Here is a 57,445-nt window from a genome sequence, read left to right on the forward strand (position 1 = left end):
TGTCGGAGGGGGGCGGCATGATGGGGGTATGCGGGCTGCTCGGCTGATCAAGATGGTGCTGCTGCTGCAGAATCGCGCCTCGATGACCGCCGCCGAGCTTGCGCGGGAGCTGGAGGTGTCGGAGCGCACGGTGACCCGGGACGCGCAGGCGCTGTCGGAGGCGGGGGTGCCGGTGTACGCGGACCGCGGGCGGGCGGGCGGGTACCGGCTGGTCGGCGGGTACCGGACACGGCTGACCGGGCTGGCGCGCAGCGAGGCCGAGGCGCTGTTCCTCTCCGGTGTACCGGCCGCGCTGCGGGAGATGGGACTGGAGGACGCCGCCTCGGCGGCACGGCTGAAGGTGTCGGCCGCGCTGCTGCCGTCCCTGCGGGACGCCTCCCGTACCGCCGCGCAGCGGTTCCACCTCGACGCGCCGAACTGGTTCCGCGAGCCGAAGACACCGGAGCTGCTGCCGGCCGTCGCGGACGCGGTGTGGGACGACCGCAGGATCACCGCCCTCTACCGCCGCGGCGAGCACGAGGTGCGGCGCGAGCTGGAGCCGTACGGGCTCGTGCTGAAGGCCGGCGTCTGGTACCTCTGCGCCCGCGTCGCCGGACGCGAGTCCTACCGCGTCTACCGCATCGACCGCTTCACCTCCGTGGAGCCGGGCGAGGACCGCTTCGAGCGCGCGGCCGGCTTCGACCTGCCCGCGTTCTGGGAGGAGCGGGCGGAGCAGTTCGCCCGCTCGATCCTGCGCGCCGAGGTCGTGATACGCCTGTCCGAGGAGGGCACCCGCCGGCTGCCGCACGCCGTGGACCCGATGTCCGCCCGGGAGGCCCTGGCCGCGGCGGACGAGCCGGACGAGGACGGCTGGGTGACCCTGACCCTGCCGGTGGAGTCCGAGGAGGTCGCCCACACCCAACTGACCGCACTCGGCGCGGAGGTCGAGGTGCTCGCCCCGGAGAGCCTGCGCGAGCGTTTCGCCGCTCAGGCGGCCCGCCTGGCCGAGCTGTACCGTCCCCGGTGAACCTCACTGGCGCATCCGGCAATCCGATCCCTGCACTCCGGGTGCGTCCCCGGTCCCCAGGGCCGATGCTGGAGCCGTGATGGACGAAGCGCAGTTCTGGGAGCTGATCGACGCCGCCCGCGAGGACTCCGGGGGTGACCCGGAGGAGCAGGCCGACCTGCTGGTGGAGCGGCTGGTGCAGCTGGACCCGGAGTCCGTGCTGGACTTCGCCCGTCACTTCGAGTCCCGCTATCACCGCGCCTACACCTGGGACCTGTGGGGCGCCGCCTGGGTGCTGCTGGACGGCGCCAGCGACGACGCGTTCGACTCCTTCCGCTGCTGGCTGATCGGTCAGGGCCGCGAGGTGTTCGAGGGCGCGCTGCACGACGACCCGGACGAGCTCGCCGAGTTGCTCGACGACTTCGACGAGGAGATCGACGGCGACGGCGAGGAGCTCGGCTACGCAGCGGACGAGGCGTACGAGCAGCTCACCGGGATCCCGGCGCCCGATCTGGAGCTGCCGCCCGCACCGGCGGAGCCGGCCGGCACCCCGATCGACTTCGAGGACGACGCCGCACTCGCCGAGCGCTATCCCCGCCTGTGGTCCCGCTTCCGCGGCTGAGGAACGGGGACGGACAGCACGGGTACGGGGGCGGACGGCACCGGCGCGAAGAGACGCCGGATGCAGGGGCGCGGAGAGCGGGCGCACGGCCCCCTCCCGGTGCGGGCCGCCGCCCGTCCTCCGGATGCGGGCCGCCGCCCAGAGCGCCCGCGCCCGCCTTGCCCCGGTCCCCGGCGAGCGCCTGATGGCGCGGGGCGGCATTGGCCTGCATGAGGGTGGACGCCGTATGGGCCGCCGGGCCCAGGACGACGGCCGCCGCGGCGCACAGCGCCGACCACGGCCCGCGCAGGACGTCCGCCCAGCCGGTACTTCGGGGACGCGGGTCGTTGCCGGTGTTCATCGGCCCCACCTCGGTTCTGCTGCTGTGCCGCCCGCCGGTGACGGCGGTGCGGTGCGCCCGTCGCCCGCCCGGCCGGCGGCGCCCTGCACCGCCTGAACGGCGGCGGGCCGGCCCTGGAGGCGGGCGGCGAGCGCTCTGATCTCGGGCAGCCGGGCGTGCAGCGCGGCGCCCGGGCAGTCGGTCATGTAGCCGTCGCTGTGGCCTGCGAGGGCGGGCAGGGTGGCGGTGGTGCCGGCCGCGTACCGGCTGCCGCCGTTGCTGGAGACCAGCCGCACCTCGCCGCGCGGGTCGGTGCCGGAGATGCCGAGTTTCCAGGCGGCCACCGCGGCGATGGACTGCAGCATCTCCCGCGGCACCTCGACCCCGGCGGTGAACGTGCCGAGCGCGGCGATGCCCGTGGTGCGGTGATTGAAGCCCTGGGTGTGCGCCCCGGTGACGGGCCGGTCGACGCCTCCGGCTCGGCCCTCGTAGATGGTGCCGCAGCGGTCGACGACGAAGTTGTAGCCGAGGTCGTCCCAGTCGCGGCCGACGGTCTGCCCCTCGTAGAGGGAGCGGATGATGCCGGGCGCGTCGGCGCAGTCGTAGCCGTTCGGCGAGTCGGTGTGGTGGATGAAGACGGCGACGACCTCGTCGTCGTAGCGCGGCGGCGGCTGCTCGCGCTGCGCGCTGGCCAGCCAGACCGAGCGGGGCTGGATCGGCGGGCGGGGCGCGGTGAACGCGGGCGGGGCGGGGCCGGTGGCGCCGGCCGGGCGCCCGGCGGCGTCCTCCACGCCGTACGCGCACAGCACCAGCGCGGCGGCCGCGGCGGCCCCCGGCAGACAGCCCAGCGTCACCGTGACGGCCCGCGGCAGCCCCGGGGTGCCGGTGCCCGTGCCGGGCCCGCCGGATATCCGGGAGGCGCGGGGTCTTCGCTCCCCCCGTGATCTCCTGACGAAACGCATGGGACCACTGTGAGTCCCATCGCCGCCGCCCGCGATGTGTGTTCTGCCACCTGGTGGAACCATCGTCCGGGTGCGCGTCGTTTTCCCGTGTGCATGCGTGTGAGGCCGCCCGTCCGGCGGCCGGCCGCGCGCGTGGCTGATCACAGGGCCGCTCCCCCACGTATGAGAGGTCCCGTAGGCCGCTCCCGCGCGGGACGTGCCGGCCCGAGAGAAAGGCGACGTGCGTGGAACTGCTCGACATCCTGCTGGCGCTGGTCGTCCTGGCCTACGCGGCCTCCGGCTACCGGCGCGGGCTGGTGGCCGGCTGTGTGTCGCTGGCGGGGTTCGTGGGCGGTGCGGTGGTCGGCGTGTGGATCCTGCCGTGGGTGATGGACCTGGTCACGCCGGGCACCACCAGGGCGACGCTGACCGCCGTGGTGACGGTGCTGGTGCCGGCGGCGGTGGGCCACGAGCTGGCGGGGCGGCTCGCGCTGCGGCTGCGGCGGGAGCTGGACCGGGGCCCGCTGCGGGTGGCGGACGGCATCGGCGGGGCGGTGGCCAACTCGGTGGCGGTGCTGATCGTGGCCTGGGTGGCCGCGTCGGTGCTCGCCGTCTCCTCGTCACCGCTGATCACCTCGGCGATCCGGGACTCGCGGGTGCTCGGCGCGGTGCACGACGCCATGCCGGACACCACCCCGGCGTGGTTCTCCCGCGCCACCTCCGCGCTGACCGAGGCGGGCTTCCCCCAGGTGTTCAACCCGTTCGAGAGCGAGTCCACCGCCGAGGTCGCCGAGCCCTCCGGGGACAGCGTCACCCCGGCGGCGACCAGGGCGGCGCAGCGCAGCACGGTGAAGGTGGAGGGTGTCGCCGGCACCCAGGGCCGTGAGGGCAGCGGCTTCGTGTACGCGCGGGAGCGTGTGATGACCAACGCGCATGTGGTGGCCGGGATCGACGAGCCGACGGTGCGGGTGGGCGGCGTGGGCCGGACGTACCGGGCGCGGGTGGTGCTGTTCGACCCGCAGACGGACGTGGCGGTGCTGTACGTGCCCGGTCTGCGGGCGCCGGTGCTGCGGTTCGAACAGGACGCCCACCGGGGCGACTCGGCGGTGGTCGCCGGGTATCCGCAGGACGGCGACCTGAATCTGCAGGCGGCCACGGTCGCGGGCCGGGTGCAGGCCAGGGGCCAGAACATCTACAACGACGGGACGGTCACCCGCGAGATCTACTCGATCCGCTCCACGGTCCGCCCCGGCAACTCCGGCGGCCCGCTGCTGACCACCGACGGGCGGGTGTACGGCGTGGTGTTCGCCCGCTCCACCTCGGACGCCGAGACCGGCTATGTGCTGACGGCGGACGAGGTGTCCGACGAGGCACGGCGCGCGGAGCGGGCGACGGCGCCGGTGGACACGGGCGAGCTGGTCACCTCGTAGCGCGCTCGCCCGGCCTCGCCCGGGCGCCCGAGCGCCGGGCCTGCTGGGTCTCCGGGAGCAGCGACTGTCCCATCATCACGTCGTCGGCATACGCGCCGTCCAGGAAGAACTCCTCCGGCTGGACACCCTCCACGACGAACCCCTCGGACTCGTAGAGGGCGCGGGCGGGCGCGTTGTGCCCGAGGACGCGCAGGGTGATGCGGCGGAACCCGCGCTCCCGGGCGTCGGCCACGGCGGCCCGCAGCAGCGCCCGGCCGATGCCCTTGCCGCGGGCCTCCTCGGCGACCGCGAGGCCGCGGATCTGCCGTACGTGCGCGTTGGACGGGAGGGACGAGGCATACCCGAGGCGCACATAGCCCACGATGCGGCCGTCGTGCTCCGCGACGAAATGGTCACCGGGCCCGGCGTCCTCGCGGAAGAACGGCGGGTACGGGGGCCGGGGCCGCGGGGTGACCGCGTGCAGCGGTGACCAGGTGTCACGGTCGAGGCGGGCGAGTTCCGCCTCGTCGTCGGGGCGGGCGGTGCGTATCAGCGGCTCGGGCATGGCCGTCACTGTAGAAGGGGCGTCACGGCGTCTCATCCGCTTTTCGCGCACTGGCGTCTTTCCGCCGTGCCGCGTGCCCGGCACGCCGGGGCGTACCTCCTCTTACCCCGCCGCGCCTCTCCCACGTGCTTTTCCTCGGGCGCCGGGCAGGATGAGGGCCATGGAAGCTTCCCGAATCGCGGTGGCCGGCGGCTCCGGTCTCATCGGCAGCGCCCTGGTGCGGTCCCTGACGGCGGACGGGTACCGGGTGGTGCGTCTGGTGCGGGGCGCGCCGCGGGCGGCGGACGAGGTCCGCTGGGATCCCGAGCGGGGCACGGTGGACGCGGACGGGCTCGCGGGCTGCGCGGCCGTGGTCAATCTGGCCGGGGCGGGGGTGGGCGACCGGCGGTGGACGCCCGAGTACAAGGCACGGATCCGCACCAGCCGGGTGCGCGGTACGGCCGCGCTGGCCGAGGCGGTCGCGGGGCTGCCGGCAGAGGTCCGGCCGCGGGTGTTCGTCAACGGCAGCGCGATCGGCTACTACGGCGAGACCGGCGACCGGATCGTCGACGAGAGCGCGCCGCCCGGGGAGGGTTTTCTGCCACGGGTGTGCGTGGAGTGGGAGGGTGCGACGGCGCCGGTCCAGGAGGCGGGCGTGCGGACCGTGTTCGCCCGGACGGGCCTGGTGGTGGCGCGCGGGGGCGGGGCCTGGGGGCGGCTGTTCCCGCTGTTCCGGGCCGGGCTCGGCGGGCGGCTGGGCGACGGCGGCCAGTACTGGTCCTTCATCGCCCTGCACGACGAGGTGGCAGCGCTGCGGCATCTGCTGGACCGGGAGGACCTGTCCGGGCCGTTCAATCTGACCGCCCCCGAGCCGCTCACCAACCGTGAGATCACCGAGGCGATGGCCCGGGTGCTGCGCCGGCCGGCGGTGTTCACGGTGCCGGCGCCGGTGCTGCGCGCGGTGTTGGGCGAGATGGCCGGGGACGTGCTGGGCAGTGCCCGGGTGGTGCCGAAGCGGTTGCTGGAGTCCGGTTTCCGGTTCGCCTTCCCGGACATCGAGGGGGCGATCCGGGCGGCGCTGTGAGGCGATCCTGACGGCGCCGGCCGGAGCGGGAACCGGGCCCGCCGTGCGGAGCAGGAACCGGGCCCGCCGTGCGGAGCAGGAGCGGGACGCCGGGCCGGGCCGGGACGGGGCGCCGTGCGCCGGGACGGATGTGACCCACGACGGCCGTACGGGTACATCCGTGCGACCGTCGTGCGCCCGTGCCCCCGTCGATGCGCGACCCCCGGCGCCCGATCACGCCTCTAACCTCGAGCAGAACTCGGGTATTCCTTGGGCGTGTTGAGGGCATGACCCCTCCAGCGTCCGCGCAACCTCGAGGAGGGGCACGTGCTTGAGCCCACGTACCAGGCGGACGTCGTCGTCGTGGGGGCCGGGATCGCCGGACTCGCCGCGGCGCGACGACTGACCAGCGCAGGCATCACCACCACGGTCCTGGAGGCCGCCGCCACGGTGGGCGGCCGCATGGCGACCGAGAAGGTCGACGGCTTCCGGCTCGACCGGATGGGGCAGCTGCTGTCCACGGCCTATCCGGAACTGCGGCGGGCCCCTGGGCTGGAGGGGCTGGTCCTGCGCCCGTTCGCCCCCGGAGTCCTGCTGCACAGCGACGGCCGGCATCACCGGGCCGGCGTACCGGCGGGCACGGGGGGCGCAAGGGGCGCACTTCATGCGGTGCGCGCCCTGGCGAGCGCCCCCCGGTCGGGGTCCGCTCCACGGCGGCCGGCCGCGGTGCCCGGCCGGCAGGTGTCCCTGCCGCGGAGCCGTACCGGAGCCCCGCTGGGCACGGCCGTCGACCAGGCCCGGCTGGGCGCCGCCTTCACCCGGCTGGCCGGTACTCCGGTGGAGCGGCTGCTCGCCCGGCCCGAACTGACGGCGGCCGAGGCGCTGGTGGCCCGCGGCCTGCCGGCGCGCACCATCGACGGATTCCTGCGCCCCCTGCTGGCCGCGCTGCTGTGCGACCCGGATTTGACCACCTCCAGCCGGTGCGCGGATCTGGCGCTGCGCGCCTTCGCGAGCGGGCGGCTGTGTCTGCCGGAGGGCGGTGCCGAGGCGCTGCCGGAGCTGCTGCTGCGCGGCCTGCCGCCGGGCACGGTGCACACCGGGGTCCGGGTCACCTCCGTCTCGACGACCTCGGTGGTCACGGAGGAGCACGGCGAGTTCCGCTGCCGTGCGGTGCTGATCGCGACGGACGCGCGGTCCGCGGCCGAGCTGCTGCCCGGCCTGCGGGTGCCCGACGCGCACCCGGTGACGGTGCTGCACCACACCACCGACGAGCCCCCCGGCACCGGCGCCGCGCTCCTGCTCGACGCCGACCGCGGCGGCCCGGTCTCCCACACCGCGGTGATCAGCCGGGTCGACCCCACCCGCGCCCCCGCCGGACGCACGCTGATCTCCTCCACCGTCCTGGGGCACGCCACGCCCCACCTCGACACGTCCGTACGCCTGCATCTGGCCCGGCTCTACGGCACGTCGACGGCCCGCTGGGAGACCCTGGCCGTCCATCACACCGCCGAGGCCGTCCCGATGATGCGCCCGCCCCACGACCTGCGGCGCCCGGTGCGCCTGCTGGCGGGCCTGTACGTGTGCGGCGACCACCGGGACACCAGCACCGTCCAGGGCGCCCTGCACTCGGCCCACCGGGCGTCCGAGGCGATCCTCACCGACCTGGGCGCCGGCCGGTCCCTCCACATCGCGGACCCGGAACCAACGGTGCCGCGAGCCGCCTGATCACTCGGGGCCGGGGTGATGCCGACCCTCACCCCGGCCCCGTTCCAGCCACCCGGTGTTCGATTTTCCAGGCCATCCCACCGCCCCCGCCGACCCCTCGCGCCGCACCCTCAGAACCACCTTCTACCTGGGGATTTGATGGCAGCTCACACTCCCCGATCGTCAGTGCCTGGCAGTAGAATTGAGGAAGTGTTCGAGGGCGGGCACCGGGGTCGCCGAGGTCCCCGGCGGGCCGCCCTCACCGCGACAGGAGGATGCCTGTGCCCGCTGCCGCACTGAAGCCGAAGCCCCTGCCCACCCAGTCCACCGCCAAGCGTCCCGTCCTGCTCGAGATGCCCTGCGCCCCCGTGGAGAAGCGCCCGCTGCCGCCGGGCCGCCCGCGCCAGTGGTACATCACCCACAACCGCCGTCTGAAGGCGATGCGGCTGGCCATCGCCCTCCTCGACTCCGGCGTCTACGTGCCCGAACAGGCCCGCGACGAGACGATCCGCCGCACCGCCGAACTGATCGGGGTCCACCCCCCGTCCGGCACCACCTGCCACATGGTCCGCGCCTTCATGCGCTACAACCGCTGACACCGCACGGCGAAGAGGCCGGGGCGGGCCGGCACCGGCCCGCCCCGGCCTCACCCCGCCCCGGCCTCACCCCGTCACGGCAGCCGAGACCGGACGGTCCAGCACGGTTCGGCAGGGTTCACTGCGGCTCGGTACGGCTCAGTACGGCCGGAAATCGAGGTAGCCCAGGAGGATGATCACCAGGGCGATGGTGCCGAGGACCACGACCGTGGAGCGCCAGGAGGAGCGGTGGCCCGCTCCGGAGGGACGGCGACCCGCGCGCAGGGAGCGGCGGCGCGGCCGCGAGGTGTGCTCCGGGTCGGCGCGGAAGGGGACCGGGCCGGGCGGGTCGTGCTTCCAGCGGGCGGCCAGCATGCGAGCCCGGGCCGAGGGCTCCTTGTGCTGCGCCTGGTCGGCCCACTTGAGATCGAACTCCCGCTCCTCAGGGTCCTTCTCGGACATCCCCGTCGCCTTCCTCGAACAACCGTGTCAGTCCCATGGTCCCTCGCACGGCCGGTGAACGGGAAGGTTCCGGACACCAGGAGGGGCCGGGAGGGGGGAAACGGCGGCGCCCCGCCTCCCGGAGGCCGGGCGGCGGGGCGCCGTCGACGGATCGCATGGGATCACACATGGATCGGGCGGGATCAGACGAATCCCACGGGGATCACACGTCGAAGTACAGCTCGAACTCGTGCGGGTGCGGGCGGAGCTGGAGGGGGGCGATCTCGTTGGTGCGCTTGTAGTCGATCCACGTCTCGATCAGGTCGGACGTGAAGACGTCGCCCTGGAGAAGGAACTCGTGGTCGGCCTCGAGGGCGTCGAGGACGGCGCCGAGGGAGGTCGGGACCTGGGCCACGTTGGCGTGCTCCTCGGGAGCCAGCTCGTAGAGGTCCTTGTCGATCGGCTCGGCCGGCTCGATCTTGTTCTTGATGCCGTCCAGGCCCGCCAGCAGCAGCGCGGAGAACGCCAGGTACGGGTTGCCGGAGGAGTCGGGGGCGCGGAACTCGACGCGCTTGGCCTTCGGGTTCGAGCCGGTGATCGGGATACGCATGGCCGCGGAGCGGTTGCGCTGCGAGTACACCAGGTTGATCGGCGCCTCGAAGCCCGGCACCAGGCGGTGGTAGGAGTTCACCGTCGGGTTGGTGAAGGCCAGCAGCGACGGGGCGTGCTTGAGGATGCCGCCGATGTAGTACCGGGCGGTGTCCGACAGGCCGGCGTAGCCCTGCTCGTCGTAGAAGAGGGGCTCGCCGCCCGCCCACAGCGACTGGTGGACGTGCATGCCCGAGCCGTTGTCACCGAAGATCGGCTTCGGCATGAACGTGGCGGTCTTGCCGTTGCGCCAGGCGACGTTCTTGACGATGTACTTGAACAGCTGCAGGTCGTCGGCGGCGGCGAGCAGCGTGTTGAACTTGTAGTTGATCTCGGCCTGGCCGGCGGTGCCCACCTCGTGGTGCTGGCGCTCGACCTTCAGGCCCGCCTTCTCCAGCTCCAGGGTGATCTCGGCGCGCAGGTCGGCGAAGTGGTCGACCGGCGGGACCGGGAAGTAGCCGCCCTTGTAGCGGACCTTGTAACCGCGGTTCTCCTCGATGGCGCCGGTGTTCCAGGCGCCCGCCTCGGAGTCGATGTGGTAGAAGGACTCGTTCTCGGACGTCTTGAAGCGCACGCTGTCGAAGACGTAGAACTCGGCCTCGGGGCCGAAGAACGCGGTGTCGGCGATGCCCGTGGAGGCGAGGTAGGCCTCGGCCTTCTTCGCCACGTTCCGCGGGTCACGCGAGTACTGCTCGCCCGTGATCGGGTCATGGATGAAGAAGTTGATGTTCAGCGTCTTGTCGCGCCGGAACGGGTCGACCCGGGCGGTGGACAGGTCCGCGCGCAGCGCCATGTCCGACTCGTGGATGGCCTGGAAACCACGGATCGAGGATCCGTCGAAGGCCAGCTCCTCGTCGGGGTCGAACGCCTCAGCAGGCACCGTGAAGTGCTGCATCACGCCCGGGAGGTCGCAGAAGCGGACGTCGATGAACTTGACGTCCTCGTCCGCGATGAACTTCTTGGCCTCGTCGGCGTTCTGGAACATCCAGCTCCTCCTACTCCCGACCGCTGCGCCGGGGTGGTAGATCGTTGGTGCGGCCAGTGCGGGTGGCACACGCTGTGCTCGACCCTAAGGACGGGTGATTTCTCGGGCGTGACCCATTTGTTTCGCACAAGTTAACCGGCGCGTCCTCCACGGTAGCCCCGACGCACCCCGGCGTCCCCCGGTCATATCCGGGCGCAGTACCGTGGACGGGTGGACAACAGGCAAGCAATCGGATCATGGCTCTCCGGCCCCCGCTCGGCCATGGAGGCCGCCGGTGCCGACTTGGGTTACCGGGGCGAGCAGCTGGGGCTGCCGGAGTCGGGACCGGGGTCGATCGCCCGGCCGGGCCGCAGGCTCGGCGCCCTGGCGGTGGACTGGTCCCTGTGCGTCTTGATCGCATACGGTCTGATCACCGACGGCTACGGGCAGGCGACCAGCAACTGGGCGCTGCTGATCTTCCTGGTGCTGAGCATCCTCACCGTGGGCACGCTGGGCTTCACCCCGGGCAAGCGCCTGTTCGGCCTGCGGGTCGTCCAGGTCGGCACCGGCCAGGTCCACCCGGGCCGCGCCCTGCTCCGCTCGGTGCTGCTGTGCCTGGCGGTCCCGGCCCTGATCTGGGACCGCGACGGCCGCGGTCTGCACGACCGGCTCGCGGGCACGGTCGAGATCCGTCTCTGAGCCGGAAGCACGTGCTCCGGCAGCCACAGGACTTCCCATACGACGGTGGGGCGCCCGGAGAGATCCGGGCGCCCCACCGTCGTATGGGTGCGTCGTGCGGGCCGGCGGGCTGCCGGCCGGCCCGGGATGCGGCTCAGCGCATCTTCGGGCCGCCCTTCGGGAGCTTCATCCCCTTCGGCATCGGCCCCTTGGGCAGCGGCATGTTGCTCATCAGGTCGCCCAGGGCGCGCAGCCGGTCGTTGGTCGCGGTCACCTGCGGGCCGGTGAGCACACGGGGCAGCTTGACCATGGTGGTGCGCAGCTTCTTCAGCTCCACCTGGCCCTCGCCCGTGCCCACGATGATGTCGTGCACCGGGACGTCGGCGACGATGCGGTTCATCCGCCTCTTCTCCGCGGCGAGCAGGCTCTTCACCCGGTTCGGATTGCCCTCCGCGACCAGCACGATGCCGGCCTTGCCGACCGCGCGGTGCACCACGTCCTGGTTGCGGTTCATCGCCACCGCGGGGGTGGTCGTCCAGCCCCGCCCGATGTTGTCGAGCACGGCCGCCGCTGCGCCCGGCTGTCCCTCCATCTGCCCGAAGGCCGCTCGCTCGGCACGGCGTCCGAAGACGATCGCCGTCGCGAGGAAGGCGAGCAGGAAGCCGAGGATGCCGAGATAGATGGGGTGACCGATCAAGAAACCGATCGCGAGGAAGACACCGAAGGTGACGATTCCGACAGCCGCGAGTACAAGACCGATCTTCTTGTCGGCCCTGCGGGTCATCTTGTAGGTCAGGGCGATCTGCTTCAGTCGCCCGGGGTTCGCAGCGTCCGCTGCAGTTTCCTTCCTCGCCATGCCACGAAGTCTACGTGGCTCCGGCGGCGGACTCAGCGGCGGGCGGACCGGGACTGCTCGAGGACCCGCTGCGCCTCCACCCGGTCCTTGGCCCGGCGGCGGTCCTCGAGCACGGAGGTCCAGGCATTGCGGCGGGCGGTGCGCTGGCCCCCGCTCATCAGCAGCGACTCCACGGCCCGCAGCGCGGTGGTGAAGGACGGTATGGCGGTGGCGCGGACAGGCGCGGCCTGCATGGTGGAGGTACCCCCTCGGTCAAGGCTCCGGGTGACGCACGGGATGCACGTGCTGTGATTCCACTGTCACTGACGGGTGTTACCAGGGCGTGACCAGGCGGTCAAACGCCCATGAAGCCCCGGTGCGCAGGCCCGGAACGCCGGCGCGGCCCCGACCGGTGCCCTCATCTGCGAGGACGGCCGGGGCCGCGCTTCTCGGCCATTACCAGCGAGTAGGATCTTGTGCGCGAATTCACACGCAGCTCGGGCCCGCGACGGTTAGATCCGCGGAAGTCCGGTTCCGGAAGGTCAGCACTGACAGTGCCGGTCCGCTCCCCGCGCCGGACGGCCCGGCCTCAGACCGCCTGAGCCGCGATGTAGCCGCCCCGCTTCTCCACGGCCATCTGGTACAGGCGCCCGGCGCGGTACGAGGAGCGCACCAGCGGGCCGGACATCACGCCGGAGAAGCCGATCTCCTCGGCCTCCTCCTTCAGCTCCACGAACTCGTGCGGCTTCACCCAGCGCTCCACCGGGTGGTGCCGGACGGAGGGGCGCAGGTACTGGGTGATGGTGACCAGCTCGCAGCCGGCGTCGTGCAGCTGCTGCAGCGCCTCGCTGACCTCCTCGCGGGTCTCGCCCATGCCGAGGATCAGGTTCGACTTGGTGACCAGGCCGTAGTCGCGGGCCTTGGTGATGACCTCGAGGGAGCGCTCGTAGCGGAAGCCGGGGCGGATGCGCTTGAAGATCCGCGGCACCGTCTCCACGTTGTGCGCGAAGACCTCGGGGCGGGAGGAGAAGACCTCCTCCAGCTGCTCGGGGACCGCGTTGAAGTCGGGGGCCAGCAGCTCGACCTTGGTGCGGCCGCCCTCGCGGTCCGCGGTCTGCTGGTGGATCTGGCGCACGGTCTCGGCGTACAGCCAGGCGCCGCCGTCCTCCAGGTCGTCGCGGGCGACACCGGTGATGGTGGCGTAGTTCAGGTCCATGGTGACCACGGACTCGCCCACCCGGCGCGGCTCGTCACGGTCGAGCGCCTGGGGCTTGCCGGTGTCGATCTGGCAGAAGTCGCAGCGCCGGGTGCACTGGTCGCCGCCGATGAGGAAGGTCGCCTCGCGGTCCTCCCAGCACTCGTAGATGTTCGGACAGCCGGCTTCCTGGCAGACCGTGTGCAGGCCCTCGCTCTTGACCAGGTTCTGCATCTTCGAGTACTCGGGGCCCATTTTCGCCCGGGTCTTGATCCACTCGGGCTTGCGCTCGATGGGGGTCTGGCTGTTGCGGACCTCCAGGCGCAGCATCTTGCGTCCGTCGGGTGCGACTGCGGACACGACCGGCTCCCTAACGATTGATTCTTCGGCGACCTTCAGGGTACGCCCGTGGATTTGAATGCCCGGGGTGAGTACCGACCCCACTGTCAACACCGGGCGGACCGTATCTATGCCGGTGTCTTCTCGATCGCCCTCGGCTTGAGTTCCGCGTTCTCCAGCACGTCCCGCAGATGCCGCTCGACCACCGGCAGAACCTCCTCGACGGTGATGTCCCGGCCCAGCTCGCTCGCGAGCGAGGCGACCCCGGCGTCCCGGATGCCGCAGGGGATGATCTTGTCGAACCACTTGTTGTCCGGGTTCACGTTCAGGGCGAATCCATGCATGGTGACGCCCTTGGCGACCCGGATGCCGATGGCCGCGATCTTGCGGTCCTCGCGGCGCTGGCCGGCGTTGGACGGGGCGTACTCCGGGCCGTTGAGGCGCGGGTCGAACTCCTCGTCGTGCAGCCGCGGGTCGAAGTCCAGGGAGAGCCCGCCGAGGGCGGGGCGCTGCTCGACCGGGTCGCCGAGGACCCAGACGCCGCTGCGGCCCTCCACCCGGGTGGTCTCCAGGCCGAACTCCGCACAGGTGCGGATCAGCGCCTCCTCCAGGCGGCGCACGTGGGCCACCACGTCCACGGGGCGGGGCAGCTTCTGGATCGGGTAGCCGACCAGCTGGCCGGGACCGTGCCAGGTGATCTTGCCGCCGCGGTCCACGTCGATGACGGGGGTGCCGTCCAGCGGGCGCTCGCTGTCCTCGGTGCGCCGGCCCGCGGTGTAGACGGGCTGGTGCTCGAGCAGCAGCACGGTGTCGGGCACCTCGTCGGCGAACCGCGCGGCGTGCACCCGGCGCTGCTCCTCCCAGGCCGCCCGATACTCCACGGCGTCGGCACCGAACCCCATCCGGACGAACCGCAGCTCACTCACGGCAAGCGCCTCCCTGCAAGTCGTAAGGCACGAAACGCACCCACGCCACTGTACGTCCGCGTGACCGGACGTCCTCCGTCAGCCTCAGGAGCCAATCCTCACACGATCGGATGAATGCCTCCCGAACGCTGCGATCAGCTGCTTACTCTCCGCTACATTCGCGCCGTCCGGGGCGCCATAAGGGCTGCTCACCGGCAATACGGGCACATCAGATCCACGGCAGCACCGGATCACCATCAGTTCACGCACATCAGTTCGCCGGAAGGCAGGAGACCGCACCGCAGATGACGGAACGACCCGCGCAGCGCACCCCCAACCGTCAGCTCGCCGCGCTCATCGCAGAAGCGGGGTTCTCCAACGCGGGGCTCGCCCGTCGGGTGGACCAGCTCGGTCTGGAACACGGGCTCGACCTGAGATACGACAAGACCTCCGTCACCCGCTGGCTGCGCGGGCAGCAGCCCCGCGGCACCACCCCGGCGCTCATCGCGGAGGTGTTCACCCGCCGCCTCGGGCGCCGCCTCACCGCGCAGGACCTCGGGCTGGACTCCTGCACCCCCGTCTACGCGGGCCTGGAGTTCGCCGCCACGCCCGAGGAGGCGGTGGACATCGTCAGCGGGCTGTGGCGCAAGGACTCCGGCAGCCATGCGGAGCTGCGCAAGATCGCCTTCACCTCGGCCGGACTCGTCGTCCCCAGCCGCGACTGGCTGATCGGCCGCCCCGACGAGCGGGTGGCCCGTGCCGAGCCGCCGGTGCGGATCCCGGCCCAGGGCCGGCCGGCGACCCGCCCCTCCGCCCCGGCCGACCTCGGCTCCCGGCGCCGCCAGGCGGCCGAGCGCGCCCCCGGCCAGCGGGTCACCGGCGGCGACATCGCCGCGCTGCGCTCGGTGGGCGAGCTGTTCCGCACCCTGGACGACGCCTACGGCGGCGGGCACGCCCGGCAGGCGCTGGTGCGCTATCTGGAGCACGAGTGCGAGCCGATGCTGCGCGGCACCTACGGGGAGCAGATCGGCCGCCGCCTGTTCGCCGCCGCCGCCGACCTGACCCGTCTCGCGGGCTGGACGTCGTACGACATCGGCGCGCACGGGCTCGCCCAGCGGTACTTCGTGCAGGCGCTGCGGCTGTCCCAGGCCGCCGGGGACCGGGCCTTCGGCGCCTACGTCCTGGTCTCCATGAGCCGGCAGGCCGTCTACCTCGGGCACGGCCGGGAGGCGGTGCAGCTGGCGCGGGTGGCGCAGCAGGGCGCGGGCAGCTCCGTGCCGCCCGTGGTGCAGGCGCTGCTGCACGCCGCCGAGGCGCGCGGGCACGGGGTGCTGGGCGAGGTGCGGGCCTGCACGGCCGCGCTGGTGCGCGCCGAGCGGGCGCTGGAGAGCGCCAGGCCCGGCGACGAGGTGCCGCACTGGGCGCGGTTCTTCGACGAGGCACAGCTCGCCGACGAGTTCGGGCACTGCCACCGGGATCTGCAGCAGTTCCGGGCGGCCGCCCAGCACGCCGAGCGCTCGCTCCATCTGCGCGCGCCCGGGTACGCGCGCAGCCGCCTGTTCTGCCGGGTGGTCCTCGCCACCGCCCGCCTCGGCCTCGGCGAACTCGACCAGGCCTGCCAGCTGGCGGCCGAGGCGGCCGGCCAGGCGGCGGAGATGCGCTCGGTGCGAGCGGTGGAGTACGTGCGCGACTTCGAACGCAGGCTGGAGCCCTACAAGGACGCGGTCCCGGTCCGTACCTACCGCGACAGAGTCGCGGCCCTCGGGTGACGGCGGCTGCCGGGCCCGGGACGCGGCACAGGGAACCGGCGGGCCCCGGGAGCCCGCCCCGAGGTACGCCCGCGGGCGTACCTTGGGGCGCATGGAGATCTGGATCAATCCCGCCTGTTCCAAGTGCCGCAGCGCGCTCAGCCTGCTCGACGCGGAGGGCGCCGACTACACCGTGCGCCGATACCTCGAGGACGTGCCGAGTGAGGACGAGATCCGCGAGGTGCTCCGGCGGCTGAAGCTGGAGCCGTGGGACATCACACGCACCCAGGAGGCCGCGGCCAAGGAGCTGGGGCTGAAGGAGTGGCCGCGGGACGCCGGGGCGCGCGACAAGTGGATCGCGGCGCTGGCGCAGCACCCCAAGCTGATCCAGCGGCCGATCATCACCGCGGACGACGGGACGGCGGTGGTGGCCCGTACCGAGGAGGCGGTGCGCGACGCGCTGTCCCGGTGACGCAGGCGTGGCACCGGGGGCGCGGTCGGCGGCGCCCGGCGCGCCACCGCCGGGCGAGCCGTCCCGGGCCACGGCCAACTGCCGTGTGACGCAGGTTACTTCGGCGACTTGGGTCAACCGCTGAGTAACTCCGTTCGGTATCTCGTACATAGCGGCGTACGCTCCCCTACCTCTTCAGGAGGCGCGCATGTCGCGTAGGAGAACTCTCGGCCCGAAGAAGAAGCTCGCGCTGCTGCTGAGCGCGGCCACGGTGGCGGGTGGCGGTGCCTTCGTCATGGCGAACACCTCGAACGCCGCGCAGACGCCGACCACCAAGTCGGCGGCGGACTCGACCGTGTGTCAGGGCCTCGCCACCGCGCTCGGCAACAACCAGCGCTTCATCGAGGCCCAGCGGGCCAACCCCGATGCGCAGTCCGAGGCGCGGATCGCCAACCGCGAGGCGGTCATCGAGGAGATCAAGCGCAAGCAGGAGGCGTCCGGATGCCAGGTTGGGGAGTCGGCTCAGGGCTCCCAGGCCGGGCAGCAGGCGGCGCCCTCCCAGCCCGCGCAGGGTGACCAGGCCGGCGGCGGCCAGCAGGCCGGAGACGACCAGGCGGGCGGCGGCCAGCAGGCCGGCGGTGGCGCCGCGGCCGGTGAGCAGGTCTGCCAGGGATCCACGGTCACGCTGTCCGGCGAGGACGGCGCCCCGGCCGCGTCCAGCAACCAGTTCCCCGCGGGCACCAAGCTGAAGGTGACCAACCTGGACAACAACAAGTCCACCACGGTGGAGGTCACCTCCGTCTCCGGAAGCTGTGTGCTGCTCAACAACGCCGCGTTCGAGCAGGTCCGCGAGCCCGGCAAGTTCCTGATCCGCCGGGCGCTGATCGAGAAGGTGGGGTGAGGCCCGGGCCGTCAGGAGTTCCCTGAGGCGGTGGCCCGGTTCGGGGGGCGGGGCGTGGTTCGTCGGCACGCCCCGGCTCCGGCCGCCGCCTCTCGCGGGCCCCGCCGCTCACGGCCACGAGCGGCGGGGCCCGCTCTTTGCGTACGACCGGACGGACCACCGGGCGAACGGCCGTACGAAGCGGGCGGGCGGGCCGTGCCCCAGGCGGGCGGCACACCCGCTTGCGTCGTGCTCACAGAGTGAGCCGGCCCACAGCAGGCTCAGGTAACACGGGGTTCACACCTGGGCAATGGCCGGGAAATCGCCTGTTGCCAGGCTGCGGGGCACCGAGAGCGTGGCGCCCCGGTGCCGCAGCGCCAACGCACCCGCACTAGCGCCCAGACCCACCCCCGAAGGATGTGGACCGTGAGCTTCAAGGCTGAGTACATCTGGATCGACGGCACGGAGCCGACGGCAAAGCTGCGTTCCAAGACCAAGATCCTGTCCGATGACGCCAAGGGCGCGGACCTGCCGGTCTGGGGCTTCGACGGTTCCTCCACCAATCAGGCCAAGGGCCACGCCTCGGACTGTGTGCTCAAGCCGGTCTTCGTCTGCCCGGACCCCATCCGCGGCGGCGACGACGTCCTGGTGCTGTGCGAGGTCCTCAACACGGACATGACCCCGCACGAGACCAACACCCGTGCCGCGCTGGCCGAGGTCGCCGAGCGGTTCGCCGCGCAGGAGCCGGTCTTCGGCATCGAGCAGGAGTACACCTTCTTCAAGGACGGCTACCCGCTCGGCTTCCCCAAGGGCGGCTTCCCGGCCCCGCAGGGCGGCTACTACTGCGGTGTCGGCTCGGACGAGATCTTCGGCCGTGACGTCGTCGAGGCCCACCTGGACAACTGCCTCAGGGCCGGCCTCGGCATCTCCGGCATCAACGCCGAGGTCATGCCCGGCCAGTGGGAGTTCCAGGTCGGCCCGCTGTCCCCGCTTCAGGTCGCCGACCAGCTGTGGGTGGCCCGCTGGCTGCTCTACCGCACCGCCGAGGACTACGGCATCGCCGCCACCCTCGACCCCAAGCCGGTCAAGGGCGACTGGAACGGCGCCGGCGCGCACACCAACTTCTCCACCAGGGCGATGCGCGAGTCCTACGACGCGATCATCACCGCCTGCGAGGCGCTCGGTGACGGCTCCAAGCCGCTCGACCACGTCAAGAACTACGGTGCCGGCATCGACGACCGCCTCACCGGCCTGCACGAGACCGCCCCGTGGGACAGGTTCTCCTACGGCGTCTCCGACCGCGGCGCCTCGGTCCGCATCCCGTGGCAGGTCGAGAAGGACGGCAAGGGCTACATCGAGGACCGCCGCCCGAACGCCAATGTCGACCCGTACGTGGTGACCCGTCTGCTGGTCGACACCTGCTGCACCGCGTTGGAGAAGGCCGGCCAGGTCTGATCCGCACCGCACGTGCGAAGGGGGCGCCCGCCCCGTCCGGTGGGCGCCCCTCGCGTTGTCAGTGGGGCGTGCCATCGTGAGGCCATGGAGATCGACGAGGGCCTGGCGGTCGAGGCCGAGGCGGAGAACGGGCGCACGTACACGCGGGTCACGGCCGAGCGGCTGCGGGAGCTGGTGCTGGGGCTCGGCGGACCGGGCGACCGCTGGCTGGTCCTGCAGCGGATACCGGACCTGCCGGACGTGTTCGCGCAGGTGTGGCACGAGTCGGGCGGCAACTACCACCTGGAGCACCGGCTCGGCGCCCGTCTCCTCGGCGCGGAGCTCTCCGATGCCGGCCGGGTGGCCGACCTGATGACGGGCTGGGCGCGGCAGGAGCCGGACTGGGACGCGGGCGTGGCATGGACGCCGGTGGAGCCCGGTCCCGGGAAGGACGCACCCGAGCCCCCGCGGAAATCGGCCGACGTGGTCGAGGAGCTGCTGCGGCAGCGGCTGCACTGCGGCTACGACACCCGGGCGGAACTGGTGGAGACGGCCGTGGACCACCTGGTCGGCAGCGAACTGGAACCGCTCACCCGGGCGCAGGCCCGCGCGCTGGTCGACCGGCTGTGGGCGGCACGGATCGCCGAGCAGCGGACCTGGCAGGGCGTCACCGACCCCGAGCGGCTGACCCGGGCCTTCCTGGCACTGGAGGCCGCCGGCATCACCGCCCGGGAGAACTTCACCTGCTGCCGCGGCTGCGGGCTGAGCGAGATCGGCGCCGAGCGCCCGGGGGCACGCGGTTTCGTGTTCTTCCACCAGCAGAGCACCGAGAGCGCGGCGGCCGGCCACGGACTGCCGCTGTACTACGGCGGGTTCGACGGCTCGGCGGACACCACGGCGGCCGTCGGGCGCGAGGTGGCGGCGGCGCTGCACGCGGAAGGGCTCTCCACCACGTGGGACGGCAGCCCGGACCGGGCCATCGTGGCGCCGCTGGACTGGCGCAAACGGCTCATGGGCTGAGGCGGTACAGGCCAGTTGGGGACCACCGGACGTCCAGTGGGTGAGAGAGGGCTCCTGCGCGGGGGCCGAGTCTGCTTCAATGGGGCCATGGCCAGCTTCCAGAAGAATCTCGCGACAGGTCGCCATGACCTCGAGCCCTTCTGGCCTTCCCGTCAGCACGACGACTTCGACCGGGTGTGTTGCCGCGCGAGCATCGCGCAGGCCCGCTGACGCCGTTCACCCGGTTCTTTCTCACGCCGTACCCCGGCGGTCTTCCGGCCCGCGCGCACCGACGTTAGTCCCTCGTCGTTCTCACGCGCGAAAAGAGCTGACCTCTCATGGCGACCACTCGTTCCCTGTCCACCGCCCCTCTCGCCCGCGTCACCACCCCGGCCGAACACGGCGGCCGGCACCGGCTGCGAGCCGTCAGCCCGGACGAGCCGGTGAATGTGGCGGACCTCCTGCCGCCGGGCGCCACCTGGCTGCCCGCACCGCAGCACGCCCTGCCCACCCTGCCGGGGCAGCCGCCGATGGTCGGCTACCTGGTGCTGGTCCCGGCCGACCAGCAGCCCCCGCTGCTCGCCGCCGCGGCACCCCGGGCCGCCACCGGCCCGCAGAGCACCGGCCCGGACGGCCGCCCCGCGGCCGACGCCGGTGCGGAGAACGGCACCGTCGAGGATCCCCTGATCCGCATCGACACCGTGCAGCGCACCGCCGAGGTCGACGGACGGCGGCTCGACCTCACCTACCTGGAGTTCGAGCTGCTGGCCCACCTGGTCGCGCATCCGGGCCGGGTGCACACCCGCGACCAGCTGGTCGGCACCGTCTGGGGCTACGGCCACGTCGGTGACGGCCGCACCGTGGACGTGCACATCGCCAGGCTGCGCCGCAAGCTCGGCCCGCGCCACCGGGGCGCCATCCACACCGTGCGCCGCGTCGGGTACAAGTACGTCCCGCCGGCCGGCCGCTGACGCCTCCCCCGGGGCTGCCCGCGGCCTCCCCGGGGCTCGGCAGGTCCCTCCGGCCGCCCCGGGCTTCCCCGGATCGTCTGCCGACAGCAGATTCCCGTTCCCCGGCCCCGGCCGGGCGGGCATGGTCACCGGCATGAGACTGCTGATGCTGGGTGGTACGGAGTTCGTGGGGCGGGCCGTCGTGGCGGCGGCCCTCGGGCGGGGCTGGGAGGTGACCGTCTTCCACCGGGGGCGGCGGCCGGCCCCGCCGGGCACCCGGGAGCTGCTCGGCGACCGCACCGAGGTGGACGGTCTCGCCCCGCTCGACGAGGAACCGGGCACCTGGGACGTCGTCGTCGACACCTGGTCCTGGGCTCCGCGCGCGGTGCGGGACACGGCCCGGCTGCTGCGCGGGCGCGCCGGGCGGTACGTGTATGTGTCGAGCTGCTCGGTGTACGCCTGGGCGCCGCCCGCCGGGTACACCGAAGAGGCCCCGGTGGTGGAGGGCGCCTCCCCGGACGCCGGGCAGACCGACTACGCCCGCGACAAGCGCGGCGGGGAGCTGGCGGCGGCCGGCGCCTTCGGCGAGGACCGTTCCCTGCTGGTGCGGGCCGGGCTGATCCTCGGCCGGAACGACAACATCGGCCGGCTGCCCTGGTGGCTGAACCGGACCGCCCGTGGCGGCCAGGTCCTGGCCCCGGGGCCGCAGGACCTGCCGCTGCAGTACGTCGACGTGCGCGACCTCGCCGAGTGGATCCTCGGCGCGGCCGAGCAGGGCCGGAGCGGCCCGTACAACCTGATGTCCCCGCAGGGGCACACCACCATGGGCGAGTTGCTCCAGGTGTGCACCGAGATCACCGGCGGTGCGGCCGAGCTGCGCTGGACCGACCCACGGGTGATCCTCGACGCCGGGATCGAGCCGTGGACGCACCTGCCGATGTGGGTGCCGCCCGACAGCGAGGGGTACCGCGCCCTGTACTCCGCGGATGTGTCCCGCGCGGTCGGGGCGGGGCTGCGCTGCCGTCCCGTCCGGGAGACGGTGGCCGACACCTGGGAATGGCTGCGGAGCATCGGCGGCACGCCCCCGCGGCGGCCCGACCGCCCGGCCGTGGGGCTGGACCCGGAGGTGGAGGCGAAGGTGCTGGCGGCCTCCGGGGCGTAGGCCCGCCGGAGGAGGCCGCCCGCCTCCGGCCCGCTCGCACCGGCAACCGTCCGGGACGGCCGGAACGAATCAGACCAACGACCGGCACACCACCGGCATCGCCACGAAACCGGCCCGTGCGCCCCCGTACGGGCGGCAACCCGCGCGTGCCGGTGGTTCCCGCGTATCACGACCACGCACGGGGAAACCGGACGCTGAGATTCACCCCCTGTACGGGATCAGCAACTCCCGGTGTTCCAGGGCGTGTTGAAACCCCCGTGACCGTACGGACTTCGCTGCGATTCGCGGGACGGGTGAACACCCGTGGTGCTGCGTGCGTACTCAAGGGAGCCGCTTCACTCCTGTCGGGCGCCTCGATGCCCCGCAATGGGATGCCCCGCAAGGAAGTCAGAGGAGTTCCATGGGACGCAACACAAGAAAACGCCGTACGCCGCTGGCCACCAAGGCCATAGCCGCATCGGCGGCCCTAGCGCTCGGTGGGGGCGGGCTGATCTGGGCGAACTTCTACGCCTCGGCGCACGAGAAGGGCGAGTCCGACAACCGGACGCGGTCGAGTGCGGCACAGATCGCGACGATCAACTGTCCGGACGTCGGCCAGCGGCTCACCAAGGTGCCGCGCAACGCGCGCAGGGGAGTCGCCCGAGAGCTGGCACGGCTCGACCAGCAGGTCACCGCCGCCTACAAGCGACTGGCTGAGACGCGGCAGGCCCAGGCGGGGGACCCGGACTACGTCAGCAACTCCATCCTGGGGCCGCTGAAGTCCAAGCGGGCGGCCACTCTCGACCGCATCCGCACCGCCATCAACCGCGCGGGCGGCCAGGCGCCGCGCAACCTCGGCGGCTTCGCCCGCTGCGAGGGTGTCCCGGCGGACATCAACGGCGGCGGCCGGGGCCAGAACCAGGACGGAGGCCAGAACCAGGGAGGCGGCGGCCAGGACAACGGCCAGGGCGGCAACGGCGGCCAGGCGGGCAACGGCCCCTCCGCCGAGGACTTCGTCAAGATCGAGGACGTCCAGCCCAACGGCGGCCCGCAGGGTGTGAACGGCAACGGCCTGCCCGCCAACGGTGACACCGGTTCGACCGGTTCCTTCACCACCAACTGCGGCACCAACCAGAACGAGAACCGCAACTCGGACAACGTGATCGTGGCGCCCGGCGTGTCCAACGGTGCTCAGCACCAGCACGACTACGTCGGCAACCAGGCCAACAACGCGTTCGCCAGCGACGAGGACCTGGCCAACGGCGAGACCACCTGTCAGAACCAGGGCGACAAGTCGTCCTACTTCTGGCCGGTGATCCGTCTGCAGAACGGCCAGAACGACATCGACGCCGACCAGCCCGGTGGCGGTCAGGACGGCAACGTCGGCCAGATCGTCGAGCCGGCCAAGGCCGAGCTGAAGTTCGTCGGCAACAAGACCAGCGACGTGGTCGCGATGCCGCGCGCCCTGCGCATCATCACCGGTGACGCCAAGTCCTTCGTGAACGGCCTGAACAACGCCAACACCAACTGGAGCTGCACCGGCTTCGAGGACCGCGTGGTGAACGACAAGTACCCGATCTGCCCCGAGGGCAGCTCCGTGGTGCGCACGTCCTTCTTCCAGAGCTGCTGGGACGGCCAGAACATCGACAGCGCCAACCACCGCACGCACGTCGCCTTCGTCGAGGCGGACGGCAGCTGCCCGAACGGCTTCCAGGCCATCCCCCAGCTGCAGGTCCGGCTGGTCTACGACATCCCGGCCCCGCAGATCCAGAACGGGCAGGTGCAGAACGCCTACGCGATCGACTCCTTCCCGGACCAGCTGCACAAGCCGATCACCGACCACAACGACTTCATCAACTTCTTCGACGAGAACCTGATGAACGAGATGGTCGACTGCATCAACAGCGGCAGGGACTGCCAGTAGTCCGGAACCGGCAGGAGACACAAGGAGCCGGTGGCGGGATGTCCCGCCACCGGCTCTTGTCATGTCCCCGGGCCGCTCGTCGCCCCCGGCTGCGAGCGGCCCCCAGGGGGGTCAGCCGTGATGACCGCCGCCGTGGCCGCCGCCCTTGTTGTGACTGCCGCCGGGGTTCATGTGCTCGGAGCCCTCCTCCAGCGTCCCGCCGAGCACGGACCGCAGTTCCTCCACCGTCTTCTCCTCGCCCACGGCCACCCACTTGCGGCCGACGAGGTAGTAACCGCCGTAGTCCTTGGCGCCGTTCAGCCACTCGCGCTGACCACGGTCGGTGGAGAAGGTGGCGAGGATGTACTTCTGCCCGCCCCGCTTGCAGATCGCCTGGCGGATGGTGTCGGCGTCGGTCTGCATGTTCGGCTTGCACTTGGCCTCGGCCGCGATGTGCTCCAGGCTGCCGGTCACCTCCTTCGGCGGCGCCGCCTCGCCCTTGCCGCCGGATCCGCAGCCGGCCAGCGCCAGAATCGCCGCCGCGCCGCTCAGCGCGAGCATCGGTCGGGTCAGCTTCATGTGTTCCTCCGGTCCTCGAGGTCCATCGGCGACAAGCCGCACGGAGCCCCGGCGAGGGGGCCCTCGCCTCTCATACGGCTGAGAGGGGCCGAGCACTCAAAATCCCGCGCCCGGGTGCGGGCGCCCGTGCGAGGCTGGCCGCATGGCACAGGACCGGGAGGAGCGGATGGCCGCCGCCTCGGCCACGCTCGACGACCACGAGGAGTCCGAGGAGGGCGGCGCGCGTTCCGCGCGGTGATCGACGCCCTGGTGGCGGAGCTGCCCGAGGACAGCCCGCTCGGCCCCGTTCGAGCGGGGCTGCGCCTTCGACTCCACCGGCCGTCCCGCCGAGGCGGTCGAGCAGTACCGGGCGGCGCTGGACGGCGGGCTCGGGAAGGTCGGCCCGTACAAGGCGCGACGGGCGAAGATCCAGCCGGCCGGCTCGCTGCGGAACATCGGCCGCCCCGAGGAGGGTGTCGCGCTGCTGCGGCCGGAGCTGGACGCGCCGTCCGACGAACTGGACGACGCGGTGCGCGCCTGTCTCGCGCTCTGCCTGTCGAGCCTGGGCCGCGACCGCGAGGGGCTGTCCCTGGTCCTCGAGGCGCCGGCCCGGCATCTGCCCCGGTATCAGCGGTCGATGGCCGCGTACGCGCGCGGGCTCGTTGGGCCGGACGGGGTGTGACGGACGGGGGTCAGGTGACCATCCGTGGATTCGCTCGTTCTGCTGAACGTGCAGTCACAGGATGTCGCCCAGCGCCCCTCCGAACCCGCGGATTCCGCCTCTCCCGCCGGCCCGGTGGTCGATGTGGAGCAGGCCGAGGCCGCACTCGTCGAGCACTACCCGCGGCTGGTGCGACTGGGGTACCTGGTGCTGCCGCCGACGCTGGGGCGCAGCAGACGGGTGCTGACCGCGCACGCCCTGACCCAGCGCGCGCTGCCCCGCCAGCAGGCGCCGGCGCCGGTGATCCCCGCCCAGTCCTCAGGGCCCGGCAGCGACCCGGGGTACGCCCTGGTGCGGCTGCAGGTGGTGCGTGCGGCGCTGCAAGCGGGGCTGCCGCTGAGGCGCAAGGCGTGGCCCAGGCGGGCGCAGCTGCCGCCGCTGCTGCCGCAGGTGTGGGGGCTGAAGCTGTTCCCGCGGCCGGGCGGCGCCGACGAACTCGCCCTGGACCAGAAGCTGTCCGCGCTCTCCGGTGCCGGGCGTGCCGCCTACGCGCTGCGTGGCCTGGACCGGCTGCCGGACGGCGAGGTGCGCAGGGTGCTCGGCGAGGCGGGCGTCGACGACCCGGACGCCGCGCTGGCCGAGGCGGACTCGGTGCCGGCCGAGTACAAGCTGCTGGAGTCCAGCGAGTTCGACCCCTGTTCGCTGCAGGCCCGCCCCACCGATCTGATGCGCCGCCGTCGGCATCTGAAGGTCGCGCTGGCCGCGGGCGCCGCTCTCGCCGTGTGCGGCATGCTGCTCGCGCTGCCCGGCGACGGCTGGGGGCCCGACGGGGCCGCGGCTCCGCCGTACGCGCAGAACCCGGCCGCGCAGGCCGCCCTGGACCCGGGCAGGCTCACCCGGGTCTCCCCCACCGCCTGGAAGACCTCCGCGCGCACCGACTTCTCGGTGTGGCCCGCGCGCGGCTCCCTCGTCCGTGACGAGGCCCTGCTGCGCCGCGCCCTGGCCGTGTGGGCCCGCCCCGGCGAGGCGGTGAAGGTCTCGCACACACCGGGCACCCCGACCGGCGGTCCGTCCGGACCGCCCCAGCTGCTGTACGCGGGGACGATCGACAACTCGCGGGTGGTGATCCTGTACGACGGGCTGCGCATCGTGCGCTACGCCGAGCCGCGCAAGGGCGCGGGGGGTGCCGCCCTCGACTTCGCCCGGGTCGACGGGGCGGGCCGGGCCGAGTCGGGCGCGGTGGTGCTGAGCCGCACCGACGGCAACGTCCGCTATCTGACCGCCCCGTGGGTGCGCAGGGCCGGTGAGCGGGACCTCCGCTCGCCCGGCGGGGGCGTGATGGACCTGGAGCTCACCGACGGGGTGACCGCACCGCTGGCGAGCCCGACCCTGCGCCGCGAGGGCTGCACCTCCTGGAACGTGCTGCAGCTGACCGACGGCACCGGCGCCCGGCTGCTGACCGACCTCGGCGAGCTGGTGCCGGCGCGGCTGACGGCCGGGCCGCCCGGCGCACCCGCCGAGGCCTCGCGGGCGCGGGCGCTGCGCACCTGGGCGCCGTACGCCTGCTCGCTGGGGCTGCTGCGCTCGGCCGGGGTGCGCAGCGTCAACGCCTGGGCGTACGCGCACCAGCCGCTGCCGGACAGCGACGACGAGGCGACCTGGCTGTGCACGCGGGCGGAGACCTGGCGGGGCGAGGGGGCGAGGGTGCTGGCCCAGTTCCACACGCCGCGCGGGCGGTTCGGCGCGGTGGCGGCACGGGCGGAGAGCGTGCCGGCCTGCGGGCCGCGCAAGCCTCAGGTGCTGGCCGGGGTGCTGTGGAAGTCGCCCAAGGGCTCCTGGTACCTGCTGGCGGCCGGCGGCCCCGGCACCACGTCGGTGAAGGCGACCGGCGGCATCGAGGCCTCCGCGGAGGGCCGGATGCTGACCGCGAAGGCCCGGCGGGGCGCCCAGGCGGACCTCAGCGCCACCCTGGAGGACGGCGACTCGCTCCGCGGCCTGCGCTGACCGTGAACACCGGTGGCCGCTCCGGGACGTTCGCGTCCGGAACCGATCGGTAAGGTGTTCGCATGAGCACCACCGGGGTACGCCGCAGGATGGGAGTCGAGGAGCGCCGCCAGCAGTTGATCGGTGTCGCCCTCGAACTGTTCAGCCGCCGTTCGCCCGACGACGTCTCCATCGACGAGATAGCGTCGGCGGCCGGTATCTCGCGCCCGCTGGTCTATCACTACTTCCCCGGCAAACTCAGCCTGTACGAGGCTGCCTTGCAGCGTGCCTCCGACGATCTGGCGTCCCGGTTCGCCGAACCGCACGAGGGCCCGCTGGGGGCGCGGCTGCTGCGGGTGATGGGGCGCTTCTTCGACTTCGTGGAGGACCACGGCCCCGGCTTCTCCGCCCTGATGCGCGGCGGCCCCGCGGTCGGCTCCTCCACCACCAACGCCCTGATCGACTCGGTGCGTCAGGCCGCGTACGACAACATGCTCTCGCACCTGGGGGTGGTGGGTGAGGCTCCGCCCCGCCTCGAGCTGGTGATCCGCTCGTGGATCTCGCTGGTGGAGTCCACGGCGCTGATCTGGCTGGAGGGCAAGCGCATTCCGCGCGGCGAGCTGGAGATGCAGCTGGTGCACGACTTCGCGGCGCTGGCCGCGGTCGCCGCCACCCACGACGAGGAACTCGGCACACTGCTGCGCACCCTGCTCAAGGACGAGCCGGGCGACGGCCCCTTCGCCGCTCTCGCGACCCGGCTGCTGACGCTCGCCTCGTCGTGACCGCCACCACGACATGGGGCCTGGTCGTCGAGACGACCGTGGGCGCCGCCGAGCGCAAACGCACCGAGGCCCAGGTGGTGGGGCTGGTCGAGGGGACGCGTGAGGAGGCGCTGGCGGAGCTGGAGCGACGGGCGCGTGAGCATGTGCCCGCCCATCCGTTCAACCCCAAGCGGCGCCGCCTGCTGCGGAGCCACGACGGGTTCCTGCTCATCGTCGACGGGGCGTGGAGCTCGTTCCTCACCCGGTTCAGCGTGGCGGAACTGCTTCAGGACTCGGCGGCACCGGCCCCCCAGCCGCCGCCGGAACCCGCCGCCGAAGAACCGGTCGCCGAGGAGCCGCCGGCGCCCGCGCGTCCCACGCCGGAGCAGCTCGCGCAGCGGGACGAGGACGGGGTGCCGGTGGTGCCCGGGTGGCTGGGCCGCCGCGACCTGATGTGAGCCGCGGGGCCCGCACTTGGTGGACCCGCGGGACGGACCCTACGCGCTGTCGTACTTGCGGTAGGAGGCGGCCTCCATCTCCCGGATCTCGGCGGAGGCGTGCAGGGTCAGCCCGTCCGGCTGTTCGAGATGCCGGCGCAGCAGCTCGAGCGCGGTCCCGGTGAGCCGTGCCTTCGTCTCCTCGGTGCGTCCGGGGAACAGGCCGATCTGCACATGGACCACCGCGTGCCCCTCGGTGTCCGTGCCGGCCACGGCCTCCTCGATGCGCCGGAAGCGCGTCTTGCACGACGAGGGCGACGCGGAGGCGATCTCGCCCACCGCTCCGTGCAGCTCGCGGGCGAACGCCGTCCGGTCGAATCCGTCCGCGAGCTGCTCGGAGTAGTCCACGGTGATCTGCGGCATGAGCCCTCCCGTTCGGTGTCCGGAGGGCTCACCCTAGCCGCAGCTCACGGGCGGGTCAGCGGGTGAACACCGCGACCGTGCGGGCCGGGACGGTGAAGGTGCCGGCGGCCTTCGCGTAGGACGAGGTCTTCACCACCGCGTCGCTGCCCGCCGCCTGGACCGGGTGCAGGCGGTAGCTCTTCCCGGCGAGCGAGGCGACGCGCTGCTTCTGCCGCTCGGGGGTGGCGTTGAAGACGACCACCAGGTCACCGAGCTGCATGGTGATCACGCCGGGCGTCTCGTCCTTCCCGGAGAGCGGGAACGACAGGCGGGACTGCACCTGCTCGGCGGTGTCCAGGGAGAACACCTTCTCGGTGGCGCGGATCCTCAGCAGGTCCCGGTAGGCGGCCGAGGCACCCTCGATGTGCGGGCAGTCGGCCTTGATCACCCCGAGCAGCGGCTTGGCGTACGGCCACTTGTCCTTGTTGTCGGCGGCCGGCGGCAGTCCCCGGCCGAAACCGTTGCCGTCCGCGCAGTTCCAGTGGATGGCGTTGAACCAGTCGCCGCTGTCGTAGGAGTTGCGGTCCAGGGACTTGGAGCGCAGCAGGTCGGTGCCCGCCTGGGAGAGCGCCGGGCCCTGCGAGAGGGTGGCGGTCGCCATGGCGAGGACCTGCATCCGCGCCCGGTCCGCCGCCGGGGTGTCCTTCGGCAGCTTGAAGGCGAGCGCGTCGAACAGGGACTCGTTGTCGTGCGCGTCGGCGTAGGCGAGGGCGTCGCCGGGTGCGGCCGCGTATCCGGCGGGTGAGCCGTTGTAGTCGACCTGGGAGCCCTTGACCCGCTTGCCGCTGGTGTCGGTGAAGCTGTAGTCGGCGAGGTTGCCGCTCAGGCCCACCTTGATGAGGTCCTGGTAGTGCAGCAGCCTGGCCTTCTGCTCGGCCTCGGTGCCGTTGCTCTGCGAGGAGTTGGGGTCGGTGTAGAGGCCGGAGGCGAAGCCCTGCACGCCGGGATCCTCGTCGAAGGGTCCGCCGCCGCGCACGGCGTCACGGGCCCGGTCGGAGAAGGTGGCGATGCCGGTGCCCGCCATGTTCTTCTGGGTGGCCTGCTCGAAGCGGGCGTCGTCGGCGATCTCGCCGAAGTTCCAGCCCTCCCCGTACAGGATGATCTTCTTGCCGTCGACGCCGTCCTTCTCGGGGGTGAGCGCGTCGAGAGCCTTGCGGACGGCGAGCATGTTCGCCTTGGGGTGGTGGCCCATGAGGTCGAAGCGGAAGCCGTCGACCTTGTACTCCTTGGCCCAGGTGACGACCGAGTCGACGACCAGCTTGCCCATCATGGCGTTCTCGGGCGCCGTGTTGGAGCAGCAGGTGCTGTCGGCGACGGAGCCGTCGGCGAGCAGCCGCTGGTAGTAGCCGGGGACGATCCGGTCCAGCACGGAGGTCTTCGCCTGGCCGTGGGCGGCGGTGTGGTTGTAGACCACGTCCATCACCACGCGCAGGCCGTCCTCGTTGAGCGCCTTGACCATCTTGCGGAACTCCACCGTGCGGGCGGTGCCGTCCGGGTCGGTGGCGTAGGAGCCCTCGGGGACCGTGTAGTGGTACGGGTCGTAGCCCCAGTTGTAGGCGTCCTTGCCGGCGGTCTTCGCGACGCACTCCTGCTGCTTGTCGCTGTCGGCCGGGTAGGAGGCCAGGTCGCAGGCGGGCTCCGCCTGGTCGGACCTGCGCTCGGGGATGGTGGCGATGTCGAAGGCGGGCAGCAGGTGCACGTACGAGGTGCCGGCCTTCGCCAGCTTGCGCAGATGCCGGCTGCCGTCGCTGTCCTTGTCGGTGAAGGCGAGGTAGGTGCCGCGGTGCTTCGCCGTGCGGTCGGCGACGGAGAAGTCGCGGATGTGCAGCTCCTGGATCTGGGCGTCCTTCAGCGGCACGGCCCTGGGCTTGGCGTAGCCGTCCCAGCCACGGGGCTTGAGGGAGGGGTCGGCCAGGTCGACGACGAGGCTGTGCTCGGAGTCGGTGGTGAGGGCGACCGAGTAGGGGTCGGTGACCTCGTTGGTGACGATCCGGCCGGCGTCGGGCGCCCACACGGTCACCGCGTAACGGTAGGGCTTGCCCTTCCAGGAGCGGGGGCCGGTGACGGACCAGACGCCGGAGTCGTCGTCGCGGCTCATCCGCACCGTGCGGCCGTCGATCCGCAGCGACACCTGCTGCGCGGTGGGCGCCCACACCGACAGGGTGGGCCGGCCGTTCCGGAACACCGGTCCGAGCCGGGACTTGACGGCGTGGCCGGCGTAGAGGGCGTCCAGGACCCCGGCGAGCTGCACGCCGGTCGCGGCGAGCACGGCGCCGTCGGCGGTCCGCTGGGTGGCGACGACCTGGCCGCGCAGGGCCTCGCGCACGGCTCCGCGGTCGCGCGGGTCGACCTCCCAGGCGGTGCCGTCCTTCAGGTGCGGGAGCTTCTTCTTCTGGGCGTCGGTGAGGCCGGTCCTGCGCAGCCGCAGCCAGCGTGCGCCGGTGTCGGTCAGGGTGCCGTTCTGCACCGTGACGGAGCCGGTGCGGGAGGCGAGCAGCTGAGTGGAGGCGGCGCCCTCGGAGCCGTTCCAGACCACGGTGTCCCGGTCGATCCAGACCGCCTTGGAGGTGGTCAGGTCGAGGGCCGCCGAGGAGCCCGCGGGCTGCGGCAGCAGGTACTTCTCCTGCCCGCTCAGCAGCCACACCTCGTGACCACTGGTCGTGAGGTCGAGGGCCTGGTCGGTGGGCAGGTCCTTCTCGTCGCCCTTGTGGACGATGTAGCTGAGGCTGGTGGCATCCTCGGCGAGCGGCACCTCGAAGACCGCGCCGTAGGAGTCGGTCCGCACCGGTTCGAGCGGCTTCGCCCAGTCGGTGGGATCGGCGGCGCCGGCCCACACGTGCAGGCCCCAGCCGTCGTAGTCGCCGTCCGCGCGGTGGTAGTGCAGGACGGCCTTGCTCCTGTCCTGCTCGGGGTGGTCCGGCCGTTCGGTGGTGACGGTCTCCTCGCCCTGCTCGATCCAGATCTCGCCGTGCCGGGTGACGTCGATGGTGCGGTCGGCGGCGACGTCCTTGGTGCCGTCCTTGTCGATCACCAGGAAGCCTACGTCGGAGGCGCCGGGCTTGAGCCTGACCCAGGCGAAGGCGCCGTAGGCGTCCCGGCCGGCGAAGGGGTGGCTCTCGGGCCATTCGGTGGCCTCGCCCTCGGCGAGGTCGCCCCAGGCGTACAGGCCCCAGTCGTCGTAGTTCCCGTCGGCGCGCTTGTAGTGGACGATCACGTGGTCGCGCGAGGACGCGGCGGGCGGGGTCTCGGCGGGCGGGGTGCCGGTGGTGGAGGCGGCCATGGCACTGTCGGTGCGCCCGGCCGAGTCGATCACCACGGCCTTGTAGCGCAGGGCGGTGCCTGCGGGCACGTCCTCGCCGATGGTGTGGGTGACCTTGTAGGGGGCGTGGTCGGCGGAGCCGAGGGTCCGCCAGGCGCCGTTGCCGGTCTGGGCGGCGAAGACGACCCGGTTGAGGCCGCCGCCGTCGACGTCGGCGGTCAGCTCGACGGTGCCGGTGGCACCGGCCTCGGGTGCCTCGAGGGTGATGGTGGGTGCGGCGGCGGGCCGGGCGAGCGGTCCGGCCGCCTTGAGGACGATCGCCGAGCGGGCCGGGACGGTGACGGTGATCTTCTTGTCGGCGCCGGACCGCACGGTGGCGTCGGTGCCGTACACGCCCTTGAAGGTCATGCCGGCCGAGCCGGTCGCGAAGGAGGCCCGCTTCTCGGTGCCGGCGTTGTTGAGGGCGACGACGTACTCGGTGCGGGTGGTGGCGTCGGTGCGGGAGAAGGCGTAGACGCCGGGACCGTCGGCCGCGTACCGCTCCTGCTGGACGCCGTCGGCGAGGGCCGGGTGGGCCTTGCGGAGCTTGGCGAGCTCGCCGATCGCACGGTAGAGGGGCGAGCGGGTGTCGTAGGTGTCCTCGGCGTGGGTGCGGTCGGTGCCGATGAGGTCGTCGTCGAGGTAGTCGGCGGTGCGCGAGGCGAACAGCGTCTGGCGGGCGTCCTTGTCGCCGCCGGCGCCGGTGAAGCCCTGCTCGTCGCCGTAGTAGATCACCGGGTTGCCTCGGCTGAGGAACATCAGCTCGTGGGCGAAGACGTCCTTCTTCAGCAGCTCGGCGTCGGAGGCCCCGGGGTCGTCCTGCTGGAGGAACGTCCCGATGCGGCCCATGTCGTGGTTGCCGAGGAAGGTGACCTGCTCGTAGGCGTTGGCCGTGCCGGAGGTGTACTTGTAGTCGTCGCCGAAGACGGCGGAGAGCGCGGCCGCGCTGCCGCCCTGGGAGACGTACCGGCGGGCGGCGTCCTGGAAGGGGAAGTCCAGGGTGGCGTCGAGCCGGCCCTGGGTGACGTACGGGGAGGTGACGTTCGTGTCGGCGGAGTACACCTCGCCGAACATGAAGAAGTCGTCCTGGCCCTGCTTGGCCGCGTAGGCGTCCAGGGCGGTGGCCCACTGGGTCCAGAACTCCATGTTGACGTGCTTCACGGTGTCGATCCGGAAGCCGTCGATGCCGAAGTCCCTCACCCAGCGCTGGTAGATCTTCTTCATGCCCTCGACGACCTCGGGACGCTCGGTCCACAGGTCGTCCAGGCCGGAGAAGTCGCCGTAGGTGGTGGACTCGCCCGCCCAGGTGGAGTCGCCCCGGTTGTGGTACATCGCCGGGTCGTTGAGCCAGGCGGGGACCTTGAGGTTCTTCTTGGCGGCGGGGACGACGGGGGTGCGCGGGAAGGTGCCGGTGCCGGTGCGCGGGAACTTCTTCCCGCCGTCGGCGTAGTCGGCGTCGTCGAAGGGCTTTCCGTCCTTGGTGAGGTAGGGGAAGGCGCCCTTGGAGAGGTAGCTGTAGGACTTCTCCTCGTAGTCGACGACGTCGGCGGTGTGGTTGGTGATGACGTCGAAGAAGACCTTCATGCCCTTGTGGTGGGCCTTGTCGATGAGCTTCTCGAGGTCCTCGTTGGTGCCGAAGTGCGGGTCGACCTGGGTGAAGTCGGTGATCCAGTAGCCGTGGTAGCCGGCCGAGGCGTCCTTGCCGGTGCCCTGCACGGGCTGGTTCTTGAAGATGGGGGCCATCCAGATGGCGGTGGTGCCGAGGCCCTTGATGTAGTCGAGCTTCTTGATCAGGCCCTTGAGGTCGCCGCCCTGGTAGAAGCCCTTGTCGGTGGGGTCGTACCCGGTGGTGAGCCGGGAGCCGGTCAGACCGCCGCGGTCGTTGCCCCGGTCGCCGTTGGCGAAACGGTCCGGCAGGACGAAGTAGAACTGCTCGCGGGTCAGGTCGTGCCGTGCGGGCTCCTCGGCGAGCCGGGTGTCCGACGGCGGCGCGGGCGGGGCGTCGGCGCGGGCGGCGAGCGGCTGCACAAGTGCGGCGGCCAGCGCGGCGACGGTGACGGCGGCGACCCGTCTGGCGCGCGCGGATCGGCGCCCCGGGGGCGCGGGCCAACTGGGTATCACAGGGTGCACTCCTTGCGATGACGGCTCATACGGGTCCGACCCCACGCCCTGGGGACGACCGTTTCGGCCACGTCACCGGGGCGCCCGCGCGACCGTACCGCTGTTGAAAGCTTTACAGCAAGACTCGTGAAAGCGGCGGCAAGAACTTCCAGGAGCTGCCGGGCGGAGCTTTCCGGCAGGGGCGGACGAGTGGGGCACGCAGCGGCCGGCGGCAGGCGGGCGCGGGCGCACACGACGGCGCGCCGCCGGCCCCGCGAGGGGAACCGGCGGCGCGCAGGTGCCGTATGACGATCCGTCGGCCGGCGTCAGGCCGCCTTGCGGCCGCAGATCACGTCGTAGGGACGGCCGATCCCGAGGGTCAGCTTCAGCGGGTCGGTGGTCTTGGCCGGGCACTCGGACTCCGTCTTGACCAGGTCGAGGACCTTGTAGTCGTCGGGTCCCGCCGAGGCGCAGGGGATCTCCTTGGCGGTGGAGTCGATGCAGTCGCCCTTCACCAGCTGGCCGCCGCCGGCGCCCGCGTCACCGGGGTGGTCGTCGGAGAGGTTGCGGCCGCAGACGGTGCTGGAGGGGATGCCGCCGCCGCTGGACGAACCGAAGCTGATGGAGACCTTGATGATGATGTCGGTGCCCGCGGGGCACTGGATGGAGTCGTCCAGGATGGCGCCGTCCAGGATCTTCATGGCCTTGAAGGTGGCGCCGGAGTCGTCGCAGTCGAGCTTCTTGTAGCTGTCGGACCCCTTGTCCGGGTCCGGGCCGCCGCAGTCGCCGACCTTCCAGCCGTCGGAGCCGCCGCCCTTGTCGTCCGGGGAGGACGACGAGGACGGGGACGAGGACGACGACGAGGAGGACGAGGAGGACGACGGGGACTCGTCGTCCCTGAAGTAGTTCCACGCGCCGATGATGCCGACGATGATCAGCGGCACCAGCAGGGCCTGCAGGCATCCCGCCACGCGTCCGCGGGGACGCTGAGTGTTGTTCACAGCCATGCGGATGGCTCCCCCTTGCGGCGCGGACGAGCGGCGCGGGGAGGGATCGCGCCGCAGCTCCTCATCCCCGCGGGGGAGTTCTTTATCCCGCGCTTACGCTAGCGTCCGGCGGCCACAGAACTGACCGCCGGACGTCACAGGTTTGCTGCAGCGGGTGCCCGGTCGTCTCAGCAGGCGCTCTTGCCCGCGTACACGGCGAGTGCGGTGTTGCTGCCGAGGGTGGCCGTGAGCCGGCCCGAACCGTCCACCGTCACCTGCCTGTTGCCCTGCACGTCGCAGTAGGTGCCGGCAGGCAGGGAGGTCTGATAGGTGCGGGTCAGCGGGCCGGACTCGTGGTTGATGGCCACGAAGCCCTTGTCGCCGCGGCCGAACGCGATGGCGTCAGCGCCGTTGTCCCACCAGTCGGTCACCGCCTGGCCGCGGGTGGCGTTGCGGAAGGCGACCATGGACTTGATCTCCGGCCAGGCGTGCTGGCACTTCCAGCCGCTCTGCCAGCAGGCGTCCACCCGGCCGCCGTCGGGGGGTCCGGCGTCGGGGTCGGAGAACTCGTAGCCGGAGTTGATGTCGGGGGCGCCGTAGGGCCAGGCCAGCATGAACACATTGGCCAGGGTGTAGTCGGCGTTGTCCTTGTAGCTGAGCGTGGAGCCGTTGCGCTCGGTGTCGTGGTTGTCGACGAAGACACCGGCGACGTCGCTCTTCAGGTAGCCCCAGCCCTCGCCGTAGTTCTTCAGGTAGGCGAGGTTCTCGTTGCGGAAGACGCGCTTGAGGTCGTAGGCGTAGCGGAACTCCTGGACGTCGCCGGTGCCGGTGTACTCGTCCGGCTGCACCGCCTCGCCCGCGCCGTAGATGACCTCCTGCTTCCAGTACGCCGACGGGTTGCTGAGCCGGGACTTGACGGCGGCGAGGTCGGCGGCCGGGATGTGCTTGGCGGCGTCGATGCGGAATCCGTCCACGCCGAGCGAGAGCAGGTCGTTCATGTACCCGGCGATCGCGCCGCGCACGTACTCCTCGCCGGTGTCCAGGTCGGCGAGCCCGACGAGCTCGCAGTTCTGGACGTTCCAGCGGTCCCGGTAGTCGGTGATCTCGGAGGTGCAGGTGTCGAAGTCGGAGGCCGAGTACAGGCCGGGGTAGTCGTACTTCGTGTACGACGAGCCGCCGGTGCCGGTGCCGCTGCCCGCGGACATGTGGTTGATGACGGTGTCGACGACGACCTTGACTCCGGCCGCGTGACACGTGTCGACCATGTTCTTGAAGGCGGTACGGTCGCCGAGGCGGCCCGCGATCCGGTAGCTGACGGGCTGGTAGGAGGTCCACCACTGCCCGCCCTGTATGTGCTCGGCAGGCGGGGAGACCTGCACGTAGCCGTAGCCGGCGGGGCCCAGGGTGGTGGTGCACTCACGGGCGACGGAGGCGAAGTTCCACTCGAAGAGGACGGCGGTGACGTCCTTCGAGCCCGGTGGGGAGGCCTCCGCGATGGTCGGGGTCATGACAAGCGAGGCGGCGACGAGAGCGGCCGCCCCGGCGAGGGTTCTGCGTGCCATGTGTGGGGTTTCCTTCTACGTTGAAGGTGTTTGCTGAAACATTCAGCAAACTTGCGGCAACGCAGATGTTAAAGGCCCGCCGCCCGAAAGGGCAGCGGGCCGTACGAACTTGAACCAGAAAGTTGCCGGGCGGACCGTCCGTCAGGCGGTGGTCCACCACACGGTGGTGTCGCCCGGCACCTTCGTCTCCCCGCCGGTCTCGGCGACCTCGCTGCTGGAGATCAGCACCCGCCCGTACGCGGGCACGGTCACCGACTCGCCGGTGGTGTTGGCGACGCACACGAAGTCCCCGCGCCGGAAGGCGAGCACGCCCTCCGGCGCCCGCAGCCACTCCACCGAGTCGCCCGCGCCCAGGTCGGGCTGCTCCCGGCGCACCGCGAGCGCCGCCCGGTACATCTCCAGCGTCGAGCCGGGCACCCCGGTCTGCGCCTCCACGCTCAGCTCGCCCCACCACGCCGGCTGCGGCAGCCAGCTTCCGCCGTCGCCGAAGCCGAAGGAGGAGCCCTCACGGGTCCACGGGATCGGCACCCGGCACCCGTCGCGGAAACCGTCCTGGCCCGCACCCCGGAAGTACGCCGGGTCCTGGCGCACCTCGTCGGGCAGGTCCACGACGTCCGGCAGGCCCAGCTCCTCGCCCTGGTAGACGTAGGCCGAACCGGGCAGCGCCAGCATCAGCAGGGTGGCGGCGCGGGCGCGGCGCAGGCCCAGCTCGCGGTCCCCGGCCTGCCGGATCTGGGTGCCGAGCCCGGGCGGGTTGGCGAAGCGGGTGGCGTGCCGGGTGACGTCGTGGTTGGACAGCACCCAGGTGGCGGGGGCGCCGACCGGGCGCATGGCGTCCAGGGTGCGGTCGATGACCTCACGCAGCTCGGCCGCGTCCCAGTAGGTGCCCAGATACTGGAAGTTGAACGCCTGGTGCAGCTCGTCGGGGCGCACGTAGTTGGCGGTGCGCTCCACGGTGGGCGTCCACGCCTCGGCGACGAAGATGCGCCCGCCCGTCGCCCGTCCCCGCCCCTGGGCGGAGGCGCCTTCGGGCTCCAGCGCATCGGAGTACTCGTCGAGGATCTTCCGCCACTGCCGGTAGATCTCGTGCACCCCGTCCTGGTCGAAGAACGGCATGACATCGTTGCCCAGCAGCTTCAGCTGCTCATGGCTTCCGAGGTCGGGAAGACCCTCGGCCTTCACCATGCCGTGGGCGACGTCGATGCGGAAGCCGTCCACGCCCATGTCCAGCCAGAAGCGCAGGATGGAGCGGAACTCGTCGCCGACCGCCGGGTGCTCCCAGTTGAAGTCGGGCTGCTCGGGGGCGAAGAGGTGCAGGTACCACTCGCCGGGCGTGCCGTCGGGCTCGGTGACCCGGGTCCAGGCGGGGCCGCCGAAGATCGACTCCCAGTCGTTGGGCGGGAGTTCGCCGTTCTTCCCCTTGCCGGGCCGGAAGTGGTAGCGCTCCCTCAGCGGCGAGCCGGGGCCCTCGGCGACGGCCCGCTTGAACCACTCGTGCTGGTCGGAGGAATGGTTGGGCACCAGGTCGACGATGATCCGCAGGCCCAGTGCATGGGCGTCGCGGATCAGCGCGTCCGCGTCCAGCAGGGTGCCGAACATGGGGTCGACGGCACGGTAGTCGGAGACGTCGTATCCGGCGTCCGCCTGCGGGGAGGCGTAGAAGGGGCTGAGCCACACCGCGTCCACGCCGAGGTCGCGCAGGTAGGGCAGGCGGGAGCGGATGCCCTCCAGGTCGCCCATGCCGTCGCCGTTGCTGTCGGCGAAGCTGCGCGGATACACCTGGTAGATCACCGCTTCCCGCCACCAGTCACGGCGCCTGGTGACGGTGGCGACGGCCGAGTCGGCGGAGGGCGTCGGCTGGGTCGAGGAGGTCGGGACCTGGGCGGCGGAGTGCTGCTGACTCATGTCGTCCTTGCGTTGCGTCAGTGCGGTCGTGTGAGGCGTGGGTGCGGGCGGGGGACCGGACGAGGCGGCCCGCGGTGTCAGCGGGGTCGGATGGGCACCGCGGGCCGCCTACCCGCGCGGTCAGGCGCGCGGGAGTCTCCGGCCGAAGGGGGTCAGCCCTTCGTGCCGCCGGCGGTGAGTCCGGTCACCAGGTTCTTCTGCACCAGGTAGAAGAACCCGGAGACGGGTATCGCGATCAGGACCGCGGTGGCGGCCATGAGGTTGCGCTGGGCGTCGTGCTCGCTGATGAAGCTCTGCAGACCGACGGCGAGGGTGTACTTCTCGTCGTCCAGCATGAACGTCGTGGCGAAGGCCACCTCGCCGAACGCCGTGATGAAACTGTAGAACGCGGCGACCGCCAGGCCCGGCTTGGCGAGCGGCAGGATCAGCCGCGCGAAGGTCCCGAAGGGGGTCAGCCCGTCGACCCGGCCCGCCTCGTCGATCTCGAACGGGATGGTGTCGAAGTAGCCCTTCATCAGCCAGGCGCAGTACGGCACGGCAGTGGTGCAGTACACCAGGATCAGGCCGAGGTAGGTGTCGATCAGCTGCAGCTCGGACAGGAGCTGGTACATCGGCACCATCAGGACGGCCACCGGGAACATCTGGGTGACCAGCAGCACCCACATGAACTTCTTGTAGCCCGGGAAGCGCATGCGGGAGACCGCGTAGCCGGTGGTGGCGGCGACCAGCACACCGATCACCGTCGTCCCGAGGGAGACGATCAGCGAGCTCTTCAGCCAGTGGAAGAAGGCCGTGTGCTCCAGGACGAACGCGTAGTTGTCCAGCGTCATCTTGCCCCAGATGCGGCCGGGGTGCAGGTAGTCGTCCTTGTCCGGGCCGAGGGAGAGGAAGACCAGCCAGGCGACCGGGAAGAGCGCGATCAGGCTGGCCACGGTCAGTACGCCGTGGGAGGTCAGCCGGGCCGGCAGGCTGAGTTCGCCGCGCCGGCGCACCGGACGCTTCACGGTCGTCCCACCGCCGTCCGGCCGGGCCGGAGCAGCCTTCTCGACAGTCGTGGTGCTCATGAGAACTCCTGCCTCAGATCGCGAGCTGCTGCTCGTTGCGGTTCAGCCAGCGGCGGTAGAAGGAGGTGAAGACGACCAGGATGGCCAGCAGCAGCATGCCGTAGGCCGCCGACTCGGCGAACTCGCGCGGCTGCTGTCCGAAGCCGAGGTAGTAGGCCCAGGTCACCAGGATCTGCGCGTCCGGCGCGGTGGTGCCGAACAGCAGGAAGATGATCGCGAACTGGTTGAAGGTCCAGATGATGCCGAGCAGCACCACGGTGGAGCTGACCGAGCGCAGCCCCGGCAGGGTGACGTTGCGGAAGCGCTGCCAGGCGTTGGCGCCGTCCATCTCGGCCGCCTCGTACAGCGTGGAGTCGATCGACTGCAGTCCGCCGAGCAGCGAGACCATCATGAACGGCACACCGCACCAGGTGTTGACCATGATCGCGGCGAACCGCTGCCAGAAGGGGTCCTCCAGCCAGGGCGGGGTGGGCAGGCCGAGGGAGCCGAGGCCGGAGTTGATGATCCCGGTGTCGGCGAGCATGAAGCGCCAGCCGAAGACGGTGACGAAGGTCGGCACCGCCCAGGGCAGGATGAGGATGAGCCGGTACAGGGTGCGCCCGCGCAGCTTCTGGTTGAGCAGCAGCGCGAGACCGAGACCGATGCCGTAGTGGAGGGTGACACAGGCCGCGGTCCACACGATCGTCCAGATGAAGTGCGACCAGAAGCGGTCGTAGGCCGTCTCGCCCCACAGGATCTCGGCGTAGTTGTCCAGGCCGACGAACTTGTAGGTGGCCTCGATCTTGTTGACGCCGATGGTGCGGGCCGAGTTGAGGCTGTCGGCGTCGGTCAGGGTCAGGTAGAAGCCGTAGGCCAGGGGGTACAGCACGATGACGCCGAGCACGACGACCACCGGCGCGATCATGGCGTAGGCGTACCAGTGCTTGGCGAATGACCGCCTCAGGCGGGTGACCGGGCCGGGCCGGGGCGCGCGGTCACCGCGGCTCTTGCCGGTCGCGCGGTCGATGGCGACTGTCATGGTTCGGCACCTTCTGGATGATCAAGGAGTACGGCACACCGGCCGGTGGCCGCCGGACCTCCCCCTCCCGGGGAGCGGTCCGGCGGCCACGCGGGCGTCACTTGCTGAAGTCCGGCACCAGCTTGGCGATCGACGTCTCGGCGTCGGTCAGCCCCTTGTCCAGGGACTTCTTGCCGCCGGCGATCTGCGGCAGCTCGTCGTCGAGCGGACCCCAGATGGAGCTGTACTCGGGCAGCGCCGGCCGCGGCTGGGCGGCGGCGAGGACCGTCTGGAAGCCGGCGATGCCCGGGTCGGCCTTGACCTTGTCGGTGTAGGCGTCGTCCCGCGTGGGCAGCGTGGAGTTCTTCAGCGCGATGGTCTCCTGCGCCTTGGCCGAGGTCATGAAGTTCACGAACTTCAGCGCGGCCTCCTGCTTCTCCTTGGTGGAGCCGGCGTAGACGGACAGGTTGTGGCCGCCGGTCGGGGCGCCGGCCTCGCCGGTGGAGCCGGCCGGGACGGTGGCGATGCCGAGGTTGTCCTTGTCCTTGAACGCCGAGCCCTTGTAGAAGTTGGTGATCTCCCACGGGCCCTGGATGATCGCGGCGACCTTGCCGTTGACGAACGCGTCCTGGATGTGCGCGTAGGCCTCGGCGGTGGTGTCGGCCTTGTGCAGGCCCTTGCCCTTGAACAGGCTCAGCCAGGTGCCGTAGGCCTTCTTGGCCGCGGGCGACTTGACGGTGATCTTCTTGGCGTCGACGTCGACGGTGTCGGTGCCCTCGCCGTAGAGGAAGGTCTGCGCGTAGTAGCCGGCGGTGGAGCCCCAGTAGCCGTCGACGCCGGTCTTGTCCTTGATGGTGGCGGCGGCCTTCTTCAGGTCGTCCCAGGTCTTGGGCGCCTCGACGCCGGCCTTCTCGAACAGCTCCTTGTTGTAGACCAGCGCGAGCGTGTCCGTGGTGAACGGGACGCCGTAGGTCTTGCCCTCGTACTTGGCCTGCTCGAGCAGGTTGGACTTGAACTTGTCCTGCTCCTTCAGGGCCTCGGTGCCGTCCAGCGGGAGGAAGTAGCCCTTCTTGGCGAAGGCGGGGGTCCAGCCGACCTCGGAGCGCAGCACGTCGGGGGCGCCCTTGGAACCGGCGGCGGTGTCGAACTTGTTCTGCGCCTGGTCGAAGGGGACGTTGACGTACTTGACCTTGATGTCCTTGTTGGCGGCCTCGAACTCCTTGACCAGGGCCTTGTACGTCGGCGCCTCGTTGGTCGCGTTGGAGGTGTCCCACCAGGTGATGGTGACCGGGCCGCCGGCCTTGTCTCCGCTGTCGCCGTCCGAACCGCAGGCCGTCGCCGCGAGGGCGAGGGACGCCACCAGCGCGGTGGCCGCTATGCCACGCCGCATGAGTTCTCCTTGAGGGTGAAAGCCCGAGTGGAGCAGGAGACGGCCCCGTCTGCCGTCCTGCCGCTTGCCGACTGCGCCGCTGGGGGACCCACCCCTCGGGTGAGGCCGGGAGTGGGAGGCCGTCGGGCGAGGTGAACGTAACAGCCATGTAAGCGTTCCGAAAGACCTTGCTGCAAAATTTTGCAAGAAGCCGCGAGAGTTATCCCGCCGTGACCTCCCCTCGACCGCTCCGCGACGTGATTTTCCGGGGCTCAGCAGGGCATCGAACCTTTGTGCAAGACTCTGCAAGCACTTGCCATGCGTTTCCGCCCGGTGAATCATCCGTTGCGGAACGGACGCCGACCACCACGTGAGGGACCGCGATGAGCCAGCAGCGCACGGCCCGTTCGACGGCGCGCACCAGGCGTCCGTTCGGTGTGCAGCCGGAGGCACGCCAGCTACAGTCAGGTCCTGTGACCACACGGCTTGCCGATATCGCTGCTCAGGCGGGGGTGAGCGAGGCGACCGTCAGCCGGGTCCTGAACGGCAAGCCGGGCGTCGCCGCCACCACCCGCCAGTCCGTGCTCGCCGCCCTCGACGTCCTGGGCTACGAACGCCCGGTACGGCTCCGCCAGCGCAGCGAGGGCCTGGTGGGCCTGATCACCCCCGAGCTGGAGAACCCGATCTTCCCGGCGCTCGCCCAGGTCATCGGCCAGGCGCTGACCCGCCAGGGCTACACCCCGGTCCTGGCCACCCAGACTCCGGGCGGCTCCACCGAGGACGAGCTCACCGAGATGCTGGTGGACCGCGGCGTGGCCGGCATCATCTACGTCTCGGGCCTGCACGCGGACACCACGGCCGACATGCAGCGCTATGAGCGCCTGCGCGCCCGGGGCGTGCCCTTCGTGCTGGTCGACGGCTTCTCCCCCGAGGTGCAGGCGCCGTTCATCTCCCCCGACGACCGCGCCGCGATGACGCTGGCGGTGACCCACCTGGTCTCCCTGGGCCACACCCGGATCGGCCTGGCCCTCGGCCCCAAGCGCTTCGTCCCCGTGCAGCGCAAGATCGAGGGCTTCGTCCGCGCCATGCAGGACCAGCTGGGCCTGTCCGCGGAGACGGTCGAGACCGAGCTGATCCAGCATTCGCTGTACAGCCTGGAGGGCGGTCAGGCCGCCGCCGCGGCGCTGATCGAGCGGCACTGCACGGCCGTGGTCTGCGCCAGCGACATGATGGCCCTGGGCGCGATACGCGCGGCCCGCCAGCAGAACCTCGAGGTCCCCGACGACATCTCCGTGGTGGGCTTCGACGACTCCCCGCTGATCGCCTTCACCGACCCGCCGCTGACCACCATCCGCAAGCCGGTCCCGGCGATGGGCCAGGCGGCGGTCCGTACCCTCCTCGAGGAGATCGGCGGAACCCCCGCCCCGCACAGCGAGTTCGTCTTCATGCCGGAGCTGGTGGTCCGCGGCTCGACGGCCTCCGCACCCGCGGCCGGCCGCACCTCCTAGGTGCCTCACCCCGACGTCTCTCCGGGCTCCTCGCCGGTCCCCCCGAGGACAACATGCGGGTCGTCCCCGACCGGAGGATGATCTGAGAAGGAGGCCTTTTCTGGCAGACTTTGTGCTCATGGGTGACACGACGGTTACCGGACTGAAGGGTCGGCAGCAGGCCGTCTCACACCCCGTCACGGACCTGTCACCCCGGGCGAGGCGCACTCCGCGCAGGCCCCGCCTCTGGTTCGAGATCCTGCTCATCGCGGTGAGTTACTGGACGTACTCACTGATCCGCAACGCGGTACCGGAGCAGCGGTCCGAGGCGCTGCGCAACGCCGACTGGATCTGGCAGCTGGAGCAGACCCTCGGCATCGCCGTCGAGAAGTCGGTCAACCACGCCGTGAACTCGGTGACTTGGCTGATCGTCGGCATGAACTACTACTACGCCACGCTGCACTTCGTGGTGACCCTCGGTGTCCTGGTGTGGCTGTTCCGCAGTCACCCGGGTCGCTATGCGGCGACCCGCATGGTTCTGTTCTCCACCACCGCGGCCGCCCTGGCCGGTTACTACCTCTACCCCCTGGCCCCGCCGCGCCTGATGAACGGTGAGGCGTTCATCGACACCGTGATGGTCCACGAGACCTGGGGCTCCATGGCGTCCGGCGACCTGAAGAACATGTCCAACCAGTACGCCGCGATGCCGTCGATGCACATCGGCTGGTCCCTGTGGTGCGGGCTGACGATCTTCGCCCTGACCACCGTCCCCTGGGTCCGCGTGCTCGGCCTGCTCTACCCCGCGGCGACCCTGGTGGTCATCGTCGCCACCGCCAACCACTTCTGGCTGGACGCGGTGGGCGGCGTGCTCTGCCTGGCCTTCGGCTATGCCTTCGCCCGCCTGTGGTACGGCGCGCTCCCCCACCGTCTGCCCCGGCATGTGCCGCCCCGCGGGGCCGCCGGGGCGGCACCCGGGCAGGCGTCCGGCGGCGCCGCGCGGGACGCCGCTGCCGCGCCTCCTCTGCCCGCCCGGCCCCGCACCGCCCCGGACCAGCAGGCCCCAGAGCGGTCGGCCCCGTCCGTGTGACCGGCGCCGCAGTCCGTCCGGGCGGCGGCGGTCCCGGGATGCGGCGCCCGTGCCACGGCGCGGCGTCCGCCCCTCGGGACTGCGTCAGTCGGTGTAGAACAGCTCCTCGACGACCGCGCGCGCACGGCGGGCCGTGCGCCGGTAGGCGTCGAGCATGTCCCCCGCGTGGCCGGGCCCGTACCCGAGGTAGCGGCCCACGGCGGCCAGCTCCCGCGGGTCGGTGGGGAAGGTGTCCCCCGCCCGCCCGCGGACCAGCATCACCGCGTTGCGCACCCGGGTGGCCAGCACCCAGGCCTCGTCCAGGGTCCCGGCGTCCTCCTCGGACACCAGCCCCGCCTCGGCGGCCGCCGCCAGCGCCGCCCGGGTCCGCGTGGTCCGCAGACCCTCCACCTCGGCGCCGTGCCGCAGCTGCATCAGCTGTACGGTCCACTCCACGTCCGAGAGGCCGCCCGGCCCCAGCTTGGCGTGCAGCTTCGGGTCGGCGCCGCGGGGCAGCCGCTCGGTCTCCATGCGGGCCTTCAGCCGCCGGATCTCCCGCACCGCCTCGTCGCCGAGACCGCCGGCCGGGTACCGCAGCGGGTCGATCATCTCGATGAAGCGGCGCCCGAGGTCCTCGTCGCCGGCCACGTACTCGGCCCGCAGCAGCGCGTGCCGCTCCCAGACCAGCGCCCAGCGCCGGTAGTACGCCTCGTACGACTTGAGGGTGCGCACCAGCGGTCCGGACTTGCCCTCCGGCCGCAGGTCGGCGTCGATCAGCAGCGGCGGGTCGGAGCTGGGCAGCTGCAGCAGCCGGCGCATCTCCTCGACGACCCGGTTCGCGGCCCGTCCCGCCTCCTGCTCGTCCACGCCCTCGCGCGGCTCGTGCACGAACAGCACGTCGGCGTCGGAGCCGTAGCCCAGCTCATGGCCGCCGAACCGGCCCATGCCGATGATCGTGAACCGAGTGGGCAGGGTGTCGCCCCATCCCTCCCGCACCACCGCCCGCAGCGTCCCGGCGAGCGTGGCGGCGGTCAGGTCGGACACCGCGCCGCCCACCATGTCGACCAGTGCGCCGGAGTCCGCCTCGGCGGGCTGCGACTCGGTGCCGTAGGAGCCCACGATGTCCGCGGCGGCGGTGCGGAACAGCTCGCGCCGCCGCACCCCGCGGGCCGCGTTGACCGCCTGCACGGCCCCGTCGGCCCGCCCCACGGCGGCGAGGATCTCCTGCTCCAGATGGGTGCGGGTGCGGGGCTTGAGTCCGCCGCCGCTGCCGTTGCCCAGCAGGGCGACCGCCTCGGGCGCCCGCATCAGCAGGTCGGGGGCGAGCCGCCCGGCGGACAGCACCCGGGCGAGGTTCTCGGCCGCGGCGCCCTCGTCCCGCAGCAGCCGCAGGTACCAGGGCGTCTTGCCCAGGGCGTCGGAGACCTTGCGGAAGTTCAGCAGCCCCGCGTCCGGGTCCGCGGAGTCCGCGAACCAGCCCAGCAGCACCGGCAGCAGCGTCCGCTGGATCGCCGCCTTGCGCGTCACCCCGGAGGCCAGCGCCTCCAGGTGCCGCAGCGCCGCCGCGGGATCGGCGTACCCCAGGGCGACCAGTCGCTCCCGCGCGGCCTCCGCGCTCAGCCGGGCCTCGCCGGGCGCCAGCGCCGCCACCGCGTCGAGCAGCGGCCGGTAGAACAGCTTCTCGTGCAGCCGTCGCACCACGGAGGCGTGCCGCCGCCACTCCCGCTTCAGCTCGGTCACCGGGTCGGTGCGCAGCCCCAGCGAGCGTCCGAGCCGCCGCAGGTCGGCCTCGTCCTCCGGCACCAGATGGGTGCGCCGCAGCCGGTACAGCTGGATGCGGTGCTCCATGGACCGCAGGAAGCGGTACGCCTCGTCGAGCTGCGCCGCGTCGGCCCGCCCCACGTACCCGCCGGCGGCCAGCGCCTTCAGCGCATCCAGCGTCTTGCCGCTGCGCAGCGAGGCGTCGGTCCGCCCGTGCACCAGCTGCAGCAGCTGCACCGCGAACTCCACGTCCCTCAGGCCCCCGGGCCCCAGCTTCAGCTGCCGGTCTATCTCGGACGCGGGAATGTTCTCCACCACGCGGCGGCGCATCTTCTGCACGTCGGCCACGAAGTTCTCCCGCTCGGCCGCCTGCCACACCAGCGGCTGCAGCGCCTCGGTGTACTCCTGCCCGAGCCCGAGGTCGCCGGCGACCGGGCGGGCCTTGAGCAGCGCCTGGAACTCCCAGGTCTTGGCCCAGCGCTGGTAGTACGTGACGTGGGAGGCCAGGGTGCGCACCAGCGGCCCGTTGCGTCCCTCGGGCCGCAGATTGGCGTCCACCGGCCAGATGGCGCCCTCGACGGTGGTCTCCGAGCAGATCCGCATCATGTGCGAGGCGAGCCGGGTGGCCGCCTGCAGGGCCTTGCGCTCGTCCGCGCCGTCCGCCGGCTCCCCGACGAAGACCACGTCGACGTCGGAGACGTAGTTCAGCTCGTGCCCGCCGCACTTCCCCATGGCGATCACGGCCAGCCGGCACAGCGCGGCGTCGTCCGGCGCGTCGGCCTCGGCGAGCGCGAGCGCCCTGCGCAGCGTGGCGGTGGCGAGGTCGGCGAGCTCGGCGGCGGTGTCGGCGACGTCGATGGTGCCGCACACGTCCCGGGCGGCGATGGACAGCAGGCAGCGCCGGTAGGCGATCCGCAGCGACACCGGGTCGGTCGCCCCGGCCAGCCCCCGCTCGAACTCCTCGATGCCGGGGTGCAGGTCGCTGGGCTCGTAGGTGACCAGCGCCCGCCAGTCCCCGCTGTGCCGGACGAGATGGTCGCCGAGCGCGGCCGAGGCGCCGAGCACCCCGAGCAGCCGGTCCCGCAGCGGCTTGGCCGCGATCAGGGTGTCCAGCAGCTCCTGCCGGTCGGTCGGCCCGGGCTGCGCCTCCAGCAGCCGCACCAGATGGAGCAGCGCCAGATCCGGGTCGGCGGTGGCGCCGAGTGCGGGCAGCAGCACCGGGTCGTTGCGCACGGGCGCCAGTTCCGGCGCGTCCAGCAGCCGCTCGGCGGCCGAGGGATCGGTGAAGCCGTGCCGCAGCAGCCGAGTGAAGGTACTGCTCCTGCGCCCCGGCGCCGACGTCATCCCCGGCCTCCCTCATGCCTCGGATCAGGGTCGTACGGCCATGAGCCTAGCCCGAGTGCCGGGCGGCGGCCCCGCGATGAGTTTTCCGGCCGTGCGCCCCGCCGCAGCACGGCACAGGAAGGGATGGCCGTGCCCGCGCCGCGACGGCCGCCTCGGCCACGGCGACGGACGCGCCCGGGTCTTCTCGGTGGCGCCCCGGTGCGTTTTCGGATTCGGTGAGGGAGAGCCGTTCAGCCGGACGAGGCGGCGGTTCACCCGACGAAGGAGTCGCGCACATGGACATGACCCTCGAAGTGATCCCGCTGCCCGTCAGCGACATCGACCGGGCCAGGGACTTCTACCGGGACAAGGTCGGCTTTCACGTGGACATCGACCAGGAGGTCATGCCGGGCATGCGCATCGTCCAGCTGACCCCGCCCGGCTCCGGCTGCTCGATCGCGCTCGGCGACCAGATCTGGGAGATGACCCCGGGCCCCGCCCCGGCCCCCGGCTCCTACCAGGGCCTGCAGCTCTGCGTCGCCGACATCGGGGCCGCCCACGCGGAGCTGACCGCGCGCGGCCTGGACGTCTCCGAGCCGGTCCAGTACGCCCCGGACGACGGCGCGACGTTCATGCACTTCAAGGACCCGGACGGCAACGGCTGGGCGGTCCAGGAGTACCGCCGCCGCGCCACGGAGCCGCTGCACAAGCTCCTGGCGGCCCTGGCGGCACGCAACGCCTGACGACACGGCAAAGGCGAGGAGACCACTCCTCGCCACTCTCAACGTATAGCGCAGAGGGGGCCTTGCGGCAAGGCCCCCTCTGTCGCGCAGAATCTCCGCCCGTGATCCCACACCTGCTCCACTCTGTGCCACTCTGCGCCGTTTCGCGCCCAGCATGGGGGAATGCCGTGACCGACGTCCTCATCACCGGAGCCGGCCCCACCGGCCTGATGCTCGCCGCCGAACTGCGCCTGCACGGCGTCGACGTGGTGGTCCTGGACAAGGCCGCCGAGCGCACCCCGGTCGTCCGCGCCCTCGGTCTGCACGTCCGCAGCATCGAGATCATGGCCCAGCGCGGTCTGCTCGACCGGTTTCTGGCCCACGGCAAGCAGTACCGGGTGGGCGGCTTCTTCGCCGGCATCGAGGCGCCCTGGCCGGACGACCTGGACACCGCCCACGGCTATGTCCTCGGCATCCCGCAGACCGTCACCGACCGCCTGCTGGAGGAGCACGCCGCCGAGGCCGGCGCGGACATCCGGCGCGGCTGCGAGCTGACCGGTCTGAGCCAGGACGCCGAGGGCGTCACCGCCGAGCTGGCCGACGGCACCCGGCTGCGCGCCCGCTACCTGGTCGGCTGCGACGGCGGCCGCAGCACCGTGCGCAAGCTGCTCGGCGTGGCCTTCCCGGGCGAGCCCAGCACCAGCGACACGCTGCTCGGCGAGATGCGGGTCGACGCACCGCAGGAGACGGTGACCGCCACGGTCGCGGAGGTCCGCAAGACCCAGAAGCGCTTCGGGCTCGCGCCCCTCGGCGACGGCGTCTACCGCGTCGTCGTCCCCGCCGCCGACGTCGTCGAGGACCGCGGCCTCACCCCCACCCTCGAGGACTTCAGAACCCAGCTGCGGGCCACCGCCGGCACCGACTTCGGCGTCCACTCCCCGCGCTGGCTGTCCCGCTTCGGCGACGCCACCCGGCAGGCCGAGCGCTACCGTTGCGGCCGGGTCCTCCTCGCGGGCGACGCCGCCCACGTCCACCCGCCGCTCGGCGGGCAGGGCCTCAACCTCGGCATCCAGGACGCGTTCAACCTCGGCTGGAAGCTGGCGGCGGAGGCAGAGGGCTGGGCCCCGCCCGGGCTCCTGGACACCTACGAGTCCGAACGCCACCCGGTGGCCGCCGCCGTCCTGGACACCACCCGCGCCATGTCCCTCCTGGTCTCCACCGAGCCGGGGCCCCGGGCGGTGCGCCGCCTCTTCGCCGGACTCCTGGACATCCACGAGGTGAACCGGCGCCTCGTCGAGAAGATCACCGCACTCGACGTCCGCTACGACGTCGGCGACGGTCACCCGCTCCTCGGCCGGCGCCTGCGCGACCTCGCCCTCGGGCAGCGGCGGCTCTACGACCTGATGCACACCGGGCGCGGACTGCTCCTCGACCGGACGGGCCGGCTCTCCGTGGACGGCTGGGCGGATCGTGTGGACCACGTGATCGGCCCGACCGACGAACTCGGCGTCCCCGCGGTCCTTCTGCGCCCCGACGGCCATGTCGTCTGGACCGGCGACGAGCAGGACTCCCTCAGCGGGTCCCTGTCCCGGTGGTTCGGCACACCGGCCTGAACGCCGGGCACGCACGCCCTGACCGGGCGCCCGGGGCGGGTGCCGGCCGGGCGCGGGTCTGCGCCGGCCGGCAACCCCCACGCGCGGATCGCCGTCAGACCGCCGGAGGCACCCGTTCGCTCCAGCCGCTGGTGATGGGCAGGCGGCGGTCCTTGCCGAAGCCCTTCGGGGAGATCTTCGTGCCCGGCGGGTACTGGCGCCGCTTGTACTCCGCCCGGTCCACCATCCGCAGCGTCTTCGCCACCAGCTCCGGCTCGAACCCGGCCGCGACGATCTCGTCCGCCCCCTTGTCCTTGTCCACGTACAGCTCGAGGATCGCGTCCAGGACCGGATAGTCCGGCAGCGAGTCCGTGTCGACCTGCCCCGGCCGCAGCTCCGCACTCGGCGGCTTGGAGATCGAGTTCTCCGGGATCGGCGGCGTCTCCCCCCGCTCCACCGCCGCCCGGTTGCGCCACTCGGCCAGCCGGAACACCAGCGTCTTGTACACGTCCTTGATGGGCCCGTACGCCCCCACCGAGTCCCCGTACAGCGTCGAATACCCCACCGCCAGCTCGGACTTGTTGCCCGGCGCCAGCACGATGTGGCCCTCCTGGTTGGAGATGGCCATCAGCAGCACACCCCGCAGCCGCGACTGCAGGTTCTCCTCCGCCAGCCCGGTCAGCTCCAGCGCCCCCATGTACGCATCGAACATCGGCTCGATCGACACGGTCCGGAAGTTCAGCCCGGTCCGCCGCGCCAGCTCCGCCGCATCGTCCTTGGAGTGCTCGGAGGAGTACTTCGACGGCATGGACACGCCGTAGACGTTCTCGGGCCCCACCGCGTCACACGCGATCGCGGCCACCAGCGACGAGTCGATACCGCCCGACAGCCCGATCAGCACCGACCGGAACCCGTTCTTCTCCACATACGCCCGCAGCCCCACGACCAGCGCGGAGTAGACCTCCTCGTCGTCGTCGAGCCGCTGTGCGTACCCACCGGTCCGCTCCGGCTCGTACGCCGGCACCGGCTCCTCGGAGATCACCACCCGCTCGATCCGCAGCCCGTCGTCCACCACCCCGGTGGGCGCGTCCTCGGCCGCCGCCGGCAGCTCCAGGTCCACCACCAGGCACTCCTCGGCGAACTGCGGCGCCCGGGCGAGCACGTCGCCCCTCGGGTCCACGACGATGGAGTCCCCGTCGAAGACGAGGTCGTCCTGCCCGCCCGTCATGGCGAGGTAGGCCGTGGTGACGCCGGCCTCCTGGGCCCGCTTGCGGACCAGTTCGAGCCGCGTGTCGTCCTTGTCCCGCTCGTACGGCGAGGCGTTGACCGACAGCAGCAGCCCGGCCCGGGCGGAGCGCGCCGCAGGCACCCGGCCGCCGTCCTGCCACAGGTCCTCGCAGATGGCGAGCGCGACATCGACACCGCGCACCCGCACCACCGGCATGGTGTCCCCGGGCACGAAGTAGCGGAACTCGTCGAAGACGCCGTAGTTGGGCAGGTGATGCTTGGCGAAGCTGAGGACGACCTCGCCGCCGTACAGCACGGCTGCCGCGTTCCGCGGCGCTCCCGCCGGCTGCCCGTACTTCGGCTGGGCGGTCTCGCTGCGGTCGAGGTAGCCGACGACGACCGGCAGCTCGCCGAAGCCCTCGTCGGCGAGGCGCGCGGCGAGCGAGCGCAGGGCGGCGCGGGCGGCCTCCACGAAGGACGACCGGAGGGCCAGGTCCTCCACCGGATATCCGGTCAGCGCCATCTCGGGGAACGCCACGAGGTGCGCTCCCTGCTCGGCGGAGCGCCGGGTCCAGCGGACAATCGTTTCGGCGTTGCCGGTGAGGTCACCGACGCGGGTGTCGATCTGATTCAGGGCGAGGCGAAGTTGAGGCACGCGCCCAGTGTAATCGTCAAAGCGACGCAATACGCGGCGAGCGCCCGCCGGAGCACCCCCGAGCCGCGCTCACCGCGCCCTCACCCGCACCCGGGCCGCCCGCGCCGGGCCCCGGCCCGGCCTCTCACCGCGCCCGAGCCCCCCGGTCCCGCAGCATCCCGGCCATCAGCTCGATCTCCGACTGCTGCCCCTCCACCATCGTCCGGGCCAGCCGCCTCTCCACCCCGACCGCGCACTTGCTGAGGCACCCCTGGGCCATGTGCACCCCGCCCTTGTGATGGTCGGTCATCAGCTGCAGGTAGAAGATCTCGGCCTGCTTGCCGTTGAGCTCTCCCAGCCGCTTCATCTCGGCGTCGGTCGCCATCCCCGGCATCAGCGCCCCGTCGGCGTCCCCACCGGCATCTGCCGTGCCGCCCATGCCCATCCACGTCATCGGCGGGTCCGCCGACACCTTCGGCAGCTCCCACAGGTCGAGCCAGCCGAGCAGCATGCCCCGCTGGTTCGCCTGTGTCTGGGCGATGTCGTAGGCGAGCCGCCGCACCTCCTCGTTCTCCGTCCGGTCCCGGACGATGTACGACATCTCCACCGCCTGCTGGTGGTGCACGGCCATGTCCCGGGCGAACCCGGCGTCCGCCGACTCGGCCGAGGGCGTGCTCCCGCCGTCCTCGTCCCCCGCGACGGCCGCGTAGCCGAGTGCGCCGCCGCCGACCAGCACCAGCGCCGCGGCGCCCGCGATCACCCCGAAGTGCTTCATGGAGCCGCCTGCCTCACTCGGCCAGGCCGCCGGTGCAGGCGGCCCCCGGCTCGGGTGTCTGCTGCCCCTGCACGAACTGCGCGAAGAACGTGTCGACGGCCGGATCGTCGGCACCCTTCACCGTCCGCTGGTGCCCCCAGGCGGACAGCATGATCGGGTCCTTCTGCCCGTCGACCGGGCTCATCAGGGTGTACGGGGTCTTCCTCACCTTGGCGGCCAGGGCGTCGACGTCCTCCTCGGCGGCCTCGGAGTTGTAGGTCACCCACACCGCGCCGTGCTCGAGGGAGTGGACGGCGTTGGTGTTGTTGATCTCCTTGGTGTAGACGTCGCCGTTGCAGTTCATCCAGACCGGGTGGTGGTCGCCGCCGACCGGGGGCGTCACCGGGTAGCTGACCGACTTGGTGACGTGGTTGCGGGCGAGCGTGCCCTCCCACTTCTTCACGCCGTCCTTGCCGGTGACGAACCTGCCCGCGCTCTTGTCGTTCGAGGCGCTGTCCGAGTCGTCCTTCTGGGAGCGCACCAGGAACACGCCGCCGGCCACGAGCGCGCCGACGACCACCACGGCGGCTCCGATGGTGAGGATCCGCGCACGGCGCTCACGGGCCTGCTCCGCGCGCCGCATCTCCTCTATGCGTGCCTTGCGTGCCGCGCTGCTCTTCTTGGCGGAGCCCATGGGTGCGCCCTTCGGGGGTGAGGGTGGGACGATCGGGTGAGCTGATCGTAATGGGGAAGGTGTGGCCCGTCGTAGGGGGCAAGAAATTTGAACCCTGGATGAGCATTAACCTACGCTCCCGGTATGCGGCTGCTGCGCTCCACCGACCTGGCCCTGCGCCTGCTGATGCGCCTCGCCGCGACCCCCGACCCGAACCCCACGACCCGTGATGTCGCGGCGGCGATGGACGTGCCCTACACCCACGCCGCGAAGGTCGTCGCCGAACTCCAGCACATGGGGCTGCTCACGGCTCGCCGCGGCCGGGGCGGCGGACTCGCCCTGACCGAGAAGGGCCGCACCGCGTCCGTGGGCAGGCTGGTGCGCGCCTTCGAGGGCGAGGGCGACGTCGTCGACTGCGAGGGCTCCGCCACCGCGGCCGCCTGCCCCCTCAGCCCCGCCTGCCGTCTCCGCGGTGCGCTCCGCCAGGCCCAGGAGGCCTTCTACGCCTCCCTGGACCCCCTCACCATCACCGACCTCACCACGTCCCCGACCGGCCCGCTCCTGCTGAGCATCTCGAAACGGCCGTAGGGCCGACGGTCCACGACCGCCGGCCCCACGGCACCGGATCGACGCGAGCCCTCCCCCGGCCCGCCCGCCACTACAGCACCGGCAGGTTCTTCCGCAGCTCGAACGCCGTCACCTCGGAGCGGTACTCCTCCCACTCCTGCTTCTTGTTGCGGAGGAAGAAGTCGAAGACGTGCTCGCCGAGGGTCTCGGCGACCAGGTCGCTGCGTTCCATCAGGGTGAGGGCCTCGCCGAGGTTCTGCGGCAGGGGCTCGATGCCGAGGGCGCGGCGTTCCGCGTCGGAGAGGGCCCAGACGTCGTCCTCGGCACCCGGCGGGAGTTCGTAGCCCTCCTCGATGCCCTTGAGCCCGGCGGCGAGGAGAACGGCGTAGGCCAGATAGGGGTTGGCGCCGGAGTCCAGGGAGCGGACCTCGACGCGGGCCGAGCCGGTCTTGCCGGGCTTGTACATGGGGACGCGGACCAGGGCGGAGCGGTTGTTGTGACCCCAGCAGATGTAGGACGGGGCCTCGCCGCCCGCGCCGGCGGTGCGCTCGGCGCCGCCCCAGATGCGCTTGTAGCTGTTGACCCACTGGTTGGTGACCGCGGAGATCTCCGCCGCATGCCGCAGCAGGCCGGCGATGAAGGAGCGGCCGACCTTGGAGAGCTGGTACTCGGCCCCGGACTCGTAGAAGGCGTTCCGGTCCCCCTCGAAGAGGGACAGGTGGGTGTGCATGCCGGAGCCGGGGTGCTCGGAGAAGGGCTTCGGCATGAAGGTCGCCTGGACGCCCTGCTCGAGCGCCACCTGCTTCATGACCAGGCGGAAGGTCATGACGTTGTCCGCGGTGGACAGCGCGTCGGCGTAGCGCAGGTCGATCTCCTGCTGGCCGGGGGCGCCCTCGTGGTGGGAGAACTCCACCGAGATGCCCATGGACTCCAGCATGGTGATCGCCTGGCGGCGGAAGTCCATGCCGACGTTCTGCGGGGTGTGGTCGAAGTAGCCGGAGTTGTCGGCCGGGGTCGGGCGGCTGCCGTCGACCGGCTTGTCCTTCAGCAGGAAGAACTCGATCTCGGGGTGGGTGTAGAAGGTGAAGCCCTGGTCGGAGGCGCGGGCGAGGGCGCGCTTGAGGACGTAGCGCGGGTCCGCGAAGGACGGGGAGCCGTCCGGCATCAGGATGTCGCAGAACATCCGGGCGGTGCCGGGGGCCTCGGCGCGCCAGGGGAGGATCTGGAAGGTGGACGGGTCCGGCTTGGCGATCATGTCGGACTCGTAGACCCGGGCGAATCCCTCGATGGCGGAGCCGTCGAAGCCGATGCCCTCGTCGAACGCCTGCTCCAGCTCGGCCGGAGCCACGGCCACGGACTTCAGGAAGCCCAGCACGTCCGTGAACCACAGGCGTACGAACCGGATGTCGCGCTCCTCCAAGGTCCGGAGCACGAACTCCTGCTGCTTGTCCATCTTCCGCTTCCCCATCCTTGCCGGTCAGGCCACCTGTCGTCCCGGGCCACGGGAGACGGTCGGGCGCTCGGGGTCATCCCACCACACCAGCGTTTCATGTGCGTTGCCGACCGCCCTGACGCCCATCTTGCCCGTTCACGGCCACCTCCGTAACAGCCGGGGTCGCCCGTTCCGCCCGCCGCTCCGCCGGCCGCTCGGTGCGCTGCGCCATGCGCCGCTCCGGAAGCCGCCGGGATCCGCCGCAGGTCAGGGGCGCACGTGGCCGGAACTCCACCCCCGCGTTAATTGGAATCTCAGATGCAAGTTTTAATGAGGGGGCAAGCAGCCGAGCCGGTCCGGCGCCCCGCCGGGCCTGCCCATGCCCAGTCGGAGGAGACCTGATGCTGTCCGAGCAGTCCGCTGCCGTCGTGCGTGCCACGCTTCCCGTCGTCGGTGCGTCCCTCGACAAGATCACCGAGCGGTTCTACGCCGGGATGTTCGCCGCCCACCCCGAGTTGCTGCGCGATCTGTTCAACCGCGGCAACCAGGCCGCCGGCACCCAGCGGCAGGCCCTCGCCGGATCCATCGCCGCCTTCGCGTCCCACCTGCTGGACCACCCCGACCAGCGGCCGGACGCGATGCTCCAGCGGATCGCCCACAAGCACGCCTCCCTCGGCGTCACCGCGGACCAGTACGAGATCGTCCACCGGCACCTGTTCGCCGCCATCGCCGAGGTGCTCGGCGAGGCCGTCACGCCCGAGGTGGCGGCCGCCTGGGACGAGGTCTACTGGCTGATGGGGAACGCCCTGATCGCCCTGGAGAAGCGGCTCTACGAGGAGCGCGGCGGGCACGGCTGGCGCACCTGGCGGGTCGTCGAGCGCGTCCCGGAGACCGCCGACGTGGTGACCTTCCGGCTCCGCCCGGCCGACGGGGGCCCGGTGCGCGACTTCCGCCCCGGTCAGTACGTGTCCGTGCGGGTCGCCCTCCCCGACGGCGCCCGGCAGATACGGCAGTACAGCCTGACCGGCGCGCCCAGCCCCGGGGAACGGCAGTTCGCGGTCAAGCGGGTGCACGGGGGCGGCGCGCCGGACGGCGAGGTCTCCCATCACCTGCACGCCCAGGTGCACGCGGGTGACCTGCTGGAGCTGTCCGAGGCGTACGGCGACCTGGTGCTGGACGCGGCCCCGGGCACACCGCTGCTGCTCGCCTCCGCCGGCATCGGCGTGACCCCGATGATCGCCATGCTGGCGCACCTCGCCGAGAACGGGCACCAGGCCCCGGTCACCGTGGTGCACGGCGACCGCTCCCCCGCCGACCACGCGCTGCGCAACGACCACCTGGCCTACGCCGCCAAGCTGCCCGACGGTGCGGTGCACCTCTGGTACGAGCAGGACGCCCCGGCCGACACGCACACCGGCTACGTCGATCTCGCGGAGGTGCCGGTCGTCCCCGGCACGCGCGCCTACCTGTGCGGCCCGCTGCCCTTCATGCGGTCGGTGCGTGAGCAGCTGCTCGGCAAGGGTGTCGCACCGGCCGACATCCACTACGAGGTGTTCGGCCCGGACCTGTGGCTGGCCCGGCAGGACTGACGCCGGCCCGGTGCCGGCCGGGTGCCGGTGAGGCGAGGGGCACCGGCAGGGCGCCCCTCGCGAACGGCCCTCACCTGGCTTCCAGCGCCTCCGCCCCCTGCGGCACGCGGCCGGCCACGACCCTCCCGGGGATCCGGGCCGCCCTGCGGTCCACCGCGTGGGCCAGGGCGGCCACGCCGATGCCCAGAGCCGCCAGGGCCGCGCCCGCGAGCGCCGGGGAGGTCGCACCGAGTCCGGCGGCGAGGGCCAGGCCACCGATCCAGGCGCCGCCGGCGTTCGCCAGGTTGAAGGCGGCCTGGTTGGCGGAGGAGGCCAGGGAGGGGGCGGAGGCGGCCTTCTCCATGACCATCAGCTGGAGCGGGGAGCCGGTGACGAAGGCGGCGAGGCCCAGCAGGACCACCGCGGCCGCCGCCGTCGCCTGGGTGCGCATCAGCAGCGGGAAGAGGGCCAGGACCACGGTGAGGGAGGCCAGGCCGCCGAACAGGGTGGCCCGCAGGGAGCGGTCGGCGAGGCGGCCGCCCAGCAGGTTCCCCGCGGTCGCGCCGACGCCGAAGAGCGCGAGCAGCAGCGTCACGGTGCTCTCGCCGTAGCCGGCCGCCCCGGTGAGCATCGGGGCGATGTAGCTGTAGGCGGCGAAGAGCGCGCCGAAGCCCGCGACGGTGGTGCCGAGGGCCAGCCAGACGGGCAGCGAGCGCAGGGCGGTGAGCTCGCCGCGCAGTCCCGTGCGCGGGGCGGTGGGGCTGTCGGCGGCGGGGATCAGCAGGGCCAGCGAGGCGATCGCGGCGAGGCCGATCGCACAGAC

At 72.0% G+C, this 57,445-nt stretch carries 48 protein-coding genes and 1 pseudogene (1 of these 49 cut by a window edge); 26 read left to right on the forward strand and 23 right to left on the reverse strand.

Going from position 1 to position 57,445, the window contains the following annotated elements; translation table 11 throughout:
* Positions 1-28: 28 nt before the first annotated feature.
* Entirely contained in the window at positions 29-1,006 is a 978-nt protein-coding gene (locus HCJ93_RS15380) for a helix-turn-helix transcriptional regulator (protein WP_167996272.1), read from the forward strand.
* Positions 1,007-1,085: 79 nt separating this feature from the next.
* A complete protein-coding gene (locus HCJ93_RS15385; RefSeq protein WP_167996273.1) occupies positions 1,086-1,607 on the forward strand; it encodes a DUF4240 domain-containing protein in 522 nt (173 codons plus the stop codon).
* A gap of 336 nt (positions 1,608-1,943) precedes the next feature.
* Here HCJ93_RS15385 and HCJ93_RS15390 read toward each other — a convergent pair whose 3' ends face one another.
* Complete coding sequence (locus HCJ93_RS15390) at positions 1,944-2,780, reverse strand: peptidoglycan recognition protein family protein (RefSeq protein ID WP_309141418.1); 837 nt, start codon at positions 2,778-2,780, stop codon at positions 1,944-1,946.
* 332 nt (positions 2,781-3,112) lie between these two features.
* Between HCJ93_RS15390 and HCJ93_RS15395 the strand changes: the two genes are divergently transcribed.
* Positions 3,113-4,297 (forward strand): MarP family serine protease, encoded by a 1,185-nt coding sequence (locus tag HCJ93_RS15395; protein WP_167996275.1) that lies wholly within the window; start codon positions 3,113-3,115, stop codon positions 4,295-4,297.
* On the opposite strand, the gene HCJ93_RS15400 is transcribed toward HCJ93_RS15395, so the two are convergent.
* Positions 4,287-4,841, reverse strand: coding sequence for a GNAT family N-acetyltransferase (locus tag HCJ93_RS15400; RefSeq protein ID WP_167996276.1), 555 nt, complete (start codon positions 4,839-4,841; stop codon positions 4,287-4,289). The two genes, HCJ93_RS15395 and HCJ93_RS15400, sit on opposite strands and share 11 nt — an antisense overlap.
* 160 nt (positions 4,842-5,001) lie before the next feature.
* Between HCJ93_RS15400 and HCJ93_RS15405 the strand changes: the two genes are divergently transcribed.
* From HCJ93_RS15405 to HCJ93_RS15415, 3 genes are all read left to right on the forward strand, one after another.
* A complete protein-coding gene (locus HCJ93_RS15405) occupies positions 5,002-5,904 on the forward strand; it encodes a TIGR01777 family oxidoreductase (RefSeq protein ID WP_167996277.1) in 903 nt (300 codons plus the stop codon).
* Positions 5,905-6,210: 306 nt separating this feature from the next.
* On the forward strand, positions 6,211-7,608 hold the full coding sequence (locus HCJ93_RS15410) for an NAD(P)/FAD-dependent oxidoreductase (protein ID WP_167996278.1): 1,398 nt from the start codon (positions 6,211-6,213) through the stop codon (positions 7,606-7,608).
* 260 nt (positions 7,609-7,868) lie between these two features.
* Positions 7,869-8,183: a hypothetical protein gene (locus tag HCJ93_RS15415; RefSeq protein ID WP_167996279.1), complete on the forward strand. Its 315-nt coding sequence runs from the start codon at positions 7,869-7,871 to the stop codon at positions 8,181-8,183.
* 138 nt (positions 8,184-8,321) lie between these two features.
* Here HCJ93_RS15415 and HCJ93_RS15420 read toward each other — a convergent pair whose 3' ends face one another.
* A complete protein-coding gene (locus HCJ93_RS15420) occupies positions 8,322-8,624 on the reverse strand; it encodes an SCO2583/SCO2584 N-terminal domain-containing protein (protein WP_167996280.1) in 303 nt (100 codons plus the stop codon).
* Between the two features lie 202 nt (positions 8,625-8,826).
* Positions 8,827-10,236, reverse strand: a complete 1,410-nt coding sequence (gene glnA, locus HCJ93_RS15425) for a type I glutamate--ammonia ligase (protein WP_167996281.1) — start codon at positions 10,234-10,236, stop codon at positions 8,827-8,829.
* A 210-nt stretch (positions 10,237-10,446) separates the two neighbouring features.
* On the opposite strand from glnA, the gene HCJ93_RS15430 reads away from it, so the two are divergent.
* A complete protein-coding gene (locus tag HCJ93_RS15430) occupies positions 10,447-10,914 on the forward strand; it encodes an RDD family protein (protein ID WP_167996282.1) in 468 nt (155 codons plus the stop codon).
* A gap of 133 nt (positions 10,915-11,047) precedes the next feature.
* Here HCJ93_RS15430 and HCJ93_RS15435 read toward each other — a convergent pair whose 3' ends face one another.
* From HCJ93_RS15435 to lipB, 4 genes are all read right to left on the reverse strand, one after another.
* A complete protein-coding gene (locus HCJ93_RS15435; protein ID WP_167996283.1) occupies positions 11,048-11,749 on the reverse strand; it encodes a DUF4191 domain-containing protein in 702 nt (233 codons plus the stop codon).
* 32 nt (positions 11,750-11,781) lie between these two features.
* The gene (locus HCJ93_RS15440; protein WP_167996284.1) at positions 11,782-11,982 is read right to left on the reverse strand and encodes an SCO2195 family GlnR-regulated protein; all 201 of its coding nucleotides are present in this window, start codon (positions 11,980-11,982) and stop codon (positions 11,782-11,784) included.
* A gap of 335 nt (positions 11,983-12,317) precedes the next feature.
* The gene (lipA, locus tag HCJ93_RS15445; RefSeq protein ID WP_167996285.1) at positions 12,318-13,283 is read right to left on the reverse strand and encodes a lipoyl synthase; all 966 of its coding nucleotides are present in this window, start codon (positions 13,281-13,283) and stop codon (positions 12,318-12,320) included.
* Positions 13,284-13,390: 107 nt separating this feature from the next.
* A complete protein-coding gene (gene lipB / locus HCJ93_RS15450; RefSeq protein WP_167996286.1) occupies positions 13,391-14,188 on the reverse strand; it encodes a lipoyl(octanoyl) transferase LipB in 798 nt (265 codons plus the stop codon).
* Between the two features lie 284 nt (positions 14,189-14,472).
* On the opposite strand from lipB, the gene HCJ93_RS15455 reads away from it, so the two are divergent.
* The 9 genes from HCJ93_RS15455 (at position 14,473) to HCJ93_RS15490 (ending at position 23,694) form a co-directional block, all read left to right on the forward strand.
* Complete coding sequence (locus HCJ93_RS15455; RefSeq protein WP_167996287.1) at positions 14,473-15,936, forward strand: NsdA family TPR-like regulatory protein; 1,464 nt, start codon at positions 14,473-14,475, stop codon at positions 15,934-15,936.
* A gap of 91 nt (positions 15,937-16,027) precedes the next feature.
* Positions 16,028-16,387, forward strand: coding sequence for an arsenate reductase family protein (locus HCJ93_RS15460; protein WP_167996288.1), 360 nt, complete (start codon positions 16,028-16,030; stop codon positions 16,385-16,387).
* Between the two features lie 187 nt (positions 16,388-16,574).
* Positions 16,575-17,267, forward strand: a complete 693-nt coding sequence (locus HCJ93_RS15465; protein WP_167996289.1) for an SCO2207 family protein — start codon at positions 16,575-16,577, stop codon at positions 17,265-17,267.
* A gap of 405 nt (positions 17,268-17,672) precedes the next feature.
* A complete protein-coding gene (gene glnII / locus HCJ93_RS15470) occupies positions 17,673-18,701 on the forward strand; it encodes a glutamine synthetase (protein WP_167996290.1) in 1,029 nt (342 codons plus the stop codon).
* Between the two features lie 84 nt (positions 18,702-18,785).
* Positions 18,786-19,700, forward strand: coding sequence for a DUF6891 domain-containing protein (locus HCJ93_RS15475; protein ID WP_167996291.1), 915 nt, complete (start codon positions 18,786-18,788; stop codon positions 19,698-19,700).
* An 87-nt stretch (positions 19,701-19,787) separates the two neighbouring features.
* Positions 19,788-19,910 (forward strand): hypothetical protein, encoded by a 123-nt coding sequence (locus tag HCJ93_RS29870; RefSeq protein ID WP_277350726.1) that lies wholly within the window; start codon positions 19,788-19,790, stop codon positions 19,908-19,910.
* 107 nt (positions 19,911-20,017) lie between these two features.
* Positions 20,018-20,650 (forward strand): winged helix-turn-helix domain-containing protein, encoded by a 633-nt coding sequence (locus HCJ93_RS15480; RefSeq protein ID WP_167996292.1) that lies wholly within the window; start codon positions 20,018-20,020, stop codon positions 20,648-20,650.
* A gap of 133 nt (positions 20,651-20,783) precedes the next feature.
* Complete coding sequence (locus tag HCJ93_RS15485) at positions 20,784-21,791, forward strand: NAD-dependent epimerase/dehydratase family protein (RefSeq protein ID WP_167996293.1); 1,008 nt, start codon at positions 20,784-20,786, stop codon at positions 21,789-21,791.
* A 400-nt stretch (positions 21,792-22,191) separates the two neighbouring features.
* Positions 22,192-23,694: a DUF1996 domain-containing protein gene (locus HCJ93_RS15490; protein WP_167996294.1), complete on the forward strand. Its 1,503-nt coding sequence runs from the start codon at positions 22,192-22,194 to the stop codon at positions 23,692-23,694.
* 111 nt (positions 23,695-23,805) lie between these two features.
* Here HCJ93_RS15490 and HCJ93_RS15495 read toward each other — a convergent pair whose 3' ends face one another.
* A complete protein-coding gene (locus HCJ93_RS15495; protein ID WP_167996295.1) occupies positions 23,806-24,252 on the reverse strand; it encodes a hypothetical protein in 447 nt (148 codons plus the stop codon).
* Between the two features lie 142 nt (positions 24,253-24,394).
* On the opposite strand from HCJ93_RS15495, the pseudogene HCJ93_RS15500 reads away from it, so the two are divergent.
* The 4 genes and pseudogenes from HCJ93_RS15500 to HCJ93_RS15515 all read left to right on the forward strand — a co-directional run bounded on the left by HCJ93_RS15500 (position 24,395) and on the right by HCJ93_RS15515 (position 28,094).
* Positions 24,395-24,913, forward strand: a pseudogene (locus tag HCJ93_RS15500) (tetratricopeptide repeat protein).
* A gap of 48 nt (positions 24,914-24,961) precedes the next feature.
* On the forward strand, positions 24,962-26,896 hold the full coding sequence (locus HCJ93_RS15505; protein WP_167996402.1) for a hypothetical protein: 1,935 nt from the start codon (positions 24,962-24,964) through the stop codon (positions 26,894-26,896).
* Between the two features lie 89 nt (positions 26,897-26,985).
* Positions 26,986-27,657 (forward strand): TetR/AcrR family transcriptional regulator, encoded by a 672-nt coding sequence (locus HCJ93_RS15510; RefSeq protein ID WP_167996403.1) that lies wholly within the window; start codon positions 26,986-26,988, stop codon positions 27,655-27,657.
* The gene (locus tag HCJ93_RS15515; RefSeq protein WP_167996296.1) at positions 27,654-28,094 is read left to right on the forward strand and encodes a hypothetical protein; all 441 of its coding nucleotides are present in this window, start codon (positions 27,654-27,656) and stop codon (positions 28,092-28,094) included. The genes HCJ93_RS15510 and HCJ93_RS15515 overlap by 4 nt, the downstream gene beginning before the upstream one ends.
* A 39-nt stretch (positions 28,095-28,133) precedes the next feature.
* Here HCJ93_RS15515 and HCJ93_RS15520 read toward each other — a convergent pair whose 3' ends face one another.
* The 8 genes from HCJ93_RS15520 to HCJ93_RS15555 form a co-directional block, all read right to left on the reverse strand.
* Entirely contained in the window at positions 28,134-28,496 is a 363-nt protein-coding gene (locus HCJ93_RS15520; protein ID WP_167996297.1) for a 5-carboxymethyl-2-hydroxymuconate Delta-isomerase, read from the reverse strand.
* Positions 28,497-28,551: 55 nt separating this feature from the next.
* Positions 28,552-33,954: a pullulanase-type alpha-1,6-glucosidase gene (pulA, locus tag HCJ93_RS15525; protein WP_167996298.1), complete on the reverse strand. Its 5,403-nt coding sequence runs from the start codon at positions 33,952-33,954 to the stop codon at positions 28,552-28,554.
* A gap of 305 nt (positions 33,955-34,259) precedes the next feature.
* Positions 34,260-34,940 carry an LppU/SCO3897 family protein gene (locus tag HCJ93_RS15530; RefSeq protein WP_167996299.1) on the reverse strand — a complete coding sequence of 227 codons (681 nt, stop codon included), beginning with the start codon at positions 34,938-34,940 and terminating at the stop codon, positions 34,260-34,262.
* Between the two features lie 167 nt (positions 34,941-35,107).
* Positions 35,108-36,481, reverse strand: a complete 1,374-nt coding sequence (locus tag HCJ93_RS15535; protein WP_167996300.1) for an alpha-amylase — start codon at positions 36,479-36,481, stop codon at positions 35,108-35,110.
* A 141-nt stretch (positions 36,482-36,622) separates the two neighbouring features.
* Positions 36,623-38,386 carry a glycoside hydrolase family 13 protein gene (locus HCJ93_RS15540; protein WP_167996301.1) on the reverse strand — a complete coding sequence of 588 codons (1,764 nt, stop codon included), beginning with the start codon at positions 38,384-38,386 and terminating at the stop codon, positions 36,623-36,625.
* 152 nt (positions 38,387-38,538) lie between these two features.
* Positions 38,539-39,450: a sugar ABC transporter permease gene (locus HCJ93_RS15545; RefSeq protein WP_167996302.1), complete on the reverse strand. Its 912-nt coding sequence runs from the start codon at positions 39,448-39,450 to the stop codon at positions 38,539-38,541.
* A gap of 13 nt (positions 39,451-39,463) precedes the next feature.
* Positions 39,464-40,468 carry a carbohydrate ABC transporter permease gene (locus HCJ93_RS15550; RefSeq protein WP_167996303.1) on the reverse strand — a complete coding sequence of 335 codons (1,005 nt, stop codon included), beginning with the start codon at positions 40,466-40,468 and terminating at the stop codon, positions 39,464-39,466.
* A gap of 97 nt (positions 40,469-40,565) precedes the next feature.
* Entirely contained in the window at positions 40,566-41,837 is a 1,272-nt protein-coding gene (locus HCJ93_RS15555) for an extracellular solute-binding protein (protein WP_167996304.1), read from the reverse strand.
* A 452-nt stretch (positions 41,838-42,289) separates the two neighbouring features.
* Here HCJ93_RS15555 and HCJ93_RS15560 point away from each other — a divergent pair, with 452 nt between their 5' ends.
* On the forward strand, positions 42,290-43,324 hold the full coding sequence (locus HCJ93_RS15560; protein ID WP_167996305.1) for a LacI family DNA-binding transcriptional regulator: 1,035 nt from the start codon (positions 42,290-42,292) through the stop codon (positions 43,322-43,324).
* Positions 43,325-43,442: 118 nt separating this feature from the next.
* Positions 43,443-44,390 carry a phosphatase PAP2 family protein gene (locus HCJ93_RS15565; protein ID WP_167996306.1) on the forward strand — a complete coding sequence of 316 codons (948 nt, stop codon included), beginning with the start codon at positions 43,443-43,445 and terminating at the stop codon, positions 44,388-44,390.
* 84 nt (positions 44,391-44,474) lie between these two features.
* Here the strand turns inward: HCJ93_RS15565 and HCJ93_RS15570 are convergent, their stop codons facing one another.
* On the reverse strand, positions 44,475-47,474 hold the full coding sequence (locus HCJ93_RS15570) for a bifunctional [glutamine synthetase] adenylyltransferase/[glutamine synthetase]-adenylyl-L-tyrosine phosphorylase (RefSeq protein ID WP_167996307.1): 3,000 nt from the start codon (positions 47,472-47,474) through the stop codon (positions 44,475-44,477).
* Positions 47,475-47,749: 275 nt separating this feature from the next.
* On the opposite strand from HCJ93_RS15570, the gene HCJ93_RS15575 reads away from it, so the two are divergent.
* Positions 47,750-48,196: a VOC family protein gene (locus tag HCJ93_RS15575; protein WP_167996308.1), complete on the forward strand. Its 447-nt coding sequence runs from the start codon at positions 47,750-47,752 to the stop codon at positions 48,194-48,196.
* Between the two features lie 167 nt (positions 48,197-48,363).
* On the forward strand, positions 48,364-49,788 hold the full coding sequence (rox, locus tag HCJ93_RS15580; protein ID WP_167996309.1) for a rifampin monooxygenase: 1,425 nt from the start codon (positions 48,364-48,366) through the stop codon (positions 49,786-49,788).
* Between the two features lie 94 nt (positions 49,789-49,882).
* Here rox and HCJ93_RS15585 read toward each other — a convergent pair whose 3' ends face one another.
* From HCJ93_RS15585 to HCJ93_RS15595, 3 genes are all read right to left on the reverse strand, one after another.
* Positions 49,883-51,649 (reverse strand): NAD+ synthase, encoded by a 1,767-nt coding sequence (locus tag HCJ93_RS15585; RefSeq protein WP_167996310.1) that lies wholly within the window; start codon positions 51,647-51,649, stop codon positions 49,883-49,885.
* 124 nt (positions 51,650-51,773) lie between these two features.
* The gene (locus HCJ93_RS15590; RefSeq protein ID WP_167996311.1) at positions 51,774-52,403 is read right to left on the reverse strand and encodes a DUF305 domain-containing protein; all 630 of its coding nucleotides are present in this window, start codon (positions 52,401-52,403) and stop codon (positions 51,774-51,776) included.
* Between the two features lie 13 nt (positions 52,404-52,416).
* Entirely contained in the window at positions 52,417-53,076 is a 660-nt protein-coding gene (locus HCJ93_RS15595; RefSeq protein ID WP_167996312.1) for a thioredoxin-like domain-containing protein, read from the reverse strand.
* Between the two features lie 123 nt (positions 53,077-53,199).
* On the opposite strand from HCJ93_RS15595, the gene HCJ93_RS15600 reads away from it, so the two are divergent.
* Complete coding sequence (locus tag HCJ93_RS15600; RefSeq protein ID WP_167996313.1) at positions 53,200-53,643, forward strand: RrF2 family transcriptional regulator; 444 nt, start codon at positions 53,200-53,202, stop codon at positions 53,641-53,643.
* Positions 53,644-53,713: 70 nt separating this feature from the next.
* Here the strand turns inward: HCJ93_RS15600 and glnA2 are convergent, their stop codons facing one another.
* Entirely contained in the window at positions 53,714-55,075 is a 1,362-nt protein-coding gene (gene glnA2 / locus HCJ93_RS15605) for a gamma-glutamylpolyamine synthetase GlnA2 (RefSeq protein ID WP_167996314.1), read from the reverse strand.
* A gap of 380 nt (positions 55,076-55,455) precedes the next feature.
* Between glnA2 and HCJ93_RS15610 the strand changes: the two genes are divergently transcribed.
* A complete protein-coding gene (locus HCJ93_RS15610) occupies positions 55,456-56,643 on the forward strand; it encodes a globin domain-containing protein (protein ID WP_167996315.1) in 1,188 nt (395 codons plus the stop codon).
* Between the two features lie 70 nt (positions 56,644-56,713).
* Here the strand turns inward: HCJ93_RS15610 and HCJ93_RS15615 are convergent, their stop codons facing one another.
* Positions 56,714-57,445, reverse strand: the 3' portion of a protein-coding gene (locus HCJ93_RS15615) for an MFS transporter (RefSeq protein WP_167996316.1). It continues 486 nt past the right edge of the window; 732 of the gene's 1,218 nt are visible here — the last part of the coding sequence; the start codon falls outside the window, past its right edge; it ends in the stop codon at positions 56,714-56,716.

The sequence above is a fragment of the Streptomyces composti genome (assembly GCF_012034205.1).
GTDB classification, from domain to species: Bacteria; Actinomycetota; Actinomycetes; order Streptomycetales; family Streptomycetaceae; genus Streptomyces; species Streptomyces composti.

Bases quoted from the DNA above. Each gene is read 5' to 3' on its own strand.
- HCJ93_RS15380 (WP_167996272.1), top strand. From the start codon at position 29: ATGCGGGCTGCTCGGCTGATCAAGATGGTGCTGCTGCTGCAGAATCGC.
- HCJ93_RS15385 (WP_167996273.1), top strand. From the start codon at position 1,086: ATGGACGAAGCGCAGTTCTGGGAGCTGATCGACGCCGCCCGCGAGGAC.
- HCJ93_RS15400 (WP_167996276.1), bottom strand. From the start codon at position 4,841: ATGCCCGAGCCGCTGATACGCACCGCCCGCCCCGACGACGAGGCGGAA.
- HCJ93_RS15405 (WP_167996277.1), top strand. From the start codon at position 5,002: ATGGAAGCTTCCCGAATCGCGGTGGCCGGCGGCTCCGGTCTCATCGGC.
- HCJ93_RS15420 (WP_167996280.1), bottom strand. From the start codon at position 8,624: ATGTCCGAGAAGGACCCTGAGGAGCGGGAGTTCGATCTCAAGTGGGCC.
- glnA (WP_167996281.1), bottom strand. From the start codon at position 10,236: ATGTTCCAGAACGCCGACGAGGCCAAGAAGTTCATCGCGGACGAGGAC.
- HCJ93_RS15435 (WP_167996283.1), bottom strand. From the start codon at position 11,749: ATGGCGAGGAAGGAAACTGCAGCGGACGCTGCGAACCCCGGGCGACTG.
- HCJ93_RS15440 (WP_167996284.1), bottom strand. From the start codon at position 11,982: ATGCAGGCCGCGCCTGTCCGCGCCACCGCCATACCGTCCTTCACCACC.
- HCJ93_RS15455 (WP_167996287.1), top strand. From the start codon at position 14,473: ATGACGGAACGACCCGCGCAGCGCACCCCCAACCGTCAGCTCGCCGCG.
- HCJ93_RS15460 (WP_167996288.1), top strand. From the start codon at position 16,028: ATGGAGATCTGGATCAATCCCGCCTGTTCCAAGTGCCGCAGCGCGCTC.
- HCJ93_RS15465 (WP_167996289.1), top strand. From the start codon at position 16,575: ATGTCGCGTAGGAGAACTCTCGGCCCGAAGAAGAAGCTCGCGCTGCTG.
- HCJ93_RS15475 (WP_167996291.1), top strand. From the start codon at position 18,786: ATGGAGATCGACGAGGGCCTGGCGGTCGAGGCCGAGGCGGAGAACGGG.
- HCJ93_RS29870 (WP_277350726.1), top strand. From the start codon at position 19,788: ATGGCCAGCTTCCAGAAGAATCTCGCGACAGGTCGCCATGACCTCGAG.
- HCJ93_RS15480 (WP_167996292.1), top strand. From the start codon at position 20,018: ATGGCGACCACTCGTTCCCTGTCCACCGCCCCTCTCGCCCGCGTCACC.
- HCJ93_RS15485 (WP_167996293.1), top strand. From the start codon at position 20,784: ATGAGACTGCTGATGCTGGGTGGTACGGAGTTCGTGGGGCGGGCCGTC.
- HCJ93_RS15490 (WP_167996294.1), top strand. From the start codon at position 22,192: ATGGGACGCAACACAAGAAAACGCCGTACGCCGCTGGCCACCAAGGCC.
- HCJ93_RS15495 (WP_167996295.1), bottom strand. From the start codon at position 24,252: ATGAAGCTGACCCGACCGATGCTCGCGCTGAGCGGCGCGGCGGCGATT.
- HCJ93_RS15510 (WP_167996403.1), top strand. From the start codon at position 26,986: ATGGGAGTCGAGGAGCGCCGCCAGCAGTTGATCGGTGTCGCCCTCGAA.
- HCJ93_RS15520 (WP_167996297.1), bottom strand. From the start codon at position 28,496: ATGCCGCAGATCACCGTGGACTACTCCGAGCAGCTCGCGGACGGATTC.
- HCJ93_RS15530 (WP_167996299.1), bottom strand. From the start codon at position 34,940: ATGGCTGTGAACAACACTCAGCGTCCCCGCGGACGCGTGGCGGGATGC.
- HCJ93_RS15535 (WP_167996300.1), bottom strand. From the start codon at position 36,481: ATGGCACGCAGAACCCTCGCCGGGGCGGCCGCTCTCGTCGCCGCCTCG.
- HCJ93_RS15540 (WP_167996301.1), bottom strand. From the start codon at position 38,386: ATGAGTCAGCAGCACTCCGCCGCCCAGGTCCCGACCTCCTCGACCCAG.
- HCJ93_RS15545 (WP_167996302.1), bottom strand. From the start codon at position 39,450: ATGAGCACCACGACTGTCGAGAAGGCTGCTCCGGCCCGGCCGGACGGC.
- HCJ93_RS15550 (WP_167996303.1), bottom strand. From the start codon at position 40,468: ATGACAGTCGCCATCGACCGCGCGACCGGCAAGAGCCGCGGTGACCGC.
- HCJ93_RS15555 (WP_167996304.1), bottom strand. From the start codon at position 41,837: ATGCGGCGTGGCATAGCGGCCACCGCGCTGGTGGCGTCCCTCGCCCTC.
- HCJ93_RS15565 (WP_167996306.1), top strand. From the start codon at position 43,443: ATGGGTGACACGACGGTTACCGGACTGAAGGGTCGGCAGCAGGCCGTC.
- HCJ93_RS15570 (WP_167996307.1), bottom strand. From the start codon at position 47,474: ATGACGTCGGCGCCGGGGCGCAGGAGCAGTACCTTCACTCGGCTGCTG.
- HCJ93_RS15575 (WP_167996308.1), top strand. From the start codon at position 47,750: ATGGACATGACCCTCGAAGTGATCCCGCTGCCCGTCAGCGACATCGAC.
- HCJ93_RS15590 (WP_167996311.1), bottom strand. From the start codon at position 52,403: ATGAAGCACTTCGGGGTGATCGCGGGCGCCGCGGCGCTGGTGCTGGTC.
- HCJ93_RS15595 (WP_167996312.1), bottom strand. From the start codon at position 53,076: ATGGGCTCCGCCAAGAAGAGCAGCGCGGCACGCAAGGCACGCATAGAG.
- HCJ93_RS15600 (WP_167996313.1), top strand. From the start codon at position 53,200: ATGCGGCTGCTGCGCTCCACCGACCTGGCCCTGCGCCTGCTGATGCGC.
- glnA2 (WP_167996314.1), bottom strand. From the start codon at position 55,075: ATGGACAAGCAGCAGGAGTTCGTGCTCCGGACCTTGGAGGAGCGCGAC.
- HCJ93_RS15610 (WP_167996315.1), top strand. From the start codon at position 55,456: ATGCTGTCCGAGCAGTCCGCTGCCGTCGTGCGTGCCACGCTTCCCGTC.